Source organism: Reyranella sp. GW821-FHT14A01 (assembly GCF_058803965.1).
The window spans coordinates 223,560-281,230 of sequence record NZ_JBXAPM010000010.1 but is presented as its reverse complement, the minus strand read 5'-3'; the positions used below and the strand labels follow the sequence as shown (position 1 = coordinate 281,230).

Below are 57,671 nucleotides of genomic sequence, written 5' to 3'. Positions count from 1 at the left end.
ATCATTTTTCCGCCGATGCCGTGGTCGCCCGGTACATCGATCTCTATTCGAAAGTGCGTGCCCGACTGGCGCCGTCATGACCCGACGCCTCGCCCTGGTCAGCGGTCACTTTCCGCCGAGCAATCTCGTGGGGGCGCAAAGGGCACGCCTGTGGTCGCGCTACCTGCCGGAGTTCGGCTGGGAGCCGGTGGTCGTCACCGGCGATCCCGCCGAATACGAGGAGCGGCCCGATCCGGACCACGAGCGTCTGGTGGCGCCCGGGCTCAAGGTCGTCCATGCGAAGACCCTGTCGACGCGCCCGGTGCGGCTGGTCGGCGATATCGGCATCCGTTCCTTCTGGGGCTGCTATCGCGCGCTTGCGAAGATGGCCAAGGCCGGCGAGATCGATTTCGTGATGGTGACGATCCCGTCCAATTTCCTGGCGCCGGTCGGGCGGCTCGTGCACCTGCGCCACGGTCTGCCGTTCGGCATCGACTACCAGGATCCCTGGGTCAATCGCTGGACCGGCAACGAGAAGACTTTCAGCCGCGCCTGGGCGTCGAACAAGCTGGCGGAGATCCTCGAACCCTGGTCGGTACGCGACGCCGCCCTCATCACCGGCATGGCGCCGGGCTATGTCGCCGGCATGCTGGAGCGCAACCCGCAGGTCGCGGCCCGGTCGGAGCTGGCCTACATGCCGATGGGTACGGCGCCCGAGGACTATGCATTGGTACGCAGCCTCGGGCGCGCGCCATTCCTGTTCGATCCTGTCGATGGCCGGTTCCACATGATCTATGCCGGCGCGCTGCTCCCGGCCGGCTTCGTCGTGCTCGACGCGTTCCTGGCGGGATTGCGCCGCTTGCGCGAGCGCGCGCCGCAGGTGGCTGCGCGGCTCGCCGTCCATTTCGTCGGTACCGGTAGCTCCCCTGATGATCCGCAGGGCCATCGCGTGCTGCCGCGTGCCCGCGCGGCCGGCGTCGAGGCGATGGTCGACGAGCATCCGCATCGCATCGGCTACGTCGACACACTGAACCATCTCCTGCACAGTAGCGCCGTGCTCGTTCTGGGATCAACCGAGCCGCATTACACGCCGTCGAAGGTCTTCCAGGCGATGCTGTCGGAGCGGCCGGTCTTTGCGCTGCTCCACCGCGACAGCACGGCGGTGACGATGATCCGCTCGGCGCATGTCGGTGAAGTCCTCACGCTCACCGAGGAAGCTTTGCCCTCGCCCGACTCCGTGGCCGATGCGCTTCAGGCCTTCGTCGAGCGGCCGACCTATGAGGCGGCTTCCGTGGACCGCAGCGTCTTCGAGGGATACTCGGCGCGCGAGTCGACGCGCCTGTTCGCCGAGGCGCTGGATCGCGCCTGTGCCCGGACGGCGCGCGCCCCAGGTGTGGCATGACGCGACGCATCGGCTTTCTGATCAGCCATCCGATACAGTACTATACGCCGGTGTTCCGCGAACTCGCGCGACACTGCGATCTCACCGTGTTCTTCGCGCACAGACCGGCCGCCCAGGAGCAGGCGCGCGCAGGCTACGGCGTCGCCTTCGACTGGGATGTCGATCTCCTGTCCGGCTACGAGAGCCGGTTCCTCACGAACGTTGCCCGCGAGCCCTCGACCCAGGCCTTCGCCGGCTGCAATACGCCCGAGATCGCCGATCGCATTTCGGCCGGGAGCTTCGATGCCTTCATCGTGCCGGGTTGGTCGCTGCGCTCCTACTGGCAGGCGGTGAGGGCGTGCCGGCGTGCCCGCGTGCCGGTCATGGTGCGGGGCGATTCGCAGCTCGCGGGACAACGCGGCGGTGCCGTCGGGCGCGTCAAGGGCGTGGTCTTCCCGCACATGCTGAAGCAGTTCGACGCCTGCCTCTATGTCGGCCAGCGCAATCGCGAATACCTCGAACATTACGGTGTGCCGGCAGATCGGCTGTTCTTCTCGCCGCACTGTGTCGACAACGACGCCTTCAGGCGTGCCAGCGAAGCGGCGCGCAGGGCAGGTTCGGCGGAGCATCGGCGGCGCGTGCTGTTCGTCGGCCGGCTGGTCGACAGCAAGCGGCCCCTGGATGTGGTGCAGGCCGTCGCGCGACTGGTCGCGACAGGACAGCCCGTCGAACTGGTCGTTGCGGGGGCGGGTGAACTCCAGGGTCCGATGGAAGAGGCGGCCCGCGCCGGCGGCGTCGACGCGCGTTTTCTGGGCTTCGTCAACCAGAGCAAGCTGCCGTCCGTCTACGCCTCGTCCGACGTGGTGGTCCTGCCGTCGATCGCCACCGAGACCTGGGGGCTGGTGGTCAACGAGGCCATGGCCTGTGGCGTCCCGGCCGTGGTGTCGGACGCGGTCGGCTGCGGGCCCGACCTCATTCAGCCCGGACTGACCGGCGCGGTGGCGCCGCTCGGCGACGTGCCGGCGCTGGCCACTTCCGTCGCGTCGGTCCTTGCCCTCGATCCCGGCACGACCCGCCGGGCCCTGGCCGAGCGCCTGGCGATCTATTCGCCGGCGCGGGCCGCCGACGGCGTGCTGGAAGCGGCCGATGCGCTTGCCGTCGGGAACCGGCTAAGGTGACCGCGTGAGCGACATCTCCGTCGTCATTCCGACCTTCAACCGCCTGTGGGCCCTGCCGCAGGCCGTCGAATCGTGCCGGTCCGCCAACGGAAACGTGGAGATCGTGGTCGTCGACGACGGCAGCACGGACGGAACCTGGGACTGGCTGCAGGCGCAGCGGGACATCGTCTCGATCCGCACCGACAATTGGGGAAAGGACTGGGCGGTCGAGACGGCGCTCCTGGCAGCGCGCGGCGAGTATGTGCGCTTCCTCGATTCCGACGACTGGCTTTGCGAGGATGCCAACGCGTGCCAGCTCGCGCTCGCCCGCGAGACCGGTGCCGACCTCGTCGTCGCGGGCTACGAGGATTACGACGACGAAACCGGCGAACGGCGGGTCAATGCGTGGGAGGATTGCGACGACTTCGTCGCCCAGCAGCTCGGCGAGGGCTGGTCGTCGCACTATTCGGCCTTCCTGTTCCGCCGCGAGCTGATCCGCGGCATTCCGCACCGCCAGGACTTCGCCCTGCGCGACGACCGGCTGTTCATCCTCGAAGTCGCGATGCGCCAGCCGCGCCTGGCCGTCTATCGCGAGCCGGCCTTCGTGCATCGCCGCCACGCCGGCGAGCGGCTGCAGCACAATGCAGGGTTCAAGCGCGACCTGGGCTTCTGGACCCACATCTCGATCTACCGCAAGACGCTCGGGCTGCTCGAGGAGCGCGGCGAGCTCACCTTGCGTCGCAAACGCGCCGCCATCCGCATGATGTGGCCAAATGTACGGGCGTTCGCGCGAGCCTATCCGAAGGAGGCGGCGGAGGTCGTGGACTGGATCTACCGGCTCGATCCCGAGTTCGTGCCGCCGGTCCGCCCGACACTGGCATTCGCCTACAGGATCCTGGGGTTCGCCACGACGGAGCGGCTCTTGCGGTTGAGGACGTTGCAGCAATGAGAACGTTGCAACGATGACGGGGGCCGCTGCCGGCATATCCGCAAAGGCGGGCAAGCGCTTGCGCGTCGTGCATTGCGTCGGTTTCTACTTTCCCGACTCGACGGGCGGCACCGAGGTCTATGTGCGCGACCTCGTGTCGGCGCTGTCGTGCCATTCGATCGACAGTACGATCATCGCGGCGACCGACGGTGCCTATGCCCATTATTCCTGGAACGGCGTCGAGGTCGTGCGCTATCCGATCAATGCGACGGAGATCCAACGCGTCCGCGACACGAGCGTGCGCAAGCGGCGCACCATGTTCCAAGAGATCGTCGAGGCGACGAAATCCGACCTGTTCCATCTCCATTCATGGACGAGCGGCGCCGGCATACGCCATCTCCGTCAGGTGGCGCGGATGGATATTCCCAGCATCGTCACCATGCATGTGCCGTCGCCGATCTGCATGCGCGGCACCATGCTGCTCTACGACGAGCGTCCCTGCGACGGCTATATCGACGATCGCCGTTGTGCCCAGTGCTGGGCGCTCGACCGCGGCCTGCCGGCACCGGCGGCCTACCTCGTTTCACAGCTGCCGCGCTGGGACGTGACCGACAGCGTGATCTCGCGCCTCTCGCAGCGCGCCGCCACGCTGCTGTCGGCGCGTGCTGCGGCTGCGACCAAGGCGCGCCAGTTGCGCTCGATGGCAACGCTCAGCAAACGCATCGTGGCGCCGAGCGAATGGGTGCGGGCCGCGCTCGCCGAGAATGCCATTCCGCCGGAGAAGGTGGTGGTGTCGGGCCAGTCGGCCAGCGCCGCCTTTTCCGATCGCAAGCCGAGGCCGCTGCAGGGCGTCGATCGGAAGGAGATCGTGATCGGCTTCCTCGGCCGCCTCGAACGCTACAAGGGGGCCGATCTTCTGGTCCGGGCGTTGACGGAACTTCCCGCCGACCTGCCGGTTCAACTCCGCATCGCCGGCGTCGGCCAGGACGCACGCTTCGCCCGTCGCATGGAAGAGGCTGCGCGCAACGATCCGCGAATCCAGCTGATGGGCCTCGTCGAGCATGAGCGGGTGCCGGAATTCCTGGCGGATATCGACGTTCTTGCGGTTCCGTCGCGCTACATGGAGACCGGGCCGATCGTGGTCCAGGAGGCGAGGGCGCTCGGCATCCCGGTGATGGGCGCCGACCTGGGCGGCATCTCCGAACGCGTCCGTCACGGCGTCGACGGGTGGCTGCTGCCGTTCGACGATCCCAAGCCGTGGGCGGAGGCGATCCGCGTCGCCGCGACGGATCGGGCGGAGGTGGCGCGACTGTCGGGCAACATGCATCGCACCCGATCGATCGACGACGTCGCGGCGGACATGGCGAAGCTCTATCGCGAGGTCATGGAAGGGCGTTCGCAAACCGCCGAGCCCCTGCGCCATCGCTTGCCCTCATAGCGACTGAAGAATAGGTTCCACCCGCCCGTCTCATGCCTTCACGCGCGCCACTCAATCTCTTCTATGAGGAACCCGACTCGGACCGATGGGCGCCGTTCGACCGCTATCCGCGCCGCATGGTGCGCTGGGCATTGCGTGGCCCGAAGCAGCCCGGCGGCACGATGCGCGTCTACCTCAACCTGTGCGCGGGTCTCGATCGCCTGACCGTGCCCTACCGGGTCAATGACTACGGGCACATTCGCGAGAACCCGCACGAACTGGCCTGCGTGATCGGCCAGCCGCATGTGCTGGCGAAGATTCCGCACGAGACGCCCATCCTGTTCGGCACTTCGATCTACAATCATCCCAGCGACGATCCCGACCTGCTGCGACGGCGGAAGATCCGCCGCGTGCTGGTGCCGAGCCCGTGGGTCGAGCAGATGTTCTCCACGGTCTGGCCGGGCAATATCAGCGTCTGGCCCTCCGGCATCGACACCGACCGCTGGTCTCCGTCGAAGCGCGCGAACAAGGATGTCGACGTCCTGATCTACGACAAGATCGTCCGCCAGCGCAGCCGCTACATGCGCACCATCGTCGAACCGATCCTGGGCGAACTGCGGCGCCGACGCCTCAGCGTACAGATCCTGCGGTACGGCTTTTATCGCGAGGAGAGGCTGCACGACCTCAGCCGGCGCACGCGGGCCATGATCTATCTCAGCCATCACGAGACGCAGGGGCTGGCGGCACAGCAGATGCTTGCCTCGGACGTGCCGCTGCTGGCCTGGGATCATGGCGGGCTGTGGAAGGATCCCAAGTACGCGCCGCATCTGGTCCGGTTCGGTCCGGTGACATCGGTGCCATACTGGGACGAACGCTGCGGCATGAAGTTCAAGGGCAGCGGCGACCTGCTCTCCACCTTCGACAGGTTCTGGTTCGGCGTCGAGGCGGGCCTCTACGCACCGCGTGAAATGATTGCAGAGAGCTTCACGCTCGAGGGCCAGGCCATGGCGTATCTGGCGCTGGTCGACAAATACGGTGCTACCTCGCCGGCGGCGCGCGGCGTTTCCCCTTGAGGGCACGCAGCAAGGCGCGCGGCAGGCCGAGTTCGACGAAGAAGCGCCGGGTTACATCGAATAGTCCGTAGGCCAGCGCCCTGACGCTCGCGTTGGCGTGGATGACGATGCGGTAGTTCACATCGATCGTGTCGGTGTACCAGGTCTTGTAGGCGCCGAGCGTGCGCATGAAGTCGAACGTCGTGCGCGTCTTCGCGTAATGATCGACGAGGGCCAGCAGCAGGGCCGCGCCGACCCGTTCGTTCTGGAACGTCCGGTCCCGCGCCGGCATGTAGTAGTAGGCCTTGCGGGCGTCGACGAAGCCGAAATGCCCGGCCGCGATCCTGCCGTCCAATATCACGACGGAGAGGTCGAGATGGTTGCGCATGCCGTCGCTCGCGACCAGCGCGTCGAAGAACTTCCCTTCGTTCTCCCGCCCCAGGGGACTGCCGGGCCAGGTCCGGATGTGGAGATCGCGAAAGGCCGGCCAGAGCGCGGCGACGTCGCGGCCTTCGATCCTCACCTCGAAGCCGCGCGATTGCAGCGACTCGAGCCGGCCGCGGATGCGCCGCAGTCGCCCGCTGTCCTCGGTCGCCTGTCCGGGCCGCAGGTCGCGCACGGCGACGGGCGTCTGGATGTGCGTGCGCACCGTCCAGTCGTGATTGGCCTGGGCGGCATTCACGATCTGGAACGTCGTGGGATCGCGGCTGCAGAATTGCTGCAGGTCGAGCACGTCCCAGCGGTCGGCCCTGGTCCTGAGGAACTCGAGGATGTCGGCGACGGCGCGGCCCCGGTGGACGCCGGCCCTGATCAGGAAGTTCTGATAGTCGGCGAGGCCTGCGACGATCGTCTCGGCCACGGTGACGCCGATGCCGAACGATCGCGTACGCCGGAGGCAAAGCGGCGCAAGGGCGGCGATCCGCCCGCCGGGTGCATCGCGGGCCACGACGATGAACGGCTCGTCGCCGGCGCGGCAGTGCCGGAAGAAAAGGAAATTCCATTCCCAGCGGTAGAAGATCTCCGGGAACTGCATGGCGTCGACGAGTTCGTTCCACTCTTCCCGCAGGCGTTCGAACGCTTCGAGCGATGTGACGAGTTCGAGGGACGGGGCCATGTCAGGCGCGCCCCGGTTTGCGCGAGACATAGTAGATCCACGGATCGGGATCCTGCTGTAGCCGCGGATCGTCGCCCGGCACGAAGGTGCGGCTCTCGTTGCCGGCGCAGACGATGTCGGTCATGCCGAGGCGGCGGAGTTCGGCCACGCCGAGATCGGGCCGCACATAGTAGAGCGCCGCCGACCGGAAGGAATGGGTGCCGTCGTGGACGCGGCCCGCGGCGAGCGGCATGCGGTACTGCAACAAGCCGTTCTTCATCCAGAACACGCTCGACCATTTGAACGAGCGCAGCGTCTCGCGCAGGCTGGCGTGGAGGCGGAACCGGAAGCGATCGACGATCGCGGGCAGATAGTTGGCGTTATGGCTCGAGAATACCATCAGGCCGCCGGGCCGCAGCACCCGGCGCATCTCGGTGAGGGCGGCCAGACGGTCGCCGGCGTCGAGATGATCGATGCCGTTGTAGCTGAACAGGACCAGGTCGAAGCTTTCGTCTCGTGCGACATCGAGACGACGCGCGTCGGCCACGGCGAACCGGAAGTCAGGGAACTCCCGCTTGCAGCGCTCGATCATCGCGGTGGCGTAATCGACGCCGAGATAGGTCCTGACGAGCGGCGCGAAATGGCGGGTGGTCCGGCCGCCGCCGACACCGATGTCGAGCATGTCCATCGTGCCGAGGGTCGGGGAGAGTTGTGCCAGCAGCGTCTCCTCCGGCTTCTGCAGCCCATCGGGGCGGGCATACAGCGCCACGATATCGGGCGACTCGTAGGTCGAATGGGTGAGGTCGGAGGCCAAGCCGGTCATGCCTTGCCCCACTCGGCATCCCAGTCGGTGATGGTGCCCATGCGGCCGATGGTGCCGAGCTGTACCGGCAGGAGCCGGTCGACCAGACCGGCCGGCAGGTGGCGGCGCAGGGTCAGCACGAAGCGCAGATAGGATCGGTCGAAGTCGAAGGGGCGCCGTTGTCGGCGACCGCCGACACGCGCGATCAGCCGGTCGGGATAGCCGCGCGTTGCCACGAGGGACGGGGCATTCTGGCTGACGAAGGCCGTCAGCATGCGCCGCTTGTCGGCCAGCTCCTGCGGCGCTAGCCGAAGCTTCAGGACCGTCCGTCCGTCCACGCCGTCGGGCGGGCCGTTGTAGGCGACCAGGCCGAACAGCCAGCGCGCCGTGAGTGCGAGAACCCGATGAGGCGTGTTCAGCAGCGAAACATAGGGGCTGTATTCGGGCGCCTCGAACACCACGAACCGGTCGTCCGGCGTGACCAGGCGATCGATCAACGCCGCTACCATGTCGTGATGGACATGGCCGCCCTCGAATGCCGGGACGACGATGGCCGTTGGCTGGAACTCGTCGATGATGGCGCGAAGGACGGGCGCTGCCGCGTGAAGTCTCTCCGGATCGCGGCCCTCCAACGGCGGCATGAGATCGAGGAATTGCAGATCGGCCTCGCCGAGGCCCGCCACGCTCCAGGCGGCGCGCGCTTCGGCCTCGCGCCGCGCCGGCAGCCCGGGCGTTTCATCGCGTGCGAGATAGACGATGCGGGTGGCGCCGCCGAGGTGGCGGTTGCGCAGACCAAGGCCGCCGGCGGCGATGACGCAATCGTCCTCGTGCGGTGCCAGGATCAGCAGGCGGCCCGGCACATCCCACTCCATCCAGCGTTCGATCGTGCGGATTCGAACCAGGGCCAGACAAGCGAGCGCCAGCAGCGTCGAGTAGAAGAGGGCGAAGGGCAGGGCGATCCAGAAGGCGCCGGACACACAGGCTGCCAGCCAGAACACAAAGGCAGCGACAGCAAGCAATGCTGCGACGATCGACGGCCGGTCGATGCGGAGCTTCATTCGATCGCGGAGCCCATTCCTGCAACACCTATGCTATCAATTGACCCGGTATCAAGCCCCCCGCGAATCACTGGACGAGCCGTTGCGCCTTCTTCACGTCGTTCCGACCTACCTGCCGGCCGTGAGGTACGGCGGGCCGATACGCTCCGTCCACGCGCTTTGCCGGGAACTCGCCGCCGCCGGCCATGATGTCCAGGTCTTCACCACCAGTGTCGATGGCCCGTCCGACAGCGACGTGCCGCTTATGATTCCTATCGACGTCGAAGGGGTGAAGGTCACCTATTTCCCGAGCCGCGTCTTGCGTCGGCTCTACTGGTCGCCGCCGATGGCGCGCGCGCTCGCGTCCTCGACCGCGGGCTTCGACGCCGTGCACCTCCATTCGGTCTTCCTGTGGCCGATCCTTGCCGGCGCCCGCGCGGCGCGTGCCCACGGCATTCCCTACGTGATCTCGCCGCGCGGCATGCTCGTCCCCGAGCTGATCCGGCGCAAGAGTCGCTGGGTGAAGGAAGCCTGGATCCGCCTGATCGACCGGCCCAATCTCGAAGCCGCCGCCGCGGTCCATGCCACGTCTTCCATCGAGGCGCAGCACATTGCGAGCTTTGGCTGGCGGTTGCCGCCCATTGCGATGATCCCGCACGGTGTCGACGATCCGCCGCCGCCCTCGACGGCGGCGCTGTCGCCCGATATTGCGGCGGCCATCTCGGGCGTACCGATGGTTCTGTCGTTCGGACGGTTGAGCTGGGAGAAGGGGCTCGATCGCGTGATCGCAGCCCTTGTCGAGGCGCCGTCGGTGCGGGCCGTCATGGCCGGCGACGATGCCGGCGGGCATGCCGATTTCCTGGCCTCGGAGGCGGCTCGCCTGGGCGTGACCGATCGGGTGACGATCATCGCCCGCCATGTCTCCGGCGCCGACAAGGAGGCGTTGTTTGCCGCCGCCCGCCTCTTCGCGATGACGTCGCTGTCGGAGAATTTCGGAATCGCCGCCTTCGAGGCGATGCGGCGCGGCGTGCCGGTCCTCGCCACGCCCGATGTCGGCATGTCGGAGATCGTCCGTGACACGCAGGCGGGGCTGGTCGTCGAGCCGACGCCTTCCGCCATCGCCGCCGGCTTGCGGACGATGTTTGCCGATCCGGACCTCTGCCGCCGCCAGGGCGAGGCGGGGCAGCGCCATGTCATCGATCACTATGGCTGGCCCGCCGTCGCGCGACGGATGGCCGAGCTCTATCGCTCGATTGCCGAGGCGGCACGGCCGGGAGCCGCCGCATGATGGCGCTGCTCGAGCAAAGTCCGTTCGATCCGGTCAAGGAGCGCCGCATCGTGATCATCGCCGACTGGCTGCCGCCGGATTTCGGTGCCGTCGGCCAGTACATGCAGATGCGCGCTCAGGCGTTGGCGGAGCAGGGCCACGACGTCACGCTGGTCGGCTTGGCGACAGGGGCTGCGTCGACGGTTGGCAAGGAAAGAGGCAAGGGGCGCCTGACGGAAATCCGGCTGTCGGCGTGGCCGGTCCCGCGAGGCTCCTTGCTGGGCCGCATGCTGTGGACGATCGCCACCAACCTGCGCCTCATCCTGGCGGTCTTTGGTCCCCTGCGGGCGGCCGACGGCATTCTGTTCACCGGCTCACCGCCCTTCCTCATCCATCTGCTGGTGCCGCTGAAGCTGTTTTGGCGGGGGCGCCTCATCTACCGCATCACCGATTTCCATCCCGAATGCCTGATCGCGGCCCAGGCCCGGCCCTCGCGTGCCCTGGGCCTGCTGCTGCGATTGACGAACTTCTGGCGCCGCCGGGTCGATGGTTTCGAGGTCCTTGGCGAGGACCAGCGGCGGCGCTTGAATGCGACCGGCGTCCCGGCCGAACGGATCGCGCTGGTGCGGGACGGCGCGCCCGTGACTTTTCCACCGGATGGACCGATCGAACCCCTGCCGGCCGATCTCGCCGGGAGGTGCGTACTGCTCTATTCCGGAAACTATGGCGTCGCCCATGAGGTCGAGACGGTGGCCCAAGGTTATGAACTGCATCACCGGGAGGGAAGTGGGAGAGTCGGTCTGTGGCTTAGTGCCACAGGAGCCGGCGCGGAAGAGATCGCCGAACGTTTCGGGACGGCCGGTCTGCCCTTCCATCGGTCGGCTCCCGTCCCATTGGAAAAGCTGTCTGGCCTGCTTCGCGCACCTGCCGCGCATCTTGTGACTCTGCGGGATTCCTTTGTCGGCTACGTGCTGCCGTCCAAGATTTATGCCTGTCTGGAATCGGGCAAACCCGTGCTTTTCGTGGGCAGCGCCGATTCGGACGTCGACCTGCTCGCTCGAACTGCCCCGCAGGGCTATTGGCGAGTGCCGTGTGGGGATATTCGCGGATTCGCCGCGGCCTTGGAAGAACTGGCCGACCGTTGCCACCCTGCCGCTCCCACCAGGAGCGGTATGGATATTTCGAACTAGGAATTATTGCCGAAACCCTGCAGTTTGTTGGGCTTCTTCGCTACAAATTCATGGTAGTTCGCCGGACGGCTCGGTGAGGTAGTGTCGAGCTGGGCACGGCGGATCCCGGGGTCTTGGCTTTCTGCATGCAATTCGCTAGTTTAGGAATCAACTTGGGTGGGACCGGATCGAGACCATCGAAACGGCCAAGTGGGTGGTACCTCAAGAGATTTGACCGGGATATCGCGCAGGCGCGCGGTTAGGTTGGGTAAAATGTCGAAAATTGCACTCAGGACGCAAGGTCTCGCGGCGGTGTCGGCCCTCTTTTGGGCCGTGAGCGCTTCTGCGCAGGTCGGTCCCGAGGTCGCCCAGGCGCCGTCCGGCGCCTCCCAGCCCGGCTCAGGTCCCAGCCAACAGGGGGCGGGTCCCATGCAGGGAGCCGGCCCGGTTCAGGGTGCAGGGCCTGCCGGTGGCCCTGTGATCGGCAATGGCCCCGGAACGGATGCTCAACAAGCCCAGCAGGGGCCGCAGCAGGGCGGCGGCCCGTTGCAGAATGCCGGTCCGCTGCAGGGCGCCGGCCCCATGCAAACGGCTGGACCGCTGCAAAGCGCGGGCCCGCTTCAGAGCGCAGGTCCGCTTCAAAGCGCCGGCCCGTTGCAGAGCAACGGCCCCCTGCAGAATGCCGGCCCGTTGCAACCGGCCGCGCCCCTGCAGAACACGGCGCCCGATGGCGGCCCGCCGGGAGGATTGGAGGGGCTGACCACGGCAGGCGATCCCCTGATCCCGCCGCCCAACGATACACAGTATTACGGCCAGGCATACGGTCCGACCGGTGGTCCGACCATGCAGCAGCTGATTGCGCAAATGCTGGAGGCGCCGGGCGGTGTCTCCGGCCCGACGCTCGCGAGCTGGGTGAATACCCTCACGCCGCCCGATCCGCCGGGACAGCCGCAGCAGCCGCCGGGGCCGCCGCAGCAGCCCCCACAGCCGCCGATCACGCCGGTCTCGAATCCGCAGCCCCCGGGGCCGCCGCCTCCTGGGCCGCCTAGCCCGCTTCCACCGGTTATCTATGACCCGACGCAACCGCAGCAGCAGAGCCCGCGGTAGCGTCCAGGAGAGTCTGCAGGGAAGTTTTTTCCAGCCGACCCTCGGACCGCTGTGTGGATGGCCCGAAACACCCATGACGATTAGTGCGAATCGATCGCAGCTGGTTTGGTCGCCTGTTGTCGGCTGGGTATTGCTGACGTGCGCGGCATCGGTTGCGCATGCCCAGATCGAATCGTCGTCGCCGGCCACCCAGTTTCTTTTCGAGCAGACTCCCGCCGTCGATATTCCGGCGGACGTTCCCGTTTCCGCCACAGGCCCGGGAATTGGAAACGGCGAAGTCGGCATAGCGATCGGCGCCTTCACGCTCTATCCGACGCTCGAGGTGCAGGCGGGCTACGACAGCAACGTCTACGCCACCTCGGCGCCCACCGTGGGCTCGCCGTACACGCTCATCAGGCCCATCGTCGAGCTGAAGTCGGATTGGTTGAACCATTCGCTGCGCGTGATGGCCGGTGGCGGCTTCGGCTTCTATTCGAATGCGAGCTCCCAGAATTACTGGAATGGCTATGTCCAGGCAGACGGCCGGCTCGATATCCTGGAGGATCTGTACGCCACCGCCATGGTCGGCGTCCGGCGTCAGACGGAAGCGCTCGGCACGCCCAACGCCCTGGTCGCAAGTGCGCCGACCGTCGTCGATACGCTGCCGGCCGAGATCGGGCTCTACCAGCGCTTCAATCGATTCTTCTACGAAGCCAAGGCTTCGGTGACCCGTTACCAGTATGTTGATTACAGCATCATCCCCGTGGGCGGCCTGCCGGCCGTCAGTCGCAATCGCATCGAATACGATGAGCGCATCCGGGTGGGCTACGAGGTTATCGACGACATCGACGTCTGGGTATCGACCGGCCTCAACCAGCGCATCTACGACCAGTACGTCAATGTCTACGGCCAGCAGCGCGATTCGAACGGCTGGTCCGTCAGTATGGGCGCCACCGTCAGGTTCACCCCGAAGACGAGCCTGGAAGGCTTTGTGGGCTACACCAACCAGAGCTATTTCGCGGACGGAACCTCGACGCCGGCGTTTACCTTCGGGCTGACCGGCAGCTGGAACGGCTATGAGCCTTTGACCATCCGGCCGGCGTTCCTGCGGACGATCAACGAATCGGCCTACAGCAACTACCAGAACTACGTGTCGACCACGCTCGGCGTCGACTTCATTTACGATATCCACGACGCCTGGCAGATGGTCGGCGGAACGGGTATAAATATCGCGCAATACAACCCCGTGCCGGGGTCGGGCGTCGGCCCGCGCACCGATTACTACTGGCGTGCGTCTCTGGGTTTGCTGTATTCCCTGCGCCCGCAGGTCCAGATCGGGCCCCTGTACGAACACACGAGCGGCTCGTCGACCGACGTCGCCAGCGGTGGTCCGGCGTACACGAGGGAAGTGATTTCTGTTCGAGTCGTTGCAAAGCGGTGATCCGGTGAATTTGAGTCGTTTCCTCTCCCGCTGCGTCGGGCCGCTCTTCGTAGCGATGACACTGATGCTCGGCGCCTGCGATCCGCAGCCGCCGATGTCGACCTTGACCATCCAGCAGCCCTCGCTCGGCACGCAGAACCTGCGCCTGGGCGAATATCGCGTCGCGCCGGGCGACCGGTTGCGCGTCACGGTCCTGTCCGACACCGAGCTGTCGGGCGAGTACGAGGTCGATTCGACCGGCATGATCTCGCCGCGCATGGCCGGCCGGGTGGTCGTGCTGGGCATGTCGATGCCCGAGATCGAGACGATGCTGGCCGACCGCTATCGTTCGGGCGGCTACCTCCGCAATCCGCGGATCAGCGTCGACCTCGTGTCGAGGCGTCCGTTCTATATCATCGGCGAGATCAGCCGCCCGGGATCGTTCCCCTATGTGTCGGGGATCAACGTCCTGCAGGCGATCGCGATCGCCGGCGGATATACAAGGCGCGCCTCGAAGACGCGTATCACGATTCAGCGCTTCAATGCGCAGCAAGGGCAGGAAGAGACGGTAACGGAGGATTCACCGGTGGGGCCGGGCGACATCATCCGGGTGCCGGAGCGTTGGTTCTAAAGGTTCGCGTAAGGCGTTCAGCGTAAATCGTTGGCGTAAAGCTTGGGGATGGGCGGTGTGGGGCCGCTCGTCGAAGGGGTGGCGTAGGGGACCGGTCCTGGTTGGGGCCGGGACGGTGCGTGCTCGATCGGGTGTCGTCGCGAGTTGTCTTTTTCGCGGAGTGTTGTGGGATGGGATCGTTGCCTCGGGCGGACCACATTGTGGATGAGCCCAATCAGAATCGAATGGTGCCGGCACCGGAAGCGGCGGTGCTTGCGCCCGTTCGTCCGGTCGAAACGCCGAACGAGCTGTGGGAATGGCTGCGCCTGCTCAATCGTCGCAAGGCCTTGATCATCGGCTGCGGCCTCATTGCGACCGCGCTCATGGCGCTGGTGATCGCCCAGGCCACGCCGCTCTACAAGGCGTCGTCGCGCATCATCCTCGACACGCGCACCACCAAGTTCGTCAACACCGAGGCCGCGTTGTCGGGCGTCGACACGCTCAACATGGGCGCGATCCAGAGCGAACTCGAGGTCATCCAGTCCGAGTTCCTGATCGGCCGGGTCGTCGACAAGCTCGGCCTTGCAAACAATCCGGAGTTCAACGGCACCAAGCCCCCGGGATTCATCGACAACGCCCTGCAGCCGCTGCGGGACCTGTGGAGCACCGGTATTTCCACGTTGCTGGCGCCGCCGCCGAAGCCGCAGCCGGCAACGGCCGCGACCGCGCCGGCCCGCACCGGCCGTCCGGCCGAGGATAGCGATCCGCGCCGCCGCGCCGCGATCGGCGCCGTTGCCGGCCGCCTGAGCGTCACGCTGCTTGGCCGGACCTTCGTCATCCTGATCACCGTGGAAAGCCCCGACGGCACCATGTCGGCGCGCATTGCGAATGCGATCGCCGAGGCCTATCTCGCTGACCAGATCGACACCAAGAACGAGGCCAACCGCCGCGCCACCGAGTGGCTGGAGCAACGCCTGGCGGAGCTGCGTCGCAACCTGCAGGTCGCGGAAGAGGCGGTCGCCGCCTACCGGCGCGACAAGGGCCTGGCCGGCAGCCCCGAGGGGGCCGTCTCGACCCAGACGCTGTCCGATCTCAATGGCCGCTACACCGCCGCCAAGGGCCGCCGCATCGAGCGCGAAGGCCGTCTGATAGCGCTCAGCAAGGCGAGCCTCAACCCGGGCGAACTCGCCAACATCCCGGAAGTGTCGGGCAACACCACTTTGGCCGCGCTGCGCATCCAGGACGTGGATCTCACCCGCAAGACCGCCGAGCTCTCGTCGCAGCTCGGCGAGAACCATCCGAAGATCCAGCAGGTCCGCAACGAGCTGGCCTCGATCCGGGCGCGGTTCATCACCGAGACGCAGCGCATCACGCTCGCGGTCCGTGCCGAGCTCGACGCCGCCAAGTCCGAGGAGGACGAGCTCAAGGAACTCGTCGACAAGGCGTCGGTGGTTGCCGGCACCGCCAGCCAGTACGAGGCCGAGCTGAAGCAGCTCGAGCGCGAGGCCCAGTCCAACCGCACCCTGTACGAGGGCTTCCTGACGCGCTTCAAGGAGCTGCGCGAGCAGCAGGACATCCAGCGCGCCGATGCCCGCATCCTGGCCTACGCCCATCCGTCGGGGGCGCCGTCCTCGCCGAACTACAAGAGCGGCCTGATGGCGGCGTTCATCATCGGCTCGCTGTTCGGCATGGCCGGCGCCGTCGCCGCCGAGAAGCTCGACCGCGTGTTCCGTTCGGCCGCCCAGGTCGAGGAAGCGACCGGGGTGGGCGTGCTCGGCATGGTGCCCGAGGTCAAGGGACCGGCGACCACGCGTTCCAACGTCGTGACCCACGTGCTCGAAAACACGACCTCGCCGGCGGCGGAGTCGATACGAGCGGTGTTCACGGCGATCAGTCTCGGCAGCCTCGACCGGCCGCCGCGCATCATCGCCATCACCTCGTCGACGCCGAGCGAGGGCAAGACCACCTTCGTGGCTGCCCTGGGCGGTCTGCTGACGAAGATGAACGCCTCGCGTCGCGTGCTGGTCGTCGACCTCGACCTGCGCCAGGCCCGCCTCTCGGCGGCGCTCGGCCTCAAGGATCGCGGCGGCACGATCGACGAGTACCTGATGGGCATCAAGACGCTGGAGGAGTGCACCCGGCGCCACGACCTGTCGGGCGTGGACTATATCTGCGCCCGCCCCAGCACGCCGAACGCGCCGGAAATCCTCGAGTCGCACGCCATGAAGGCGGCCCTCGGTGTCTTCGCCGAGCGCTACGACCTCGTGATCCTCGACGGTCCGCCGGTGATGGCGGTCTCCGATGCGCGCATCATCTCGCGTCTGGCCGACTACACGGTGTTCATCGTGCAGTGGGCGAAGACCCCGCGCGAGGTCGTCAAGACGGCGATCTCGGCGCTACTGAACGTCACCACGCATGTCGGTGTCGTCATCAACCGCGTCAACCTGGCCAAGCATGCGCGCTACGGCTACGGCGATCACGGCGACTACTACTCGCGGTATCGCGGCTACTACGGTGCGGGCGTCGACATGGCCGCCAACGCTGCCGGCCGTCCGCCGCTCACACTGGCCTCGAAGAGGTAGTCTTCGTCGCCGCGCGGCGGTCCTCGACCGTTCGCGCGGCGCTCACGCAATCGTAAGCGGCCCTGCCGCCGCTTCCATGCGACCGTTGCGCCTCCCGTCGAGGAGACGCTCCATGAATCCCATCCGCCTCATCCAGGGCTGCACCGCCTTTATGGTGGCTGCAGCGCTCGCTGCTTCGGCCTTTGCCCAGAGCCCGCCGACGCGCCTGCGCGGCACGCTTTCCGCGATCGACGGCAAGACCGCCACCATCGCCACGCGCGAAGGCACCACCGTGGAGGTGAAGCTGGCCGATAATTGGAGCGTGGCCCTGGTGGGCCCGCTCGCCCTGTCGGACATCAAGGAGAACAGCTTCGTCGGCGTCGCCTCGATCAAGGGGCCCGACGGCAGCCAGAATGCGCTCGAGGTCCTGGTGTTTCCCGAAGCCGCCCGCGGCAGCAACGAAGGTCACTATCCGTGGGATCTCCAGCCCGAGAGCATGATGACCAACGCCACGGTGGCGACCGTGGCGGCCGGCGGTGACGGGCAGACGCTGACGCTGAAATACAAGGACGGCAGCCAGGTCATCAAGGTGAAGCCGGGCACGCCGATCGTGACCTTCCTGCCGGGCGAGCGGAGCGACGCAAAGGTCGGGGCAAAGATCTTTGCCGGCGCCGCGAAGGCGGCGGACGGCACATTGACCGTCACCCGCCTGCTGGTCGGCAAGGACGGTCTCACGCCGCCGATGTAGGCTGTCGATGCCATCCTGAGCAAACGAAATAAACGAAACAAACGAATCAGACGAATCGGACTCGGCGGCTCCTGAATCATATGTTGCGGTGACCGTTGACGGCTCAATGTTGCTCGCCGGTACTTCTCAAAAACCTATTTCAACAGCCTGCTAAAGGCGCCAGAGCGTGACGTCCTGGGGCGTCGCGGCGCGGTCGAGAAGGCCGGTGACGTCGGCCACGAAGCCGCCGGGGGCGGGCTTCAGCAAGGGCTTCACCAGCGACCAGCCGCCTTCGCGATAAAGGCGATGGGCGACCGCGAGCACGACGGCATCGGCGGGCTCGAGCTGGTCGAGCGGCGTCAGCCGGAGATCGTACTCCTCGCGCAACAGGCCGCCGTCGGCCATCGGATCGTGAAGCTGCACCGTTACCCCGAAATCCTCGAGTTCGCGCACGATGTCGACGACGCGCGTATTGCGGATATCGGGCACGTTTTCCTTGAAGGTGACGCCCAGCACGGTGACGACGGGGCGGCCGTTACCGGCATGGCGCATGACGCTGCGCAGCACCCGGTTGGCCACATGCACGCCCATGCTGTCGTTGACGCGTCGACCCGAGTGGATGACGTGCGGATGGTAGCCCACTTCCTCGGCCTTGTGGGCGATGTAGAAGGGATCGACGCCGATGCAGTGCCCGCCGACCAGGCCGGGCTTGAACGGCAGGAAGTTCCACTTGGTGCCGGCGGCGTCGAGCACGTCGCGCGTATCGATCCCCAGCCGGTCCGAGATCAGAGCCACCTCGTTGATCAGCGCGATGTTGATGTCGCGCTGGGTATTCTCGAGCACCTTGGCGAATTCGGCGACCTTGATCGATCCGGCCCGGTGGGTGCCGGCCGTCACGACCGCCCGATAGGTCGCATCGACGATGTCGAGCGTCTCGGGCGTGTCGGCCGACACGATCTTCAGGATGTTGTCGAAGCGGCGTTCCTTGTCGCCGGGATTGATGCGCTCGGGCGAGTAGCCGACGTTGAAGTCGGTCTTCCACTTGAGCCCGGACGCCTTCTCCAGCACGGGAATGCAGATGTCCTCGGTGACGCCGGGATAGACCGTCGACTCGTAGACCACGATGTCGCCGCGCTTGAGCGTCCGGCCGATCGTCTCCGAGGCGCCTTTCAAGGGAGCCAGGTCGGGTTGCTTGCTGGCGTCGATCGGGGTCGGCACGGTCACGATGTGGAAGTCGGCCGCCGCCAGATCGCGGGGATCGGAAGAGAACCGCAGGCCGGGTGCCGTGAGCCGGGCCGGCTCGACCTCGCCCGTGCGGTCATGGCCGTGGGAGAGTTCGGCGATGCGGCGGGCATCGATGTCGAAGCCCAGTACCTGATAACCGATGCGGCCGAAGCCGGCGGCGACGGGCAGGCCGACGTAGCCGAGCCCGATGACGGAGATGTGCCGTTTCATTCCCGGGATTTCTGACAGGTCACGCCGTCGCTGGCATCCAATTTCAGCGGTCTTTCCCGGCCGGCGGCTCGTCGCGGGCGAGCTGGCCGAGCTGGGCGATCATGCCCGCGACGTAGAGGCCGAGATTGGCGGCGATCCAGACCATACCCAGCACGTCGCCGTAGCCTAAGGTCATGCCGGCGATGTCGAACGGCACCGGCGGCTTCAGATAGAACGCGATGTTGGCCGCCAGGAAGAGGCAGCGTACTTCGGTCAGGCCGAAGCCGGCGCTGGCGAGATGGAAGGTCCGGGCGACCTCGGCGCGCAGCAGGCCCTGGGCGGTCATCATGAAATAGGTCGCGAGCCCGATGGCGGCGACGTCCATGCGAACGAACCCGGACAGGCCGAGGCCGATTGCGAACAGGAACTGGCTCAGCACGTCGATCGACTGGTCGAGGAAGAAGCCGTAGCGCGGCCGCTCGATGCCGCGTCGGCGGGCGATGGCGCCATCGAGGGAATCGCCGAACCAGTTCACGATCAGGGCCGCGTTCACGACCCAGAGCCATGCCGGGTTCCCGGCGGCGCACGTGTAGGCGGCGCACGCGACGATGGAGGCGGCAAAACCGAGAGCGGTCAGGAAGTCAGGCGACATCCAGCGTGGCAACCGGGGGGCGATCCATGCGATAAGCCATTGCTCCGGCACCGATAGCCAGCCTCGGTTGGAACGTGTGAGGGGGATTTCTCGGTCCGTCGGCATGGTCTGCAGAGAATAGCCTACCCCATGCCGCTTCGTATTGTACCCGGGACCGTTCTTGCCCTCGTTGATACCGAAAAGCCCCTGGGCGCGCCGGCTCGTCTATGAATTGGTCTACGCTTGGCCGGGCAGCCGTCAGGCGACGGCGTTCAACGTCGGTCTGGCGCCGGTCGATCCGGCCATTCTCGCCGATCCGGTGCTGGCCGGTGACGCCAGCCAGATCCAGCTCTATGCCGAACTCTTCGCGCTCGCGGGGCTCGATACGGAAACGTGGCGGCAGAGCGCCGTGATCGAGGTCGCGGCAGGCCGCGGCGGCGGGTTGCTCTATCTGTCGAAACGACATGGGCCGCGGACGGTCGTCGGAATCGACGTGTCCGCCGTCGCTGCCCGGCGGGGACGGCAGCTCGGCATCGATCTCCGTCAGGGGGAGGCAACCCGGCTGCCGTTCGAGGATGGGCATTTCGACTGCCTCGTCTGCGTCGACGCGTTGAACTATTTCGTCGAGGAGGAATTCGTCCGCGAGGCAATGCGGGTCCTGAAGCCATCGGGACGATTGTTTCTGGCGGAATCGTCCTCAACCTTCGTCGAAGCCGAAGGACGCTTCCGGCGCCTGGCTCGCCTGGGTGGACTGGCGGTCGACGCGCTGCGCGACGTTTCCGAGGGCGCGAGGCGATCCATTCGCGAGCGTAGCCCGCGCGCCGTTAGGGCGGCGGCCTGGGTGCCGGCGTTTCTCCGCGCCCGCGTGCGCGAGATGCTGATGGTGGAGGGCAGCGAGCGCTATCGCGGTTGGCAGGACGGCGAGCACTGTTTCGCAATGGCCGTGCTGCGCCGGCAGGCGGCTCCCGCCTGAGGGAGGCGCCTGGCCTACCGGCCGACGTGGAAGCGGGTGTCTTTCATACCCCGGCGACGGATCGCCTCGGGCACGAGAAGGCTGAGCCGCGATAGCCAGAAGGGCATGAGGGGAAAGCCGATCATGGCCTTGTTCCGTCGCAGGCCGGCGAGAATCCGTGACGCCGCGTCGTCGGCGGAGATCTCGCCGGGACGGGGCCCAAGGTGCTTGTCAGCCATGGCGGTGGCGACGAAGCCGGGGCAGGCAACGACAACCTGAATTCCCTCCGCCGCGACGGCATCCCGCAACGCCAACCCATAGGACAGCAGCCCGGCCTTGGAGGCCGAATAGGCGGGCGCGTCGGGCAGCGGGACCAGCGAGGCGAGCGACGCCACGAGCACGATGCTGCCGTGCCGGTTCCTCTGCATGGCGGGCAGCACGAGATGGACGATATCGACGGTCGCCAGGAGATTGGTTTCGAGCACCCGTCTCGCGACGCCGCCGCGCTCGACGGTCTCGTCCGCCGCCCGACCGTCGAGGATGCCGGCATTGGCGATCAGCAGGTCGATGGGCGCGGCGCGCGCGACCTCCCCGAGGAAGGCCGCGATCCGGTCCGTGTCCGACATGTCCAGGCTGGCGATCCTGCAGGTCGCGCCTTTCGCCCGGCAGGCGACCGCGACCGCCTCGAGGCGCTCGGTATTGCGGCCAAGCAATGCCAGGGTGCGGCCCGGTGCGGCGAGGGAACGTGCGAGCGCCGCGCCGATGCCGCTGGACGCGCCGGTGATGACGATCGTCGTGAAATCCATGCCGCGGTCAGCGACTGGCGATGGTGCTGACGAAAGAAGAGCCGGTGCGGATCTTCGGCAGCTCCTCGGCCACCGCGCCGATCACCGCTTCGATCTGCTCCGGCGTATGCTGCGACGTGACGAAGAACCGGAGCCGTGCCTGGTTTTCTGCCACGCCCGGGAAGACCGCCGGCACGACGTTGAAGCCGCGTTCCAGCAGGCGCTCGGACAGCATCACCGTCTGTGGCGAGTTGCCGACGATGACCGGCACGACCGATGCGCCAATGCTCAGTCCGGTGTTCAGGCCGCACGCCCTGGCCCGCTCGAGCAAGGCCAGCCCATTGCGGCGGAGCGCGGTCGCACGCCATGGCTCGCGCATCATCACGTCGATGGCCGCCGTCGCCGCTGCAGCCACCGGAGGCGAAAGGCCGACACTGAAGACGAAACCCGGCGATGTGTACTTGATCAGCTCGATGAGGGCGCGGCTGCCGGCAATGTAGCCACCGGCGGCGGCCAGGGCCTTGCTGAGCGTGCCCATCCAGATCTCGACTTCCGTCGGATCGATGCCCTGTTCCTCGGCGACGCCGCGGCCGGTCCCACCGAGCGCGCCGGTCGCATGCGCTTCGTCGACCATCAGCCAGGCATTGTACCGGCGCTTCAGCTTGATCAGGCCGGCGAGATCGGGGACGTCGCCGTCCATGCCGTAGAGACCTTCGACGACGATCAAAGCGCGCCGGTATCGTGCCCGATTGAGCCGCAGCGCGCGTTCGAAGGCGTCGAGGTCGTTGTGCGGGCAGAGGACCCGCTTGGCGCCCGACAGCTTGGCGCCCTCGATGATGCTGTTGTGGATGACGGCATCCGCCACGATGAGGTCTTCGGGGCCCAGCAGTTCGCCGATCACCGACACATTCGTGCCGTGGCCGCTCACGAAGGCGATGGCGTCCTCGGTTCCGCTCAGGCGCGCGAGCGCAGCCTCGAGGTCACGATGCACCTGGCGTTCGCCGGCCGACAGCCGGCTGGCCGACACGGATGTGCCGAACCGGTCGATCGCGGCCTTGGCCGCCGCCGCCACGTCGGGATGTCCGTTCAGTCCGAGATAGTCGTAGGAGGAGAAGTTCGCGACCGTGCGCCCGTCGATCGATGTCGTGTTGCCGGCGCGGCCGTCATGCAGGCGATAGAAGGGGTTGCCGATGCTGGTGAGATCGCCCACGGCTTTCCAGATCTTCAGGATCTCGTATTCGGGCAGCGTGGTGAAGTCGAATTCCCGCCGCTCACCCGTTGCCGGGCCGGCCGGAGCCCGGTGCGGGGGAACGGTGGAATGGCCGAGAGCCTGCCGTATGCGATCGACCGTCTCCTGTGCGGCGTTCGATCGGGGCTGGTTCATAACGGTCCGTCGATCTGCTTGACGCGCTGCATCACGGCCGTGACGGCCGCGCGCTTCTCCGACGCCTTGGCGCCGGCCGCCTGTTCGGCGAAATGGCTCGACGACAGGGTGACCAGCGTGCTCGGTACGGCGTCGCGGGGCGTCTCGCCGGTCACGAGCGGCGTGACGCGGCGCGCGACATCGGCTGGCGTGATGCCGCTGGCCAGCGACATCATCGGCAGCTCGATCTGCAGCGAGGCCTCCACGGTCGTGCGCAGCTCAAGCATCATCAGCGAATCCATGCCGATTTCCGCCAGCGGCCGATGCCGGTCGATTTCCTTGGGAGGCAGGCGGAGAACGCGGGCGATCTCCTCGACCACGATCTCGAGCAGGGCCGCGGTCGCTTCTTCGGGCGGCATGGCGCGCAGCCGCTCGAGGGTAACCGCCGCCTGGCCGGACTGCCGCGACGCACTGCCGGTGTCGATGGCGTTGAAGGTCGGCGCACGCACCGCGGCGAGTTCCCGCCTGGCCATGCCCCAATCGACACGGGCGATCGAGCACGCGTCGACAAGCTGGTTTCCGTCGGCATCGAAGGCCCAGTCCAGTCCGTTCAGCGCCGTGCGGGCAGGCATCAACGTGGCGGCGAAACGCCTCTTCAGGCTGGAGTTCGCCTCGATGTGCCGGGCGAGATAGCCGGCATCCTCGATGGCGCCCCAGGCAACGGCGAGCACCGGCAACCCCTTGGCGCGCAGGCGGCGGGCGATGCCTTCGACATAGGCATTGCCGGCGACATAGTTGAACTGGCCCGGATTGCCGAAGAGCGTGGTGGCCGACGAGAAGAGCAGAAGGTAGTCCAGCGCCAGCCTTCCGGCGATCCGTTCGAGATTCAGGGCGCCGCTGGCCTTGGGTCGCAGCACGGTCTCGAGCGACTCGCGGTCGATCCCCTGGATCAGCCTGTCGTCGAGCACCATGGCGGCGTGGACCAGGCCCTTGATCGGACGCTGACGGCCGAGCTGATCGACGAAGCGATCGAGAACGGCCGCGTCGGCCACGTCGACGGAAGCGATCTCGATGGTCACCCCCTTGCCGCGCAAGGCCTCGACCTGAGTGGCGACGGTCTCGGACAGGTGAGCCGATCGGCTGACCAACGCGATATGACGGGCGCCGCGATCGGCCAGCCATTCGGCCGTTGCGAAGCCGAAGCCGCTCGTGCCGCCGATCACGACGTGCCAACCGTCGGCATCGACGGGGAAGGTGCCGACGGGTGTTTCCGAGACAGTGGCCTGTCGGGCCGGCGTCACGACGATCTTCCCGATATGGCCGGCGCGCTGCATCAGCCGGAATGCCTCGCCGATATGCGCTCCGTCGAAGACGCGATGCGGGAGCGGCGAGAATTGGCCGTCGGCAAAGAGGCCGACGACATCGGCGAACAGTTGCTGCGAAAGCGCCTTGTGGACGCCAATGAGCTGGTCGATGTCGACGCCGAAGTAGCTCAGATTGCGGCGCAACGGCCGCAGCCCGAGATGGGTGTTGGCATAGAAGTCGCGCTTGCCCAGTTCGATGAAGCGGCCGAACGGCTTCAGACAATCCATGGAGCGGATCATCGCCTCGCCGGCCAGCGAATTCAGGACGACGTCGACGCCCTTGCCGCCGGTGAAGCCCATTATTTCCTCGGCGAAAGCCAAGGTGCGGGAATTGCAGACGAAGTCGGCGCCGAGGCTGCGCAGCAGGGCGCGCTTTTCGCCGCTCCCGGCCGTCGCGATGACCGTCGCGCCGAGATGCTTGGCGACCTGCATGGCGGCCAGGCCGACGGCGCCGGCGCCGCCGTGGATCAGCACGGATTCGCCGGGCCTCAGCCGGGCAAGGTGGGCGAGCGAGTAGTAGGCGGTGAGGAATGCGACGGGCAGCGTCGTGGCGTCCTCGTACGACAGCTGGTTCGGCAGCTTGCTGACCGCGAAAGTCTTCGCGACGATGTGGCTGGCAAAGGCGCCGGGGGCGAAGGCGAGGACGCGATCGCCGACCGCCAGATCCTCGACGCCGGGGCCCGCGCGGACGACCGTGCCCGCGCACTCCATGCCCAGGCCCGGACCGGCATAGCCGTCTTCCAGCGCCTCTTCGGGCAGCAGACGCAGGTTCCACATCACGTCGCGGAAGTTGAGGCCGGTGGTCGCCACCTCGATCTCGACTTCGCCGGCTTCCGGCGCCTTTCGCGGCTCCGGAATCCAGCCGAGCGCGCCGCGGCCCGAACCCTGCCGGGTCACGAGCCGCAGCATCATGTCGCTGGCCAACGGCTGGCGCGGACGGGGAGCGGTGGCGCCGCGCTCGATGCGGAAGACGATGCGGCTTTCACCCGAGAAGAACACTTCGCGTTCCTCGCCGGGTACAAGCATCTCGACCGCAGCCCGTTCGACGACGCGCAGACGCGGCTGGCCGGCTAGGCCGAGACAGCGAATGTGCAGGCCCGGATACTCGTTGCGGGCAACGCGTGTCGCCGCGATCAGCGCACACCAGAGCGGCTGCTCGAGCGGAGCCAGCCCACCCGTTTCGCCAAAGTCGACGACGACCCAGAGGCGCGCCGGCGTATCGGCGAGACGGCGGCATTGATCGGCCACTTCATCGAGGCGCTCGGCGAGGGCAGCGACCGGGTCAGCGGCGCCATCGGCGGCGGAGAGAGACAGCACAAAGTCGGTCGTCGCGACCTGGTCGGATCGTGCCGGCTCGGCGCTGTCATGGCCGACGACGGCCCGAAGATCGGCAGCGGCGCTGCCCTGCCAGGAGAAGACAGCCGGTTCGAGGGGCGCTGTGGCGTTACGATCCATGCCGACGCCGGCCAGGCCGCGGACAACTACGCCTATGCGCGCTTCGCCGAGAGCGGGCAGCACTGAAATGCTGCTGAAGCCCGCGGTTTCAAGTTCGTCGATCCATTCCTGATCGGTCAGCAGCGCGCCGACCGGAAACTCGGCGTTGGCCGAGCGGGCCCACCAGCGCCGCCGGCTGCCGCGGACGATGTCCCAGAAAGCGCTGGGTGCCAGCTCACCGGCGATCATCGGGGCGTTGGGACGCAACAGCCTTGTGATGACCGCCATACCGTCGTCGCTGCCGGCGGCGATCTCGCTCAAGGCATCGATGACGAAAGCCAGGTCCAGCGAAGCGGGGCGCACCGTCTCGAGTTGGGACCAGGTCAGGCAACGCACGAGCGAGGCCGAGTCGCCGATGGCGGCGCGCGCCTGTTCCATCCGGTCGTCGTCAAGGTCCGTCAGGATGATTTCGAGATTGGTGAAGCGCGCGCTGAGATCGGCGGCTATTGCGAAATGATCGGCACCCACCATCAACATCCGCAACAGGCGGCCGCTGTCGTGGCGCGATATGGAAGCCGCGACGTCACTCACGACGGCATCGCGCAGCCAGCTTATCTGATTGGAGGCCAGGCCGAGGTTGCGCCAGTGCGGCGAGCCGAGTTCGCTCACGGCCGTCGGGTCGCCGTCGCTCAGCCGGCCAATGATGTTCTCGAGCCGCGAGACGCTGGCCGCTTCGGCGCCCATCGACGGGTGCCGAACGAGCAACGTACTGACGATGGAGTCGATCTCGGGAAGATCGCAAGAGGGGACGAGGGTGCGAACGCCGTCGCGATCCACGGCGAGGTTCTTCGCTTCGAGATGCCACAGAAGGGCGGATCGAAGAAAAGAAGCCCACGAAGCGCCATCGTCGCCGGCCGCCGCTTCATCGTTCTTCGGCGGTTCGACCGGCGGCCGGACCTTGAGGGCAGACCAGGTTGCGCGCAGGGTTCCGGCTTCCAGCAGAAGCAGGGCTTCGGAGAGGGCGGCGGCGCTGCCGGCAGGCCGTTCCACGTCAACATGACCAGGCACGAGCGTCGAGGGCAGGCCCGCACGCTCGAGATGCCAGGTGGTGGTGCGATAGCTGAGCGATTTGGGATCCGCGGCCAGCTCGGCGGGGGCCTCGACGAGCCGGACATTCTGGGCCGAGGTGACGAGTTTTCCGTGTTCGTCCCAGAGGTCGATATCGACGACCATCGAACTCAGCGACTGCCTGAGCGTCCGGGCGGTTACACGGGTGACGATGGCGCCAGCCTCGAACACGCGAACGCAGCCGAAGCGGACGGGCAGCATGCGCTTCATCGGCATGTCCGCGACGCCGGCTTCTTCCGCGGCGAAGAGCGCATGGAAAGCGGCATCGAATGCCGTGATATCGACGATCTGCGTGCCGTGCACGAGCGCATCGGGCCGGTCGAGGCTGCCGATCCCGAATTTCGATTCGGGGAAAACGACCTGCCGGACACGCTGAAACGTCGGACCGTAGGTGAAACCGAGATCGCTGGCCCAGGCATAGACGCTGCTCTTGGGGACGATGACGGCATGGTCCGGTACGGCCGGCGGAAGGGTCGCCTTGCCGGCAATCGGCGAGCGCCCGACGATACCGCGGGCATTGAGGGTCCAGCCGGCGCCGCTGCCGCCGCGCTGCCGCGACAGCAATTCGACGACACCCGTTTCGTGGGCGAGCCGGGTGGAAATCTCGAACGAGATGCCGCCTTCGAAAACGAGCGGCCGAAGGATATCGAGGTCGCGGAGCTCCAGGGCTCCTTCCGGATGGATCTCGCGGGCCACCGCCAGCATGGTCTCGACGTAGGCCGTTGCCGGAAGGACAGGAACATCGCCGACCTTGTGGTCGTTTATCCAGGGATAGAGTGCGGGATCTACCGTGGAAAACCACTCGGAGCCGTCCCGCCGCGGCCGCGCGCCGAGCAGCGCATGAGCCGGCGGCATCAGGACCGTGCTGGCCTCGTCCGTCGGGGACACCTTGAAGTGGGTATGCTGCCAGGGATAGAGGGGCAGGGCGACGGCGGTCGCCGGCGCCGGGCCGAAGAACCGCTGCATTTCCACCTTGCCGCCGGCCAGCGCGACCTTGGAGGCGGCCCGCTCGACCGGATCGAAGGCGGACTGGCCGTCGCCCTCGGTCAGGGTTTCGATGACGATGCCGCGCGTGCCGGCTTCCCGGAAGGCGTCGCGCACGTAGCTGGCCAGAATGGGCCGCGGTCCCACCTCGACGAAAACGCGCATGCCGTCGTTTAACAGGCCGTTCAGAGCCGGTTCGAACTGGACGGGCTCGCGGACGTTGCGCCACCAGTGATCGGCACCGAGCGTCTCCGGAGACACCGCTGCGCCGGCCACCGACGACACGAAATTCTTATGGAAGGGTAGCGGGCGGAGCCCCTCCAATTCGCGCAGGAGCGGGCCGCGAACGGGATCGATCAGTGCGCTGTGGAACGGATAGTCGAGATCGAGGCGTCGTGCGCTGATTCGCATCTCGGCCGCTGCCTGGAGCACGCGGTCGATGTCCGCGATGGTTCCCGACACCGTGACGCTGCGCCAGCTGTTGATCGCGGCGATCTCGACGCCGGGGGCGCCGGCGGTCTTCAGAAAGCGTCGTGCCTCGCGGTCGCTCAGCATCAGCGCCGCCATGCCGCCGCTGCCGCGAACGTTCTCCTGGTTGCGGCTGCGGGCGATCACGACGTCGATGGCCTGGTCGAGGCTCAAGGCACCGGCACACCAGGCGGCGGCGATCTCGCCAACGCTGTGGCCGAGGGTTGCGCTTGCCACAATGCCCCGCTCTTCGAGAGACCGCACCGTGGCGACCTGCAGGGCAAGCAGCAGCGGCTGCGAATAGGTCGCCCGCCGCAGCCGTGGCGTCAGGTCGTCGGCGAACAGCGTATCGACGATCGACCAGTTCTGGACCCTGCCGAAACGACCGTCGATGTCCTTCAGGGCGTTGCGGAAGACGGGATTGGTTTCCCAGGCATCGCGGCCCATGCCGACCCATTGGGACCCGTTGCCGGAGAAAAGAAAAGTGAGCGGCTGGTCGGTGCCGAGCGCCTGCCCGGTGAGGATGGAGGCGGACTTCTCGCCTTTCACGAAGGAAGCGAGATGATGCCGGACCTCGTCCGTCGTCTCGCCGCGGGCGATCAGGCGGTGTGGCAGCGCGTCCCGGAGATAGGCGCTGGCGGAAATGAAGGCCGTGGCTTCGCGCGTGGTCGCTGGCCACTTCTCGACGTAACGGCCGGCCAGGGCCGTCAAGGCGTCGGCATTGTGGGCCGTCAGCAGCAGCGGCGGCGGCGTGGTCGCCGTGTTGACCTGCACGAGATGCGCCACGGTCCGGTCGCTGCGCAGGATGACATGCGAGTTGGTGCCGCCGAATCCGAACGAATTGACGCCGACCAGCTCGGGACCGCGCTGGTCGGGCAGGCGGCGGTTCTGGGCGATGACCTCGAGATTGAGATCGCCGAACGGAATGTCGGGATTCGGGGCGCGCTGGTGCAGGGTGGCCGGAACCACGCCCCGGTCGAGGGCGATGACGGACTTCAGCAGGCCGGCCAGACCGGACACCGGCTCGAGATGGCCGACATTGGATTTCACCGAACCGATTGGCAGGGGTTGCGTGCGCTTCTGGGCAAGACCCTTGCCGAGCGCATCCGCTTCGATGGGATCGCCGACCCGCGTGCCGGTTCCATGAGCCTCGACGAAGCTGAGATCGGCAGGATCCACCCCGAAGTCGCCATAGACCTGCTCCAGCAGCCTCCGCTGCGACTCGGCGGAGGGCAGCGACATGCCGGTGGTGCGGCCGTCCTGGTTCACGCCCGAACCGACGATCACCGCGTGGATGCGGCTGCGGGCCTTCAGCGCCGAGGACATCGAGCGAAGCACGACCGCGATCGCGCCTTCGGCGCGGACATATCCATCCGCCGACGCGTCGAACGGACGGCAGAGACCGGTCGGCGACAGCATCGACGCGCGGGAAAAGCCGACATAGGAGAAGGGCGACAGCAGCAGATTGACGCCGCCAACGATGGCCGTGTCGATGGTGCCGCTTCGAATCGCTTCAGCCGCGAGGTCCAGCGCGACCAGGGAAGACGAGCAGGCCGTATCAATCGCGAGGCTCGGCCCCCGCAGGTCGAACGTATAGGAGATGCGATTGGCCATGATGCTGAGCGAGTTGCCCGTCATCATGTGCATGCCGGCGGCGGATGGGTCGGCAAAGAAGCGTGCTGCGTGGTCGACCGACGAGGCGCCGACATAGACCCCCACCGGGCTGCCGGTGATGGTCGACGGCCGGATGCCGGCGTGGGCGAGGGCGTCGTGGGTCACTTCGAGGAGATGGCGGTGCTGCGGGTCGACCTGCTCGGCCTCGCGCGGGCTCATGCCGAAAGCGGTGGCGTCGAAGCCCCACACATCATCGATGACGCCGGCAGCGAACGAATAGCTGCGGCCTATCTGCTCGGCGGAGGGATGATAGAATGCCTGGGTCGGGAATCGATCGGGCGTGATCTGTGTGACGCTGCAGCGATTATTGCGCAGCAACTTCCAAAAGCCGTCGCTGCTCCGCGCACCGGGAAGACGGCAGGCGTAGCCGACAATCGCAACCTCGTCCCGACGCGTCATTGAAAGGCTCGTTCGCCGACGCAGCACGACGTCGTCTTCGACCCTATCCACAGCATGTCAAAAGCCCCATTCTCCCCCGGTTCGACGCCCTTACCGCTATTCGTAAGTAACATCAAACTACTGACCTAATATATAGCCTTAAATTGTGTTGTTCCCGCGTCTGGGCCGTTCCCGAGGGACAGCCACAGCCCGTATGATAGACCAATGCTGCAAGCGCGTACGGCACTTGCGTGCACAAAGGAGTGATATAACGGTGATAGCGTCAACTTCAGGATGCCCGTTGGGCTGTGGTTGATTGCGAGCCCCTTAAAGGTAGTACCCCACAAGATCAAATTGCACTTGATGAGCAATTTAACCTAGTGGGGGCACCTGGCATTCCGGCCGGTCGCTGGCTGCGGGTGCGATATCGCATCGCCCTCTACGGCTCCGCGCGCCGTCCGGTCATTCGCTTCGAGGTCGACGGGACGGAGAGCGAGGCACCGATGGCCGCCGCACTCTTCGGGATCGGCGAATGGGTAGGGCGCGTTCCAAACGGAACGCGTCGAATCGACATTGCCTTGTCCGCCGGTTGCCCTGCGAGAGATTTCAGCCTGACATCCTGCGAAGTCCTGGCGCCTTGGGAACTGCTGGCCCTGGCATGGAAGCGGAGCGCGCTGAAGACCATGGTTGCCGCAGGATTGATGCTGGTGGGAGGCAAGGCCGCCGCGAACGGACTCCTGGAAGACCTTCTCGGAAAGACGCGGCTCGAACGCTATCACGAGTGGCGCGCCGCAACGTCGCGAGGACTGGATCTGGCGGGGCTGGAGGCTCCGCCAGACAGTTGGCGGCAAGGCCCGCACATCCGCGCGATCGTCCTGGCCGACGGCAGCGAAGCTGCGGAAGCGCTCGACGCGACCTGCGCCTCGCTGGCGCGGCAGTCCTACCCGAACTGGTCGCTCGTCCTCGTCGGCCCGACTGGGACTTATCCAGGGGACCGAGGCGCCGTCCACGTCGAGGGCACTGCGAGGGCCGGGGCGCTCTGGGAAGGGCTCGAAGCATCCGACATCGTCTTGCCGATCGTTGCCGGCGACACGATTGCCGACTACGCAATGGCGGCGCTCGTCGAGTTCGTGTCGGACCGCCCCACGGTTTCGCTGTTTTACGCCGACGAGGACTCGATCGATGCCAACCGGCGGCACTTCGCACCGGAACTCAAGCCCGATTGGAGTCCGATCTTCCACCGGGCGCGGCCTTATGTCGGCCGAGCCGTCTACTTCAGGCGCCGTGCGCTCGAGGCCCAGGCCGGTCTTTCATCGGCAGAGATGCTGCGGCCGTCGACCTGGGACGCACTCTTTGCTGCTGAGGCGGGCCCCGTCGGTCATATCCGCCGCGTCCTGCTGACAAAGTCGAGCAAGTCACCGGAAGCGAGCGATCCCATCACGGCGGCCATGCCGGCACCGCAGGGGGCAACGGCCACGCTCATCGTCCCAACGCGCGACCGTGCCCATCTGCTGGCCGCATGCCTGGCCGGTATCGAGAAAACGGAGCCGCGGAATTTCGACCTGCTGATCGTCGATAACGGGAGCCAGGAGCCGGCGACCCGGGATCTTCTTGAACGGGCGGGGGCACACACCTGGGTGAGGGTCATCGCAGCCCCCGGACCGTTCAATTTCTCCACCCTGTGCAATCGCGGCGCCGAACTTGCCCAGGGGCGGGTTCTCGTCTTTCTCAACAACGATACCGAGGCGATGCGGCCGGACTGGCTCGCCAATCTCATGAGCTGGGCAATGCGGCCGGACGTGGGCGCGGTGGGCGCCAAGCTTCTCTATCCCTCCGGGCGCCTCCAGCATGCCGGGCTTGTGCTGGGCCTGGGGGGCTACGCAGCCCATATCGATATCGGCAGGGAGGCCGCATATAAAGGCTACCTCGATCGATTGAGGGTTCCTCACGAAGTGTCAGCCGTCACGGGCGCTTGCCTGGCCGTCGAGAAGAGCAAGTTCGACGCGATCGGCGGCTTCGATGCGGAGAGATATCCGATCGAGCTCGGCGACATCGATCTATGCCTGCGGTTGGCGCAGCGCGGATGGAAGACGGTCTTCACGCCCGACGCGGTGCTGAAACATCACGAGTCCGCAACGCGCGGCAGGTCGAATGTCGCAAAGCGCTATGCAAAGGAGAGGCAGCATTTCCGGGCAAGTTGGAAGGATGCCGTGCTCGATGATCCCTGCTTCCATCCGGCGCTGTCGCTGACGGCACGGCGTACAAGCCTCGATCACTAGCGCGATGCGCATCCGCACGCCTTCACGATACAAGTCGTCGCCCTGGCAGGCCGGGCGGATTCGCCGGGCGATCAATGCCGCGATCGAGGTGGTCTTCGAGGGGCTTGCCGCGCTGTTCGTCGAAGGCGTGGTTTTCGGTCGCGTGTCCGGCGGTGTCCTTTGGCCGGCCATGCTTCATGTCATGGCGCCACGGCTGGCCGTGCTCGAACGCGGTTTCGACCGTGACTTCTATCTCCGTCAGTTCGACGACGAGGCCCAGCGCCGGCGCATCGCCCGGGCGCCCGTGCTCCACTATGCGCTTCTGGGATGGCGAACACGTCGTGCACCGGCACCTGCCTTCGATCCCGCCTTCTACCGGCAGCAAAATCTGCTGCGGCCGCCAGGAATGGATCCGTTGTTCCATCATCTGGAGAAGCCGCGCGCGGAGAAATCGACACGTAACGAAGTGGAGGCCCGCACCGATCGTCCGCCCTGGCGGGAAGGGGCGGCAGCTGTACTGGTGTTTCACCATGGACGCGGCGGCGGGAGCAGCCGCTTCCTCGATCTCTACGAGCGAGACCTCGAGCAGGCGGGCCACAACGTCTTGCGCGCGCGGACGATCCTGAAAGCGCCAACGCTGGCGGTCATTGGCGACCGGGTGTTCGACCTGTCGGGCAATCTCGATGGGCTGATCGAATTTGCCCGCCAGCGGAGGGTGGCGAAACTCCTGGTCAATCACCTGGTCGATCGTCCGCTGGAGATGATGGCGTGGGTGCGTGATCTCGGCGTGCGGCTGGATGTGCCTTACGACGTCGTCCTGCACGACTATTTCACGTTGTGCCCGCGCATCGACATGGTGACCGGCCCAGGCAGGTTCTGCGATGTCGCGCCGACTGAAACATGCGTGGAATGCGTCGCGGACTACGGCGCGGAGGCGCGTGAATTCGATCCGCTGACCTGGCGGCGGGATCACCTGGCTTTCCTTGCCGGCGCGGAGCGAGTCGTTGCGCCGAGCAACGATCTGGCTGTGCGGATGCAGCCTTACCTGTCCAAACAGATCGTCGTCTGGGAGCCGGAGTCCGATGCCGGGCTGCCGCCCGAGCGTACACCGAGCATCGCGGCGACCGAGCCCCTGCGTATCGTCACGCTGGGCGCCCTGAATGTCTCGAAGGGCCTGCATGTCGTACAGGCCCTCGCCGGGACTGCGGAGCAGACCGGTGCGCCCCTGCTGCTGTCGGTCCTCGGGGCAGCCTCGGAGGCGCTGCCGCCGGGCGTCGCGGTCAGCGGGGCCTATCTTTCGCAGGACCTGGGACGCCTGCTCGCGGAAGCGGCACCGCATGCGGTCCTCCTGCCGGCCATCTGGCCGGAAACATGGTCGTTCGTGCTGACGGCGGCGCTGGAACAGGGACTGCCGGTGATCGTATTCGACATCGGTGCGCCGGCGGCACGGCTCCGCCGGCTCGGCCGCGGCCATGTGCTGCCGAGGGAATTGTCGACGGACGCGGGAAAGCTCCTGGCGGCATTGTTGGAACTGCGCGACCAATGGACGGTCCGGTGAGCGACCGGCGATCCCCAGGGACGATCGGCGACCTTCTGCTGCGGGCAACCGGTTATGGCGGGGACGCGGCGGTCGCCATGGCGCAGATGATTCCGGGCTGGATGGATGCCGTCTGCCGGCGGCACGGGATCGCGCCGGGGGCCGTCGATGCCATGCACTACGCGTCCTCGGCGGGACGATCATTCTCCTCGCCGGCTGTCGCGTCCTTCCACTATCTGGCTGTCGGGTCGAAACGTGGCTGGTCGCCACGGGCGGGTTTTTCGCCGGACGACTATCGCCGCCGCAATCCGGATATCGTCCTGGCGGGCTACGAGCCCTTCGCCCACTGGCTGAGATTTGGCCGCGAAGAGGGACGGGGCGGCGAAGCCCCGGCAGATCCCCCACTGCTCGACATTCGACACTTGCTGGAGTGCCGGCGGCGTCCCGACAAGGTGCGGGCCACTGTCGACGTCGTCGTGCCGGTCTATGGCGGCCGCTCCCTGGCGCTGCAGGCGATCGCAAGCGTCCTCGAAGCGGAGACGAAGGAAGCCTATGAGCTGGTGGTCGTGGACGATGCCTCACCCGATCCGGCGTTGCAGGACGAACTGAGGGCGCTGGCCGGGGCCGGCCTGATCACCCTGCTGGTGAACGAGCGCAACGTCGGCTTCGTCGGCTCCGCCAACCGCGGCCTTGCCCTTCATTCCGGCCGCGATGTCGTCCTGTTGAACTCCGATGCCCGGGTGTTCGGTGACTGGCTCGACCGGCTGTTGGCGGCGCTGCGGACGCCGCGGACCGCGACGGCGACGCCGCTCTCCAATGCCGCGACGATCCTGAGCTATCCCGCGACGCTTTGCGAGAACCGCCTGCCGCCCGATACCGACCTCGCGCACTGGGACCGCCTGTGTGCGACGATCGACAGGCCCGTGCTGGAAATTCCCACCGGCATCGGCTTCTGCATGGCGGTAAGCCGTGCCTGTCTCGACCAGGTCGGCCTGTTCGACCAGGAACGCTTCGGGCGTGGTTATGGCGAGGAGAACGATTTCTGCCTCAGGGCGACGGCGGCAGGGTGGCGTCACGTCGCGGCGACCGGTCTCTTCGTCTGGCATCATGGCGGCACGTCGTTTGGCGAGGAACGCGACGCGCTCATCGCAGCGGCTCAGGCCACCATCGAGATGCTTCATCCGGGATACGCCGCCACGGTGGGGCGCTTCATCCGGTGCGATCCGCTGGCGCCGACGCGAAGGGCGCTCGACGTCGCCCGGATTCGCGCCGATAAGCGTCCCAAGCGACTCTGCCTGGGGGCGGCTGGAACGTCGCGCGATCGGGACGTGCTCGACATCGATCTCGTCCCGGACCTGCCGCCTTATGGCGGCCAGTACCGGCTGGTGCCAAAAGGCCTGGGCGCCATGCCCAACCTGGCCCGTTGGGGGCCGGAGACGACGGCCGACAGCCTGGCGGCCCTGCTGAAGGATCTCGGTGTCCGGGAATGTCGTGACGGCGGAATGGTTGCCGGCTCCTTGGGGGGACGGATTCACCGAGCGCTGGAGATGAACGGGATCAACACTCAGGACTGTTGCTGAAGCGCCACAGTCGGGGACATAGGCTGTGATAACGAAAGTGTTTCATGAATGGGACAAAGCGCTTGTGGTATAGTGACAATAATACTTCTTCATTAACCTGAGCGTTGGGGAGAAACATGAAAAAGGCTGGTTTGGCTCTGCTTGGCTTGGGCATGTTGTTGCCGGGCGTTGCTGGCGCCCAGACGATCAACGCGCAGGAAGGCTTCTACATCGGTGCCGGTGGCGGCGCCGCCTGGTTCATCGGGTCCAATTCCAACACCTCGAGCTGGACGGGTTGGGCGGTCGGCGGCAAGGCCGGTTACGACTTCGTCGGTCCGCGCGTCGAGCTGGAAGCCTCCTACGGCCAGATCCCGGTCTCGGCCAACATCCCGGGCACGGCGATCAACGGCAAGGTCGGCCAGCTCGCCGTGATGGCGAACCTGCTGTACGACTTCATGCCGACCTCGGTCATCACGCCGTATATCGGCGCCGGTGCCGGTATCGCCTTCGTCGACAGCAACTCCTCGCTGGGCAGCACGCAGTTCGCCTATCAGGGCATCGTCGGCGTCGCCTACAATGTGAACGAACAGCTGCGGTTCATGATCGAAGGCCGCTATTTCGGCACGACGAACCCCAGCGTGAATACGCCGTTCGGCAACGTCAGCTTCCAGAACCAGAACATCCTGGCGCTGGCGGGTGTGCAGTACAAGTTCGTGGCGCCGCCGGCCGCGCCGCCGCCGCCGCCGCCGATGGTGGCCCCGCCGTCGTTCATGGTGTTCTTCGACTGGGACCGCTCGAACCTGTCGGCCCAGGCCCTGAACACGATCAAGCAGGCTGCGGGTGCCTACAAGCAGAAGGGCAATGCCCGCATCACGGCGACCGGCCACACCGACACGTCGGGCACCGAGGCCTACAACATGGCGCTGTCGCTGCGTCGCGCGAACGCCGTCAAGGACGCCCTGGTGCGCGAAGGCGTGCCGGCGACCGCGATCGCGGTGGTTGGCCGTGGCGAGCAGGGCCTGCTGGTGCAGACCGGCCCGAACGTCCGCGAGCCGCAGAACCGTCGCGTCGAGATCGTCATCCAGTAAGCTGGACGACCCGAGACAAAGAAAAGGCGGCCCTCACGGGCCGCCTTTTTCTTGTCTCAACGCTTGCGCAACGCCGCGTCGACTGTGGTGAAGTCCTGCACAGATGTCGCCGCCGACCTCTCGAAGACGGGATATCGCTACAGAGGACGGAGCGCTCTGCGCCAACAGTTGAATTGTCATGAAAGCGTCGCCTGAGAATTATGGCAGGATATCAGTCAAGCGTTAACAAAAGTGTCTCATGAATTGAGCTGGGTGCCCGGATTATGTTGCGCCGTTGGTCAACACTGAGGAGCACTATGAAGAAGACTGGTTTGGCTCTGTTGGGGCTGGGTATCTTGTTGCCGAACGTTGTGGGCGCCCAGACCTTCAACCCTCAGGAGGGCTTCTACATCGGTGCTGGCGGCGGGCTAGGGTGGAACGTTTTTGGCGGGGTCGACACCGGCGTCCAGACCTACACGGGGTGGGTCGCGGGCGGCAAGGTCGGTTACGACTTCATCGGTCCGCGTATCGAACTCGAGGGCAGCTACGGTCGGATGGGGACCAATGTATACTTCCCCGGTAGCGCCGTGACCGGTAGCACGGGCCAGCTGACGTTTTTGGCCAATGTCCTTTATGACTTCATGACCACTCAGCGATTCCAGCCCTACGTGGGCGCGGGCGTCGGTGTCGGGTTCGTCGATGCCAACCAGCCTCTCGGGTCCACGGTTCTGGCATACCAAGCCATCGTCGGCGCGAAGTACTACTTGGATGACAACTGGATCATCGGCCTCGACGGGCGCTACGTGGGAACCTCCAACTGGACCATCAATCGTCCGCCGGGCGGGGGATCCTTCTCGACGCCCAACATGGGCCTCGGTGTTTTCGCCAGCATCTCATATAAGTTCGCGTCGCCTTCCGCCCCGCCGCCGGTCCCGCCGCCGGTGGTTGCTCCGCCGTCGTTCATGGTGTTCTTCGACTGGGACCGCTCGAACCTGTCGGCCCAGGCCCTGAACACGATCAAGCAGGCCGTTGGCGCCTACAAGTCGAAGGGTAACGCCCGCATCACGGCGACCGGCCATACGGATACGTCGGGCACCCCGGCCTACAACATGGCGCTGTCGCTGCGTCGCGCGAACGCCGTCAAGGACGCCCTGGTGCGCGAAGGCGTGCCGGCGACCGCGATCGCGGTGGTGGGCCGTGGCGAGCAGGGCCTGCTGGTCCAGACCGGACCGAATGTCCGCGAGCCGCAGAACCGCCGCGTCGAGATCGTTATCCAGTAAGACGAACGACCCGAGACGAGGAAGAGGCGGCCCACACGGGCCGCCTTTTTCATTGGGCGGCCTTCATTCCACCAATGTCCGGAGCGCTGCGTCAACCACCGCAAAATGTTGTTTCCAGGTGGGCTGCGACCAGGAGGCGAGGCGGCGAAGCTGGGCCTCACGCTTCGCGGAATGCGGCTGAGCATAGTCGACCACGGCGGCATGCCAGGCCGCACCGTCTGTCGGCGCCAGATAGTCTGGGATGTCGCCGCCGACTTCATGGAAGACCGGGATATCACTGCACAGAACAGGGGTCCCCTGCGTGAGGGCTTCGGCGAGGGGGAGGCCATAGCCTTCCGCGAAAGAAGGGAGCAACAGAGCGCGGGCGCCTTTCAGCAAGCCGGCGACGGTGGCGTCGGGCATCCGGCCGCATTCCTTCACGAAGCCGCGAAGGGGAGCGCTGTGCTCCAGACTCTCGATGACGTCCTGGCTTTTCCAGCCGCGCTCGCCGACGATGAAGAGGTGAGGCGTTGCCGGTCCCAATTCACCGTGTAGTTCGAGCCAGACGTCCAGGATCACCCTGTGATTCTTGCGCGGCTCGATCGTCCCCAGCATGACGAAGTAAGGCTGCTGCGGTAGCGCCGGCGACACTTCGACCTTGGCCGGCGGTGACACGCCCAGCGGCGCAACGACCAGGTTGCCGGTCAATTCCTGGCCAAAGCGGCTTTTGAACGAATCGGCTGTCGACTCCGAATTCACGACGATGGCATCGGCCAGGCGCGCCGCGTTTTCAACGCGCTGGTGATAGAGCCGGGCGTCCTCATCGGTGAAATAGTCCGGGAAGAGGCTTGGCAGGATGTCGTGCAGGAAGAACACCAGCTTCAGGTCGCCGGCGTTCTTCAGATCCGCGATGAGCGAGGAGCGCTCGAGCTGCAATTGGGACGGAATGATATAGACCGAGCGCCCCCGATGCCTTCCGATGAGCCGCTTGAGATCGCCCCACGGTCTCAGAATCAGGACGAGGTGGATCCACTGGGCCCGCAGGGCGACGCGCCAGTGGGCGGCGGTCGACGCGACATCGCCTTGCCAGTACCCGGCGATCTCCCGGATGAATGACAGGGCCGACCGGTTGCTGACGACCCGCAGCCGGCCGAAAGCATCGAGCACGGTGAAATGCAGCCGATCCCGCTCGGCCGCAATGAAATGCTCGGCATAGGCGAGTTCGACCCGGGGGATTCCCTTGGGTGTCCGCGACCGGGCGGCATAGACCAGCCTCGAGATGTCGAGGATGAGCTGTGCGGGCGGCGGGGCGTGCGACGGGATGGGGCTCACGGGGCGGTCCAAGCCCCAGAGTTAGTTGGATATTTCGGCGTTAGCCAGCGCGGCGTCGCCCAGGGGAAGAGGCCTCCTTCCAACCATGGCGTGTCCGCTGACCGAAATCACGTATTCTAGGGCCTTCCTGCAGGCCGCCGGAACGCGGCATGATTGGGCAGCATAAAGACACCAACGTACATCCGGGGACACGACCATGCAGCGGCTCAAATTCGGTGCCTTCATCGCGCCGCACCATCCGATCGGTGAACATCCGATGTTGCAGTTCCGGCGGGACCTCGACCTGGTCGAGCAGCTCGACGGGCTGGGTTACGACGAATTCTGGTGCGGCGAGCATCATTCGAGCGGCTGGGAGATGATCGCCTCGCCCGAGATGTTCCTGGCCGCCGCGGGCGAGCGCAGCAAGCGCATCAAGCTCGGCACCGGCGTGATCTCGCTGCCCTACCATCATCCCTACAATGTGGCGCAGCGCATGGTGCAGCTCGACCACATGACCGGCGGTCGGGCGATCTTCGGCTCCGGGCCGGGTGCCCTGGCGTCCGACGCCCACACGCTCGGCATCGACCCGATGGTCCAGCGCGACCGCCAGGATCATGCGATCGGCATCATCCGCCGCCTGTTCAACGGCGAGAGGGTCACCGACAAGACCGACTGGTACACGATGCAGGACGCCGCCCTGCAGCTCCTGCCGCTGCAGGAGGAAATGCCGTTCGTCGTGGCGTCGCAGGTCAGCCCCTCGGGCATGACGCTGGCCGGCAAGCACGGCATCGGCATCATTTCCATCGGCTCGATGTCGAACGAGGGCCTGCTGGCCTTGCCGACCCAGTGGAAATTCGCCGAGGACGCCGCGAAGAAGCATGGCCAGACGGTCGATCGCAGGAACTGGCGCGTGCTGCTCTCCTGGCACATCGCGGAGACGCGCGAGAAGGCCCGCGAGGAAGCGCGCGTCGGCCTGCACCGCTGGCACAACGAATACATCGTCGGCACCCTGCAGCGGCCGGGTGCGGCACCCTTCACCGATCCGGACGATGCGGTGGACAAGACGGCGTTCACGCCGGGCTCGGCCGCCACGATCGGCACGCCCGACGATCTCGTGAAGGTGATCAAGGACGTCTATGCCAAGAGCGGCGGCTTCGGCGTCTGCGTCGGCTTCGTGCACGACTGGGCCAACCCGGAGAATACGCGCCGGAGCTGGGACATGGTCGCGCGCTATGTCGTTCCCGAGATCAACGGCTACGTTAACAAGCTGCGCGAATCGCAGAAGTTCCTGATCGAGAATCGCGGCGTCTTCGACCGCGCGCAGCAGGCGATCATGGCGAAGATCATGCAGACCGAAGGCGGCGCGGAAGCGCTCAAGGTCACCAAGTCGCCGCGCTTCGCGGCCGCGTCGGCCGCCGTGCCGGACTTCGACAAGCACAACGCGAGCTGATCTGCGACCGGGCGGCGCCTGCGTGCGCCGCCCGAACTCTGCGGAGCCGCGGGAGTAGCGACGCGCCTCCGCGGCCCGTATATTGCGGCCGCGGGTTCGGCGGGGTCGAGCCTCTGGGCTTTCGGCGGCATTGAATGATTCGATCGTTGAGGGAAGCGGCCAAGGGCTCCGGCCGCCTTCTGGACTGGTTGCCGACGCTGTGCCTCGCGCTCGTTGTCGTTCTGACCGCCGGTTACACCATCGCCAGCGCGATCGTGCGGCCCAATATGTATTCCGACAGCGGTTGGGGATTCGTCGGCTGGTATACCCACGATCGGGCCTCCGCCTTCAACAAGGCACTCGTCCCCGACCTTTCCGACATCTCGCGTGAAGTCGAATCCTTCATGAGCACGTGGACGCCGGGGCAGCATCTGTTGCCCGGCGTGCTCGAGAATCTCGGCATGAGCCTCGGCCTGGCGATTGTCGTCGTCGTCGCCGTTTTTTCCGTGATGGGCCTGTTCGGATGGTTCGCCCTCTATCGGGCCTTCGGCTTTCCCCTGCAGACGAGTGCGCTGGCGCTGGCCATCGTTGCCTGCACCAGGTTCTTCAACCTCTCCTTCACGAACTACTCCGGCGGCGAGGTTCTGCTGTTCGGTGTCGCGCCGTGGTTCATTCTCATGGCGTGGCGGCTGCGCGATCTCGGATGGATTTCCGTGCTGCCGCTGGTGGCAGGCACGGCGGTGATGGTGTTCGCCAAGCTCAGCGGCATCATCGTCGGTGCCGCGGTCGTGGGCGGTGCCGCGATCTGTGGCGACAGGGCCTGGCTGAAACGGGACACGGTCCGAAAGCTGGTCGTGGCGGGCGTGACGATCGGCCTGATGGGCGCGATCTTCTATGTCACCTGGTACTCGCGCGGCATCACGGCTGCCTCGATCAAGACGTCCCTCCACCCCGACGGGCTGCTTTTCTACGTGTCCTTCGGGCTGGGCTCGCTGTGGAGCGCCAGCCTGTCGTTTCTCGATCTCGCCAATTACCTGTTCTTCAATCCCGGCCGGCAAGTCCTCGAGTCGGTCGATACCGTGGTCTACTGCTTCGCCCCGCTTGCCCTCGTGACCTTCGTTGTCACGTGGGTATGGTTGCGCGACAGCCACGGTGAGTATCTGCGCTTCGCCTATTCGGTCTCGGCGGCGATTGTGGCCTTCCTCGTCCTTACCTGGATGACGGGCGGTTCCATCGCCTTCGACGAGCGCCACTTCCGGGTTCCATCGCTTTTGCTTTTCGTCGGTGTCGTGCATGCCTTCACCGCGACCCAGTCGCGGTTGCTGCAGTCTGCCTTCGCTGCCCTGGCGGGACTGGCGTGCCTCTACGGCGTGACGTCGTTCGTGACGCGGACCCTGGCCAATTCGCACTATCCGATGGGCGACCGGGGCATCCGGCAGATGGGCGCCTCGGCGGAAGCGGTTGCGTTCATTCGCACGATCGACCTGGCGGGGCCCGACGCGAAGAAGACGCTGATCTTCGCCCCGTCGCCGGAGATCGCACTGGAAGTCCGCAACGCCCGGAGCTGGTCCAACCAGGCCGACTTCGATTCGCTCGAGTATCTCAGGTCCCAGGTCTACCGGGGCCGCGTCGCCCGCCTCTACGTCTTCGTCCAGAAGAAGCTGCTGGCCAACGGCAAGGCCGATGCCATCCTGCGCTCGTTCGTCGACTATCCGATCGACGGCTGGACGATGGTGCCGCTCGGCGATCTCATCTGCTTCTACCAGGTCCGCAGCTAGAGCAGTGTGACTCCAGGTTCGAGCGTATCCCGTTTTTGCGAAGTCGTTCTGGCATTCATCTGGTTTGACGGTGGGAAGCAGCTGGGCGATGCCGTCCTGGCGGCGCGTTGCGGCTTTGCGCACGCCGAGCCGAGCTTATCCAGCACGTCCATGCACTGATCCTCGCGATACCAAGCCACCAAAACCCCGGGAATCGCGCCTCGGGGGTTTTCCTTTCGTTTGTTTCGTTTGTTTCGTATATTTCGTTTGTGCTTCTCGACGATATCGCCGGAGCGCAGGGGCGGAACGAGCGCGCGATCGATGCAGAGGCGGAAGCTTTCGCCGTTGATCGGTCCCTGATGAGCCACGGCGTCTCGACGCGATCGTGCCGAAGCGCCGCCAGGAAGATCATGTTCGTAGCCACGCAACGGAATCAGGTCACCCCATCAAGGGCATCCCTTTCGATTCCTTTTCAAATCATGACGCTCTAGCGCGCCGTGCTGTACTTGTAGAAGCGCACCAGCTCGATCGGCATGAGATTGCCTTCCGAATAGCGGTTGCTGACGCTGCCCAGGAGATTGTTGACCGGGAAGGCGAAGGAAACCAGGAAGCCGAGGATCGCGATGGAGCGGAGATCCCGCAGTCCGAGCTTCGCCCAGGCCGCGATCGCCATGGCGACGAACAGCAGCGGCAACGAATAGGCGAGGCTGCGGTCGACGTCGAACACCAGTGCCGACACGCCCACGACCGCCGCCGTTGCGCCGAGCATCGCCGCCAGGGAGAACCACCAGCGGTTCCGGACGAGGATGATGCAGGCCACGAGGGGCCACAGCCAAAGGCCCGCAAGGACGTGGGGCAGCTCGTACTGCATGGTGGGAAGGGTAAGCGGCAGGACACTGAAGCCGACATCCTTGCCGGCGCCGATGGGAATATGAAGTCCGAAGCCGAACATCAGCACCAGGCGGATGATGCCGGCGGTCAGGATGGCGGAGGCGGCGGTGATCGTTTGCAGGTTGAACCAGTTGGGCTTCATCCCGTCGCTGTTGCGCATGGCCCAGTAGAGGACCACCAGCGGTGAGGCGATGACGGCGCGTTCGTCGGTGAAGCTTGCGGCGATGATGGCCGCGACGATGACCGGCGGATTGCGGATCGCCACCGCCACCGTGAGGAACGCATAGGCGAAGGTATCGCCCATCCCGCCCAGCTGCAGGAAGGGCGCCTTGCCGGCATAGATGGAGGCCACGCCGAACACGCTTGCCAATGCCACGATGCGGTCGCCGAAAAGGTCCATCGCGATCTTGCCGACCAGCGCCAGCAGCAGGATGCCCAGCCCGTATTGGATCACCAGCATCGCGCGCCAGTCGATGTGGAGGATCTTCATGGTCATCGGCAGGGTCAGGCGGAAGGCGAGCTTCGAATCGTGCGACGACTGGTCGTTGTATTGGTCGCCCGTCATCGCCAGCGGGTCGGCGGCCTGGCGCTCGAGCACCGGCCAGAAATTCACGATCTGGCCGTCGTTGCCCAGGAAGAAGCTGATCCGCGGAAACGACATGAACAGCGACAGCGCGATCGCCAGCATCACGCCCCAGGCCAGCCACAGGCGGCGATCCGCCAGCAGGGCAAAGGCCGCCTCGCAACGCGACAGGATCGCGTCGTAGATGTCCTGCAGCATCAGATGTTGAGCCGGTTGAAGATGAAATCAGGCAGGTTGCGCACCACGAGCATGATGGCCTGCCATTGGCGCGGCAGGTAGGCGACCGGCGTGCCGCGATCCATCGCTTTGACGGTACCTTCGGCGACCGATTCGACGGAGGCGAGGCGGCGGCCCTGGGCCTTGAACTGGGCCGCCATCGGCGTGTCGGTCGGTCCGGGCTTGAGCAGCACGACCTTCACGCCGGAGCCCGCGAAACGGTGCTGCATGCCTTGGGCATAGCGGTCCATCAGGGCCTTCGAGGCGCCATAGACGTAGTTCACGCGCCGGCCGCGGTCGCCGGCGACGGAGCCGATCATCCCGATCGTGCCGCGGCCGACCCGGTCCATGGGGCCGGCAAAGGCTTCGGCGAACAGGACCGGCGAGACTCCGTTCACTTCGAGTGATTCCCGTGTCCGCTCGATGTCGTCCTGGCAGGGCTGCTGGGGCGAAAGCACGCCATGGGCGATCAGTGCCATGTCGACGGGCGCCTGCGCGGTCCAGCGCGCAACGGCTTCGGCAATCTGCTGCGTGGAGAGGAAGTCCATCGTTTCAACCGAGACCTCGGCCTGGCCGCCCCGTGCCCGCAGGTCGGCGGCGATGCGCTCGGCAAGCGCGACGTTGCGCGCGACGAGGATCAGCTCGACGGGCCCCCTCTGCACCCACAACCGGCAGCAATGCTCGGCGATGGCCGAGGTCGCGCCGACCACGACGATCCGCTTCTTCTGGTCCAACTCAATGCCCCATCAAACGTCGGGACATGCCGGAGCTCATCCCAGGATCGCGGAACTTCGCAAGCTCCGGGGCTCTTGGATAGCCCGCTTCGAACAGTTCGCGCGGCATCCGCGCGTCCTTGGCGAGGTAGAGGCGCCCACCGGCGCCCCGCACGACCGCATCGAGCTCGACGAACAGGCGCTCGGTGCGCAGGCCGAGGTGGGGGAAGTCGAGGGAGAGCGTGATTCCTGCCGTCGGGAAACTCAGCAGGCCGGGAGAGGCGCGGTCGCCGAACGTCTTGATGACCGCGAGGAAGGAGCCCTGGCCCGACCGGGCGATGATGTCGAGGACGTCACGCAGGGCCGCGGCGCCGGCGTCGCGCGGAACGACGAGCTGGTACTGGAAGAAGCCGCGCGGCCCATAGAGCCGGTTCCAGTCCTGCATGTCGTCGAGCGGGAAGAGGAACGTGTCGAACGGCCGGCGCCTGGCGCGGCCACGATGGCTGTTCAGGTGATAATAGGCGGTGTTGAACACCGGCAGGGTCAGCCGGTTGAACAGCGACAAAGGCGGCGTGAACGGCACGGCGAGGCGGCGAGGCGAGGGGGGCTTGCCCGACTGATCGACCGCGGGGTTGGCGCGCAGGAATATCCCGCGCATGCGGCTGCCGGCGGTACAGTCGAGCCACGAGACGGTATGCTCCCACAAGGACTCGGAATCGTCGGCCAGTGTCAGGAACTCGTCGAGGCCGCGATAGGGCAGTATCTCGGTGTCGAGCCACGGTCCCGCCGCCGGCTGGAGCTGCAGCTCGGCTGTCGCGATCAGGCCGGTGAGGCCGATGCCGCCCACGGTGGCGGCGAACAGGTCGGGCCGGACGCCGGGACCGCAATCGACGACCTGCCCGTCGGTGCGGACCAGAGTGAGGTTGCGGACGTGACGGCCGAACGAGCCGACACGATGATGGTTTTTGCCGTGCACGTCGTTGGCGATGGCGCCGCCCACGCTCACGATCTGCGTGCCCGGGATCACGGGCAGCCCCCAGCCGCGCGGGACCATGAAGCGTTGGATGTCGCGGAGCTGCACGCCGGCCTCGCAGACCAGCCGGCCCACCTCCGGGTCGAAGGAGTGGAAGCGGTCGAGGCGCGCCGTGCTGAACAACAGGCCGCCGGGATTGAGGCACGCGTCGCCATAGCTCCGGCCCATGCCGAGCGGAATCGCAGGGCCCTTGCCGCGAAGCTCTTCGGCCAGCCTGGCGATGCCGGACAACTCGGTGACTTGATGAGGTTCCGCGCTCAGGCGTCCCCAGGAGGAAACAGGTCTCATCCTTCCTGTGCCCAAGAAGCAGGTTATCGCCGCGATTCTACGTCGTCGATCCTTCGAAGGCCATGCCCAATAAACTCGTCCGGCAAGGGATTGCCAGAGTCCGCGGCAGCCCGCATACAGGCGCCCATGAAGGGTGTCTTGGGGCGATGAACGCACCTTCGTCGGGAGCGAAGGTCGTGGGGTTGGTCCAGCTGGTCCGGCCACGGCAATGGGTGAAGAACGTCTTCGTCTTCGCACCCCTGGTCTTTGCCCGCGAGTTCGGCAACCTCGCCTCGATCGAGTTGTCGCTGCTGGCCTTCGCCCTGTTCTGCGCCGCATCCTCCGCCTGCTACATCGTGAACGACCTGCACGATATCGAACGCGACCGGCGGCATCCGACCAAGCGGCTGTCGCGACCGCTTGCCGCCGGGCGCGTCTCACGCGGCGGCGCGCTGGCGTTGCTGGGCGTCATCCTGGCCGGCCTCGCCGTGGCGGCGGTCTTTCAGCCTCTCCTGATGACGGTCATCGCGGGCTACCTCGCGCTCAACGTCGCCTATACTTTGGTGCTGAAGCATCAGCCGGTTCTCGACATCTTCAGCATCGCCATCGGCTTCGTCCTTCGCATCTGGGCGGGCGCCGTCGTGATCGACGTGCCGCTCTCGGGCTGGATGCAGATCACCACGCTTTGCCTCGCTCTCTACCTTGCGGCCGTGAAGCGGCGTCAGGAGTTGTTGGGCAGCGGCTCCAACGGGCGCGAGGTGCTGGACAAGTATTCGCCGGCCCTGATCGAACGCTATGCCGAAATGTCGGCGACCGGGGCCCTCGTCTTCTACAGCCTGTTCGTCATGTCGGCGAACCAGAGGCTGACCGCGACCATCCCCTTGGTGATCTTCGGCCTGTTCCGCTACTGGTATGTGGTCGAGCGGCGGGGAGCCGGTGAATCGCCGACCGACGCGCTGCTGTCGGACCTGCCGTTGCTGGCGACGGTCGTGGCGTGGGTCGCCGTCTGCGGCATCGTCCTCTATTCCTAGACGGTTCGCGGCGCGCCGCGACCGTCACGCATCTTCTCGAGCGAACGTGTAGAAGCGGTGACCCATATAGCTGGTCACCGCCGGCGCCAGCACGCCGATGAAGTGGGCGACGTCATCGGCATGCCAGGTCATGTCGATCGCCGGGAACACGATCCGCGCGAGGCCGACGCTGATCAGCCAGACCAGGGTGAAGGCCACCAGGTTGACCACGACGAACCGGCGCATCTCGGACACGACGGAGCGTTCCGATGCGCCGAAGACGAACCGGCGCATCAGCAGGTAAGCGACGATCATGCCGAGGAAGTAGGCCACGACCACGGCGGCCTCGAACGGCATGACGAGGTTGAGCAGGTAGCGGCTGATCAGGTTGACGAGCGCGGCGAAGCCGCCGGTCGCCAGGAATTTCAGGAACTGGAGGTTCATTGGAACTCGGCGTGTGTGAGCATGCTCCAGGGCAAGGACATGCATGATTAGCCATGTTGCTTTGGGAAGTGTTTGCTGGAATCTTGTGGGCCAGTTACCGATTGGGCCGTCTACTCGCATCCAACCTCGAGCAACCTCGTCAACCTTCTCTGGCACGGCGCGTGTAAGCACAAGGAAGAATGGCATGGTACGGGCAAGGCAGCGATACCTAACCTGGGGCGAGGGCATTCGATGAAAGGCATTATCCTGGCAGGTGGGTCGGGGACCCGACTACATCCCGTGACAGCCGTGATATCGAAGCAGCTCCTGCCGGTCTTCGATAAACCGATGATCTACTATCCCCTGTCGACCTTGATGTTTGCAGGCATTCGCGAGATTCTCATAATATCGACGCCCCGTGATTTGCCCCTCTTTGAGAGTCTCCTGGGAGACGGTACGCAATGGGGGCTCAACTTTTCATATGCGGTGCAGGACGCGCCGCGCGGCCTTGCCGATGCATTCATTATCGGGCGCGACTTTGTCGGCTCGGACGACGTTGCCCTCGTTCTCGGCGACAACATTTTCTATGGCCATGGACTACCCGAGGCCATGGCGAACGCCGTCCGGCGCCAGCAGGGCGGCACGGTATTTGCTTACGCTGTATCCGACCCGGAACGCTATGGGGTCGTTGAACTCGACGCCGCGGGCCGTGCGATTTCGATTGAAGAGAAACCAGCGCAGCCAAAGTCGAACTTCGCCGTAACGGGCCTTTATTTCTATGACAACCGGGTCCTGGATATCGCGAGTACGCTGAAGCCGTCGCCTCGGGGTGAAATTGAGATCACCGATATCAACCGGGCGTACATGGACGACGGTCAGCTATTCGTCGAGGTCCTGGGCCGCGGCTTCGCCTGGCTCGACACCGGCACCCACGAATCTCTCACGGAAGCCAGTCAGTTCGTCCAAATCCTCATGCAGCGGCAGGGTTTGCGTATTTCTTGCCCGGAGGAAATCGCCCTTAGATTGGGTTATATATCGCTCGACGCCTTTTATCGTTTGGCTGTTCTTTCTCAAAAAAGCCCTTATGGCCAGTATCTCCTGGCCGTTCACGATAGCTTTGCTCGTGGGCGAGAGCGGCTTAGACTTTCGTAGCGGTCGACGCCGCGATGCGTCATTCCTCGAACGCAAAGCCGCAAAAAACGTATGAAGATACGATGATGATCCGACCGCCGGATTGAACTGGGTCGAATTTGTGATAATTAGTTCGCGCATGGATTCGCGAGGCGGCACTTTATGGAAGAGCGGAAAAAACTTGAAATAAAAAGGTTAATGACTGAATTGCGTGCGACTTTCTCGAGGGGGGACTGGGGCGAGACCCTGGATACTTACGAACAGACGCGCGAAATGTTCAAAGGGGAAAGAGCTCTTCGTCTTGAGGCCGCCTGCCTGGCCGCTCGTGCCTGGGTCGGCCAAAAGGAAAGGGCCAAGGCCCGTGCCACGCTGAAACCGGTCGCGGGGGTCGAGTATAAGAAAGCCGCGCACTACGAGCATCTGGCAAAGGCTTTCCTCGACCTTAAGCAGTATGATGATGCCGCCAAGGTTTGCGCTAAGGCGCACATCCTGCGCCAAGCTGAAATCAAGAAGTGAAAGACCGGCTTAACTGATCGTTCTGGGCAGCGCGGCGATAGCCGCCCTGCCCAGGTTGCCGGCGCACCGCAGATCGACGTCTTCCGAGAGTCGTCGGGACATCAAGTCTGATCGCGGGAAAGCAAAACCCTCAGCATGAGTTCGAGGTATTTGTGCCGGACGACGTCTGGCGCGTGGTGTCGCCACATCTCCGCCTGGAGATCGGTGACATAAGCGGTACGTCGTGCAGGGTCTGACAGCATCTCCATGGCGCGGTCGATATCTTGCTGCATTTCAATGGCGAATTCGCCGTAGCCGGCTGCGTTCAATAGTTCGATGCATGCCGGCGATCCGCTTACCAGGGTCGGTACGCCATGCACCGTGGCGGTCACGAAGCGATTCGCGCTTTTGCTCGGCTCTTCCAACGCGTGGGACACCACACAGAGCTCGGCCATGGCCATCTCTCGCCGAGCGGCCTCCGGGGACCACGCAACGCAGTGTTCGGAAAAGCTGGGATAGTTTTTCGCAATCGCTCGCGGGCTCGTCAGCAGAACAGGCTGGTAGCCATAGCGCGACGTGAGATGGTCGATGATCCAGCGCGCGCTTTCGAAGTTGCCCCGCGTCGTGTGACCGAACCAGAGCAGGCGGCGTGATCCTGCTTCCGTGACGGGACGTGGCGAACCGCCATAGTCCACGAGTTCGGGAATGTGGAAGCATGGCTTGTCGGGAAATCGTCGTGAAATCTCGCCTTGCAGCTGGTGTGTCGGAGTGATCAGAACATCGGCCCGCTCGATCATCTCGAGACAACGGTCGTGCGCCTGGAGCAGGCCCTCCTCGGTCCGGAAGGTGTTGTCGGTCGCAAAGTATCGATCGCAAATGTCATAGACGACCAGTTGATCCCGGTTGCGGGAGATCTCGTGGAAATTCTGATCGCTGCAAAGCTGAACGATGACGGCAATGTCAGCATCCGGCTGGTAGTCGCCGCTCACGCTCCAGAAAGGATCGTCCCTCAGAAGGTCGACCACGTATTTAACTCGCAAGCGGGATGTGGCGTAGTTGTCGACCGGATACCAAATGGGCACGATGCAAACTTTTGGCACGATTCCCCGCTCGCATTCATTGCCGCGTCCGATCTCGAGGGACGCATCTGGTGTACGACATCGCTTCAATCACCCATCGCGACAGGAGTGTGTCGACGAGGATTACGGCAAAATGGAGATCGGGACTGCGAGCGGGCTTTGCCGTCCTTTTCCGACTCGCATTCGTGATTTCAGGGGCGGGGGCACGGTCACCAGAATTACATCGCCTCGGATGAAGATTGCGGGGGTAGGCGTCCGAGGAAGCGGGATTGAGGCAGCGAAATCAAGGCACAAGGACCCGCTCAGGGTTGTCCGAGAAGCCGATGTTGCGTTGCACTATGCCAGACGCAGCGTTAAATTAACCTGAGAATGGGTAGGATCTCAAAAATCGCCAGTGACCGAGCGCTCGCGGATGGACCCGCGTCGTTCAATGCCGAATTTGCGAACTGGGCTGCGGCAAGTTTCGAGAGTCCCCGAGACTATGCTTACGTTTGCCAGAACTGGTTCGTGACGGCCCCCAGAAACAGCAGGCCCGCCGACTTCGGCTTCGAGCCGCGGGATCCCAAACTGGGTGCCGGCCTCCGGCTGCTGATGCGTGAACCGCCGGATATGGTCAGGGTCTGGCACGCTCTTCCCGATGGCTTCTTCGAAGCCGGTGTGGATGGGCTCAGGATCCGGATTCGCGGACTGCCGGAGAGCGCCAGCGAGCTTCAACTGGATTCCGTGGCGCTCTTCTTCGGGACGGAAAGGGATCGGAAATTCGATCGCAAGCTATTCGGTCCGATCACCTTGGAACCGTCATGGCGTGAAGTCACTGTCGAGGCGTCGGGAGTCGACGCGACCATGGAAGAGACGCGTCTGATTTCGCTCAGATTTTCCGGCCGCGGCGTCATCGAAGTCGAATATTGTCGGCCTGCGACAGCGGTCACGGGAATGAAAATGGGGGCGTGGTCGGCGGCCAAGGCTCTCGCCGGGAGGGTCATCGGGTTCGGCAGTGCTCGACGTGCCGCGACGGCCCCGGCGCCGCTGCCATCCCGTGCGGCCGCTGTTACGGATCCGGTTCCGCCGCGCCGCGTCGCGCCCGAGCCGGCATCTGCGGTTTCGCTATCAGGTCCCCCTGTATCGCCGGTTGCGCAGGACGGCCGGTCATCTTCCGGTCGAAAGGACGTTTCGCCGGCCTCCAACGATCAACCGGACGTAGACGAGGTCAAGGAGCTGCGTCGAGCGATCAAGAAGCTGACGAGTTCACTCGACATGTCTGCGGCTCAGATACGCCGGTTGACCGAGGTCGTGGAATTCACGCTCAAGCGCCTGGAAGACGTTCCTCTCGCTCAGGCACCGGCGGCATCTCTTGTCGCGGCGCCGGCGGTGCCACTGGTTGCCGTGCCGACGGCACCGGCGATCGCGCCACCGGCGGCACCGCCTGTTGTGACGTCGACAGCGCCCTCCCAGGAGCCGGTCGTCCCTGTTGAAGCGGGCGAGGCTGCTGCCGCGCCGACGAAGACCATCAACTGGGTCATTGGCCCTCCGGACAACATCGGATGGGCTTACGGGAACAACGCCAAACGACTGGGCGCGCGGCTCGGTGGCTACAAGCATGTGATCTCCGCCCCGACACCTTCCGACGTGGCCATCTACTTCGATGCGCTGGTCGCCGAGCGCTATCCTGTCGAGGCACGCAAATCGGTCCTGCGCATTGGCGGGCCTCGCCCGCTGGACCGTCTGTACGGCGACGATCTGGAGGCGATGCGCCGGGCCTTCTCCAAGTTCGATGCCATCATCGCGTTGAGCGGAGACCTGTATTTTCGCGCGCTCCAGGCTCACGACAACGTCCATCTGATTCCGAACGCACTCGACCTCAAGGAATGGCATCCGTCGAAGCGGCGGCGCGACGAGCATGCGCCGTTCACCGTCGGATTTGCCGCAAGCTTGAAATCCTCGGCCGAAGCGGAGGTCAAGGGCCGCGCGATCGCCGAGGGGGCGGTGGAGCGCGTCGGGGCGCGGATGCTCCTGACCAGCAAGGGTGGGGGCGCGCAGATCCCCCACGATCGCATGATCAAGGACTTCTATTCCAAGATCGATCTTCTCATCCATCCCGTGGCGCCGGGCCGCGAAGGCACCTCAAACGTCGTGATGGAAGCGCTCGCCCTGGGCGTTCCGGTGCTGACGACCAAGCACTGCGGATTTCACGGCGAGTTCCTGGTCGATGGCGTGAGCGGTCTCGTGCGCGAGCGCGATGAATCGTCCTTTGCCGAAGCGCTCACGCTCGTGCAGCGCGACGACCGCCTCCGTCGTCGGCTGGTTACCGAAGGGCGCGCCTTTGCGGAGCGTCATCACAACATAAGGACCGCAGGCAAGGCCTATTCGACGGCTATCGCGCAACTCTTCTCGCCGACACCTCCTGCAGCCCAGGAATCAAAGAGGGTGTGCTTCGTTCCGTTCTGGGAGCCCGCGGAAAACTTCGGCTCGTCGCGTCTGCGCGCCAAGTACCCTTCCGAATTCCTTGCCCAGAACGACCGGTTCGAGATTCAGATGGGCTACGATTCGGCGGCCGACATCGCCATTGTCGTGCAGATGTGCACGCATGACGTCATGTCGAAGTTGAACGCCAATCAGGACCAGTTCGTCGTCTATGACGTATGCGATCGGTACTACGACAATCCGAGACTGTTCAAGCATGTCAGCCCGCCGATCGATTCGCTGTCGCGTTTCCACGAACTGTGCGAGCGGGCAGACCTCATCCTGGTCCCGAGCCGCGAGCTGAAGGCGGAGATCGCCTCGCGCTTTCCCGACAAGCCGGTGAAGTTTCTGCCCGAGCCCGTGGACTATGGGGCGACGCCTCATGCGCCAAAAGTCCCGGAAAAGAAGGTTGTCCTTTGGTTCGGCAATCCCGACCGGGGGAATTTCGACAGCGCAAAGCCGATGATCGAGCATCTTCGGGACAAGCATGGCTATGAGCCGCTCATCGTGTCCCGGACCAGCTATTTCAAGAAGTATCGGGAGTTTCTCCCGTTTTGCCGCGATTGGTCGATGGAGGCGATGGAAGAGGCCTTCACGGTGGCCTCGCTCTGTATCGTCGCCTATGACCCGACCGAGCAGACAAAGAGCCCGAATCGATTCATCGCCGCCACGATGCATGGCGTTCCCACGCTGGTGAAGGGTTCTCCGGCCTGCAGCGAGATCCTGGTGGAAACCGGCCAGACTTTTGCGATTGTCGACTCGCTGGAGCAATTGGATCACGCGCTGAGCAATCTGCAGAGCGAAGAGTTCCGGGAGCTGTATGTCCAACGCGTTCAGCAGCACCTCAATCGAAGTGTTGGCGAAAAGGCGATAGCCGAGTCCTACACCGAGCTGTTCCGGAACCATACCTTCAAGCGCAGCCTGTTTTCGGCCAGTCCGAGGCGCGTCGCCTTCATTTCGCACAACCTGTCGGTCGGCGAGGGCGCGCCGTGGAGCCTGTTCGAGCTCGTCCACGGATTGCGCGATCGCGGAATCGAGCCCCATGTGTTCGCACCGGCTTCGGGTCCGCTCCTGAACCAGTACCTCCAGGCCTCCATTCCGGTCGAAGTATTCGAACCGGTGGCGCGCCACTCGGTGAAAATCCTGAATTCCCGATACGATGCCGTTTCGCGGAAATTCACCGCGTTCCTGAAGAACTCGAATATCGAGGCAGTCGTCTGCAACACGGTCAAGGCGGCACCGTTCGCGGAGATCGCCCGACGGGCCGGCGTGCCTTCCGCGGTCATTGTCCGCGAATCCTACACCGCCCCGGAGAGGTTCTCCTATCTGGACGGCGAGGCGAGGCTCGCCGGCATGACCGGATTGGTGAACGCCGAGCATATCGTGTTCGTGGCCAATACCAGCCGCAACTTCTGGTTGGATCAGCCTTTCAATGGCGCCGTGCATATCATCCCCAACGGGATTTCGCGCGCGAGATTCGCGAAGGACATCGAGACGCCGAAACTCGTTGCCCGCAACGAACTCGGTTTGCCGGCGGACGCCGTCATCGCCCTGTGCGTGGGAACCATCAACACGCGCAAGGGACAGCGCGAGATCGTCGAGTGGTTCGCGACACTGGCGCCAGAGGTCCGCAACCGGGCTCATCTGGTCTTCCTGGGCGCGGTCCAGAACGTGCATCTCCGCGACTTCCGCCGCGTAACCGATGCCCTGCCCGAGGACATCCAGAGCAAGATCACGGTGATCGAGGCAACCGACCAGGTCAGCCTCTACTATCGAGCTGCCGATATCTGCCTGCTCAATTCCACGTCCGAAGCCTATCCACGGTGCATTGTCGAAGCGCTGTGTTTCGAACTGCCGGTCCTTTCCACGCGTGTTTTCGGCGTGAACGAGCAGGTCACGCACGGCCAGGCCGGGTTTCTCTACGATTTTGGGGACATGCAGGCGTGGAAACAGTATTTTTCGCTGCTGGTCGAGAATGACGAACAACGCGCTTCGATGGGACAGGCGGCCGGGCGTTCGTTCTGGAAGCTTACCGGCTATTCCGAGATGCTGCTGGCTTACAAATCAATCATCTCGGACTTGCTCGATCCAGCTGCCAGATCACGCTAACACAAGTGGGGACCCCCGGTGTCTATGACTTCAGGTGCTCTAGAGAGTTCGGACGCTGAGCAGGCTGCCGGTTCTTCGTCAAAGCACGCGGCTGCCGCGCAGTTGATTTCGGAGTTGATGCCGGTCGTCGAAAAGGCGACGGAAGTTCGCCGGGCAGCGACGCCGGAAGCGCTGCTTTTCAACTATGTCATGACAAATGGCGCGCCGAAAGACCGCAACCTGCCGTCGCTCATGCGATTGTTCCGTGGGGCCGTGGATCTGGATCATTGCGAGTTTCCGCTGCAGCTGAGGGCGTTCTGCCGGGATAGGGACCTGCTCCACCTCTCGTGCGGACAGTCGCTGAATTGCGTGGTTTTTCGTGCGTTGGGCGCACGCAGCTATACGGGAGTCGACGAAAGCGTTTCGTTGGTGCGCAAGAAGTTTCGAAACCGTGCCAGCAAGCAAACAGTCGATCTTGGCCTGTCGCTGTCGGATGTCACGCGCCTGATGCCCGGCATAACCTTCTTGAAGAGCGATCGTATTACGCTTGCCGATGCATTCGATGGTGTCGTGGTGCAGGGCATACACAGGATGCTCGACCTCGAAAGGACCTTCGTGCAATTGCATCGTGCGTTGCGTCCGCGAGGTCAGATCTGGTTTTCCCACGACAATTTCTATTCTTGGGGCGGACATCAGGGGGATCCTAAAAGTCCGAGCCAGTATGATCCCGAAAACGAGGCTCATAAGGCCTTCGTCGACTGGGGGCATGTCACGTTCGATCCTCCGGAGGATCACCGTTTCCGAACGGCTCTCAACCGTATGCGGATTGTCGATTTGCGCCGCATCGTGGACACGTATTTCGAGGTGGAGCAGTGGAAGGAAATCTCCGACAGGTCGGTCATTCCGCCCAGATTGACTGCAGCAGTCCGCCGGAAGCTCAAAGGCTACACTGATCAGGACCTGCTGACGAAGCAGGTCATCTGCAGGGCCACCAAACGAATATAGTCGTTGGGAATACCGGTCGACGCGAACAGTGAGCGCCGTCTATACGGCGCTCGGCAGCTCGTAGTAGGACCGATACCACTCGACGAACCGACGAACGCCCTCTTCGACGGAAACCGAAGGCCGGCTGCCGGTGGCCGCCTCCAAGGCGGAGACGTCGGCCGAGGTGCGCAGTACGTCTCCGGCCTGCATCGGCAGGAAATTCAAGTTGGCCTTCCTACCCGCGCACTTCTCGATCACTTCGATGTAGCGCATCAGATTGACGGGCCGCGAATTGCCGATGTTGTAGATGCGCCATGGCGCGACGCCACTCGATGCCGGGTGGGGATCGTCGCTGGACCAGGTCGGATCGATGCCTGGAATCACGTCCAGGATGCCCACGATGCCGTTCACCACGTCGTCTACATAGGTGAAGTCGCGCTCCATGTTTCCGCCGTGGTAAACATCGATCGGTTCACCCGTCAGGATGCCGCGCGTGAACTTGAACATTGCCATGTCGGGGCGGCCCCAGGGCCCGTACACCGTGAAAAAGCGCAGCCCCGTCATCGGAATATTGAACAAGTGGCTGTAGCTGTGAGCCATGAGCTCGTTGGCGCGCTTGGTGGCAGCGTAGATCGAAAGCGGATGGTCCGCCCGGTGGCGCTCCGAGAATGGCATGGTCGAATTGGCGCCATACACCGACGAGGTCGAAGCGTAGACGAGATGGCGCACGCCATGCCGGCGACATCCTTCGAGAACCGACAGAAATCCTTCGATGTTGCTGTGCGTGTAACCCCGCGGGTGATCGAGCCCATAGCGAACGCCAGGTTGCGCTGCCAGGTTCACGACGCGGTCAGGGCGATGCCGCTCGAACAGCTCGGCCGTCGCTGTTGCATCGGCTAGATCGATTTCAACATCAATGTAGTTGGGATAGGCGAGCAGGCGCTCACGGCGCGCGTGCTTGAGCGCCAGATCGTAGTAGGGAGTGAAGTTGTCGACGCCCACCACCCTCTTGCCCTTTGCGAGGAGCCTGAGCGCAACATGGCTGCCGATGAAGCCGGCGGTGCCAGTGACGAGGACGGGAGCGGAGTTTTCAGCCATCAGAAAATGAACGGATGACGTGCGAAACGACTTGGTACATGCCGGCTAACCTACGATGTCAGATTTTCAGCGACAATGCTCAATAGTTTAAAATTGTATGCATGGAAACGACAGTAGCTGCGTGATTAAGTGCTTGTCCGTAACTAATCTGTAGTATCTCTCAGGACGCTACCATGATGAAATGAGAGAGAATCATCGCCTTCGAGAGGCGGCGGCGGATGGAGAAGCCTCGATCCATGGAAGAGCGGATCATCGGCCGTATCAATGCGTCTTTCTGGGCCTGGAGTTTCACCGGTCTGCTGATGATGTTCTGAGCACACAGTCTTCGTCTTGACTGGCGCACCATCGGTCCTGGCAAGCCGCAACAGAACGTTCGCCAAAAGCTTCAATAGTCGCCTGCGCTACGAGTCCCCCCCCTTGGACGAGACACTCTCAGTTCGCCGCGCGCGGCTGTTGCTGCAACAAGCTGGAACCGGCGCTGGTCGGTCCAAATGACGGCAGATTCTTCTGTCGCGACCTTGTGTGCGTCGTGTTAACCAAGCTGTTTCCGTTAGGAAATCGAAGGATCTAGCCGCCATGATGAACGATATCTTTGCGCCTTTCGAGAAGGACACTAGTGGACCCCTCGATGGAAAGCTGTTCTTGGTTGGCCTCGGCGCTCAGAAGGCTGGATCGACCTGGATGGCTAGATACTTGGCGTCCCATCCTCAGGTGTATGTGCCTCGTCTCAAAGAACTGCACT

Annotated in this window: 43 protein-coding genes (2 of these 43 cut by a window edge); 27 read left to right on the top strand and 16 right to left on the bottom strand. The window is 65.1% G+C overall.

The features are described from left to right. The 6 genes in view from AC1ROX_RS19450 to AC1ROX_RS19425 are tightly spaced (at most 32 nt apart) and all read left to right on the top strand, a layout consistent with a single transcriptional unit that may run on beyond the window. A protein-coding gene (locus AC1ROX_RS19450) for a glycosyltransferase (protein ID WP_493128122.1) crosses the window boundary here: on the top strand, positions 1–80 show its 3' portion. It extends 973 nt beyond the left edge of the window; 80 of the gene's 1,053 nt are visible here — the last part of the coding sequence; its start codon lies beyond the left edge, outside the window; its stop codon occupies positions 78–80. Further along, positions 77–1,381 carry a glycosyltransferase family protein gene (locus tag AC1ROX_RS19445; RefSeq protein ID WP_493128121.1) on the top strand — a complete coding sequence of 435 codons (1,305 nt, stop codon included), beginning with the start codon at positions 77–79 and terminating at the stop codon, positions 1,379–1,381. Before AC1ROX_RS19450 ends, AC1ROX_RS19445 begins: the two co-directional genes overlap by 4 nt. Then, positions 1,378–2,538, top strand: coding sequence for a glycosyltransferase family 4 protein (locus AC1ROX_RS19440; RefSeq protein WP_493128119.1), 1,161 nt, complete (start codon positions 1,378–1,380; stop codon positions 2,536–2,538). The genes AC1ROX_RS19445 and AC1ROX_RS19440 overlap by 4 nt, the downstream gene beginning before the upstream one ends. A 4-nt stretch (positions 2,539–2,542) precedes the next feature. Then, positions 2,543–3,466: a glycosyltransferase family 2 protein gene (locus AC1ROX_RS19435; RefSeq protein ID WP_493128117.1), complete on the top strand. Its 924-nt coding sequence runs from the start codon at positions 2,543–2,545 to the stop codon at positions 3,464–3,466. Between the two features lie 13 nt (positions 3,467–3,479). Further along, positions 3,480–4,883: a glycosyltransferase gene (locus AC1ROX_RS19430; protein ID WP_493128115.1), complete on the top strand. Its 1,404-nt coding sequence runs from the start codon at positions 3,480–3,482 to the stop codon at positions 4,881–4,883. 32 nt (positions 4,884–4,915) lie between these two features. Beyond that, positions 4,916–5,935, top strand: a complete 1,020-nt coding sequence (locus AC1ROX_RS19425; RefSeq protein WP_493128113.1) for a glycosyltransferase family protein — start codon at positions 4,916–4,918, stop codon at positions 5,933–5,935. Here AC1ROX_RS19425 and AC1ROX_RS19420 read toward each other — a convergent pair. Genes AC1ROX_RS19420 through AC1ROX_RS19410 form a run of 3 tightly spaced genes read right to left on the bottom strand, consistent with a single transcriptional unit; the run spans position 5,901 to position 8,867 of the window. Further along, a complete protein-coding gene (locus AC1ROX_RS19420) occupies positions 5,901–7,028 on the bottom strand; it encodes a GNAT family N-acetyltransferase (protein ID WP_493128111.1) in 1,128 nt (375 codons plus the stop codon). The two genes, AC1ROX_RS19425 and AC1ROX_RS19420, sit on opposite strands and share 35 nt — an antisense overlap. 1 nt (position 7,029) lies before the next feature. After that, complete coding sequence (locus AC1ROX_RS19415) at positions 7,030–7,830, bottom strand: class I SAM-dependent methyltransferase (protein ID WP_493128109.1); 801 nt, start codon at positions 7,828–7,830, stop codon at positions 7,030–7,032. Next, positions 7,827–8,867 (bottom strand): PIG-L deacetylase family protein, encoded by a 1,041-nt coding sequence (locus AC1ROX_RS19410; protein ID WP_493128107.1) that lies wholly within the window; start codon positions 8,865–8,867, stop codon positions 7,827–7,829. The genes AC1ROX_RS19415 and AC1ROX_RS19410 overlap by 4 nt, the downstream gene beginning before the upstream one ends. Positions 8,868–8,949: 82 nt before the next feature. Here AC1ROX_RS19410 and AC1ROX_RS19405 point away from each other — a divergent pair, with 82 nt between their 5' ends. From AC1ROX_RS19405 to AC1ROX_RS19375, 7 genes are all read left to right on the top strand, one after another. After that, complete coding sequence (locus AC1ROX_RS19405; protein WP_493128105.1) at positions 8,950–10,134, top strand: glycosyltransferase; 1,185 nt, start codon at positions 8,950–8,952, stop codon at positions 10,132–10,134. Beyond that, the gene (locus AC1ROX_RS19400; protein ID WP_493128103.1) at positions 10,131–11,303 is read left to right on the top strand and encodes a glycosyltransferase; all 1,173 of its coding nucleotides are present in this window, start codon (positions 10,131–10,133) and stop codon (positions 11,301–11,303) included. The genes AC1ROX_RS19405 and AC1ROX_RS19400 overlap by 4 nt, the downstream gene beginning before the upstream one ends. A 456-nt stretch (positions 11,304–11,759) precedes the next feature. After that, on the top strand, positions 11,760–12,389 hold the full coding sequence (locus AC1ROX_RS19395; protein ID WP_493128101.1) for a hypothetical protein: 630 nt from the start codon (positions 11,760–11,762) through the stop codon (positions 12,387–12,389). Positions 12,390–12,462: 73 nt separating this feature from the next. Beyond that, positions 12,463–13,809 carry an outer membrane beta-barrel protein gene (locus AC1ROX_RS19390; RefSeq protein WP_493128099.1) on the top strand — a complete coding sequence of 449 codons (1,347 nt, stop codon included), beginning with the start codon at positions 12,463–12,465 and terminating at the stop codon, positions 13,807–13,809. A gap of 55 nt (positions 13,810–13,864) precedes the next feature. Next, complete coding sequence (locus AC1ROX_RS19385; RefSeq protein WP_493128097.1) at positions 13,865–14,419, top strand: polysaccharide biosynthesis/export family protein; 555 nt, start codon at positions 13,865–13,867, stop codon at positions 14,417–14,419. Between the two features lie 248 nt (positions 14,420–14,667). After that, entirely contained in the window at positions 14,668–16,980 is a 2,313-nt protein-coding gene (locus tag AC1ROX_RS19380) for a GumC family protein (protein WP_493128095.1), read from the top strand. 112 nt (positions 16,981–17,092) lie between these two features. Beyond that, positions 17,093–17,707, top strand: a complete 615-nt coding sequence (locus AC1ROX_RS19375) for a hypothetical protein (RefSeq protein WP_493128093.1) — start codon at positions 17,093–17,095, stop codon at positions 17,705–17,707. Positions 17,708–17,857: 150 nt separating this feature from the next. Here AC1ROX_RS19375 and AC1ROX_RS19370 read toward each other — a convergent pair whose 3' ends face one another. Together AC1ROX_RS19370 and AC1ROX_RS19365 are read right to left on the bottom strand one after the other, a co-directional pair. Next, positions 17,858–19,141, bottom strand: coding sequence for a nucleotide sugar dehydrogenase (locus AC1ROX_RS19370; protein WP_493128091.1), 1,284 nt, complete (start codon positions 19,139–19,141; stop codon positions 17,858–17,860). Between the two features lie 43 nt (positions 19,142–19,184). Continuing rightward, positions 19,185–19,772, bottom strand: coding sequence for a CDP-alcohol phosphatidyltransferase family protein (locus AC1ROX_RS19365; RefSeq protein WP_493128089.1), 588 nt, complete (start codon positions 19,770–19,772; stop codon positions 19,185–19,187). A gap of 142 nt (positions 19,773–19,914) precedes the next feature. Here AC1ROX_RS19365 and AC1ROX_RS19360 point away from each other — a divergent pair, with 142 nt between their 5' ends. After that, positions 19,915–20,724: a class I SAM-dependent methyltransferase gene (locus tag AC1ROX_RS19360; protein ID WP_493128087.1), complete on the top strand. Its 810-nt coding sequence runs from the start codon at positions 19,915–19,917 to the stop codon at positions 20,722–20,724. Between the two features lie 14 nt (positions 20,725–20,738). Here AC1ROX_RS19360 and AC1ROX_RS19355 read toward each other — a convergent pair whose 3' ends face one another. From AC1ROX_RS19355 to AC1ROX_RS19345, 3 genes are read right to left on the bottom strand one after another with little or no spacing between them, the layout of a single operon-like run. Then, positions 20,739–21,509 (bottom strand): SDR family NAD(P)-dependent oxidoreductase, encoded by a 771-nt coding sequence (locus AC1ROX_RS19355; protein ID WP_493128085.1) that lies wholly within the window; start codon positions 21,507–21,509, stop codon positions 20,739–20,741. A gap of 7 nt (positions 21,510–21,516) precedes the next feature. After that, complete coding sequence (locus AC1ROX_RS19350) at positions 21,517–22,872, bottom strand: aminotransferase class I/II-fold pyridoxal phosphate-dependent enzyme (RefSeq protein ID WP_493128083.1); 1,356 nt, start codon at positions 22,870–22,872, stop codon at positions 21,517–21,519. Next, the gene (locus AC1ROX_RS19345; protein ID WP_493128081.1) at positions 22,869–30,302 is read right to left on the bottom strand and encodes an SDR family NAD(P)-dependent oxidoreductase; all 7,434 of its coding nucleotides are present in this window, start codon (positions 30,300–30,302) and stop codon (positions 22,869–22,871) included. The genes AC1ROX_RS19350 and AC1ROX_RS19345 overlap by 4 nt, the downstream gene beginning before the upstream one ends. A 482-nt stretch (positions 30,303–30,784) precedes the next feature. Here AC1ROX_RS19345 and AC1ROX_RS19340 point away from each other — a divergent pair, with 482 nt between their 5' ends. From AC1ROX_RS19340 to AC1ROX_RS19320, 5 genes are all read left to right on the top strand, one after another. Then, on the top strand, positions 30,785–32,560 hold the full coding sequence (locus tag AC1ROX_RS19340) for a glycosyltransferase family 2 protein (RefSeq protein WP_493128079.1): 1,776 nt from the start codon (positions 30,785–30,787) through the stop codon (positions 32,558–32,560). A gap of 4 nt (positions 32,561–32,564) precedes the next feature. Next, a complete protein-coding gene (locus tag AC1ROX_RS19335; protein WP_493128077.1) occupies positions 32,565–34,097 on the top strand; it encodes a glycosyltransferase family protein in 1,533 nt (510 codons plus the stop codon). Next, positions 34,094–35,656 carry a glycosyltransferase family 2 protein gene (locus AC1ROX_RS19330; RefSeq protein ID WP_493128075.1) on the top strand — a complete coding sequence of 521 codons (1,563 nt, stop codon included), beginning with the start codon at positions 34,094–34,096 and terminating at the stop codon, positions 35,654–35,656. The genes AC1ROX_RS19335 and AC1ROX_RS19330 overlap by 4 nt, the downstream gene beginning before the upstream one ends. A gap of 116 nt (positions 35,657–35,772) precedes the next feature. Next, on the top strand, positions 35,773–36,723 hold the full coding sequence (locus AC1ROX_RS19325) for an OmpA family protein (RefSeq protein ID WP_493128073.1): 951 nt from the start codon (positions 35,773–35,775) through the stop codon (positions 36,721–36,723). A gap of 296 nt (positions 36,724–37,019) precedes the next feature. Further along, positions 37,020–37,982, top strand: a complete 963-nt coding sequence (locus AC1ROX_RS19320) for an OmpA family protein (protein ID WP_493128071.1) — start codon at positions 37,020–37,022, stop codon at positions 37,980–37,982. A 63-nt stretch (positions 37,983–38,045) separates the two neighbouring features. On the opposite strand, the gene AC1ROX_RS19315 is transcribed toward AC1ROX_RS19320, so the two are convergent. Next, positions 38,046–39,293: a glycosyltransferase family 4 protein gene (locus tag AC1ROX_RS19315; protein WP_493128069.1), complete on the bottom strand. Its 1,248-nt coding sequence runs from the start codon at positions 39,291–39,293 to the stop codon at positions 38,046–38,048. A 196-nt stretch (positions 39,294–39,489) separates the two neighbouring features. On the opposite strand from AC1ROX_RS19315, the gene AC1ROX_RS19310 reads away from it, so the two are divergent. Next, on the top strand, positions 39,490–40,722 hold the full coding sequence (locus tag AC1ROX_RS19310) for an LLM class flavin-dependent oxidoreductase (protein WP_493128067.1): 1,233 nt from the start codon (positions 39,490–39,492) through the stop codon (positions 40,720–40,722). Between the two features lie 134 nt (positions 40,723–40,856). Then, positions 40,857–42,479: a hypothetical protein gene (locus AC1ROX_RS19305; protein ID WP_493128065.1), complete on the top strand. Its 1,623-nt coding sequence runs from the start codon at positions 40,857–40,859 to the stop codon at positions 42,477–42,479. Here AC1ROX_RS19305 and AC1ROX_RS19300 read toward each other — a convergent pair. From AC1ROX_RS19300 to AC1ROX_RS19285, 4 genes are all read right to left on the bottom strand, one after another. Next, complete coding sequence (locus AC1ROX_RS19300) at positions 42,476–42,826, bottom strand: hypothetical protein (RefSeq protein ID WP_493128063.1); 351 nt, start codon at positions 42,824–42,826, stop codon at positions 42,476–42,478. The two genes, AC1ROX_RS19305 and AC1ROX_RS19300, sit on opposite strands and share 4 nt — an antisense overlap. 119 nt (positions 42,827–42,945) lie before the next feature. Then, the gene (locus AC1ROX_RS19295; protein WP_493128061.1) at positions 42,946–44,130 is read right to left on the bottom strand and encodes a hypothetical protein; all 1,185 of its coding nucleotides are present in this window, start codon (positions 44,128–44,130) and stop codon (positions 42,946–42,948) included. Next, complete coding sequence (locus AC1ROX_RS19290; RefSeq protein WP_493128059.1) at positions 44,130–44,882, bottom strand: SDR family NAD(P)-dependent oxidoreductase; 753 nt, start codon at positions 44,880–44,882, stop codon at positions 44,130–44,132. Before AC1ROX_RS19290 ends, AC1ROX_RS19295 begins: the two co-directional genes overlap by 1 nt. Before the next feature lies 1 nt (position 44,883). Continuing rightward, entirely contained in the window at positions 44,884–46,182 is a 1,299-nt protein-coding gene (locus tag AC1ROX_RS19285) for an FAD-binding oxidoreductase (protein WP_493128057.1), read from the bottom strand. A gap of 62 nt (positions 46,183–46,244) precedes the next feature. On the opposite strand from AC1ROX_RS19285, the gene AC1ROX_RS19280 reads away from it, so the two are divergent. Then, positions 46,245–47,192, top strand: a complete 948-nt coding sequence (locus AC1ROX_RS19280; protein WP_493128055.1) for a decaprenyl-phosphate phosphoribosyltransferase — start codon at positions 46,245–46,247, stop codon at positions 47,190–47,192. A gap of 24 nt (positions 47,193–47,216) precedes the next feature. On the opposite strand, the gene AC1ROX_RS19275 is transcribed toward AC1ROX_RS19280, so the two are convergent. Then, a complete protein-coding gene (locus AC1ROX_RS19275) occupies positions 47,217–47,615 on the bottom strand; it encodes a GtrA family protein (protein WP_493128053.1) in 399 nt (132 codons plus the stop codon). A 231-nt stretch (positions 47,616–47,846) separates the two neighbouring features. On the opposite strand from AC1ROX_RS19275, the gene rfbA reads away from it, so the two are divergent. Beyond that, a complete protein-coding gene (gene rfbA, locus AC1ROX_RS19270; RefSeq protein WP_493128051.1) occupies positions 47,847–48,746 on the top strand; it encodes a glucose-1-phosphate thymidylyltransferase RfbA in 900 nt (299 codons plus the stop codon). 141 nt (positions 48,747–48,887) lie between these two features. Beyond that, positions 48,888–49,241: a hypothetical protein gene (locus tag AC1ROX_RS19265; RefSeq protein WP_493128049.1), complete on the top strand. Its 354-nt coding sequence runs from the start codon at positions 48,888–48,890 to the stop codon at positions 49,239–49,241. A 101-nt stretch (positions 49,242–49,342) separates the two neighbouring features. Here AC1ROX_RS19265 and AC1ROX_RS19260 read toward each other — a convergent pair whose 3' ends face one another. Further along, positions 49,343–50,245, bottom strand: a complete 903-nt coding sequence (locus AC1ROX_RS19260) for a hypothetical protein (protein ID WP_493128047.1) — start codon at positions 50,243–50,245, stop codon at positions 49,343–49,345. Between the two features lie 561 nt (positions 50,246–50,806). Between AC1ROX_RS19260 and AC1ROX_RS19255 the strand changes: the two genes are divergently transcribed. After that, complete coding sequence (locus AC1ROX_RS19255; RefSeq protein WP_493128045.1) at positions 50,807–54,868, top strand: glycosyltransferase; 4,062 nt, start codon at positions 50,807–50,809, stop codon at positions 54,866–54,868. Between the two features lie 24 nt (positions 54,869–54,892). Then, a complete protein-coding gene (locus AC1ROX_RS19250; RefSeq protein WP_493128043.1) occupies positions 54,893–55,852 on the top strand; it encodes a class I SAM-dependent methyltransferase in 960 nt (319 codons plus the stop codon). Between the two features lie 39 nt (positions 55,853–55,891). On the opposite strand, the gene AC1ROX_RS19245 is transcribed toward AC1ROX_RS19250, so the two are convergent. Further along, positions 55,892–56,929 (bottom strand): NAD-dependent epimerase, encoded by a 1,038-nt coding sequence (locus tag AC1ROX_RS19245; RefSeq protein ID WP_493128040.1) that lies wholly within the window; start codon positions 56,927–56,929, stop codon positions 55,892–55,894. Between the two features lie 576 nt (positions 56,930–57,505). Between AC1ROX_RS19245 and AC1ROX_RS19240 the strand changes: the two genes are divergently transcribed. Beyond that, positions 57,506–57,671, top strand: the 5' portion of a protein-coding gene (locus tag AC1ROX_RS19240; protein WP_493128038.1) for a sulfotransferase. Its footprint extends 737 nt past the window's final position; the window shows 166 of its 903 coding nt (coding positions 1–166); its start codon is at positions 57,506–57,508; the stop codon falls past the right edge of the window.

Excerpts from the sequence above, each read along its gene's own strand:
- AC1ROX_RS19320 (WP_493128071.1), top strand. The coding sequence starts at position 37,020 with ATGAAGAAGACTGGTTTGGCTCTGTTGGGGCTGGGTATCTTGTTGCCG.
- AC1ROX_RS19370 (WP_493128091.1), bottom strand. The coding sequence starts at position 19,141 with ATGAAACGGCACATCTCCGTCATCGGGCTCGGCTACGTCGGCCTGCCC.
- AC1ROX_RS19325 (WP_493128073.1), top strand. The coding sequence starts at position 35,773 with ATGAAAAAGGCTGGTTTGGCTCTGCTTGGCTTGGGCATGTTGTTGCCG.
- AC1ROX_RS19245 (WP_493128040.1), bottom strand. The coding sequence starts at position 56,929 with ATGGCTGAAAACTCCGCTCCCGTCCTCGTCACTGGCACCGCCGGCTTC.
- AC1ROX_RS19335 (WP_493128077.1), top strand. The coding sequence starts at position 32,565 with ATGCGCATCCGCACGCCTTCACGATACAAGTCGTCGCCCTGGCAGGCC.
- AC1ROX_RS19280 (WP_493128055.1), top strand. The coding sequence starts at position 46,245 with ATGCCCAATAAACTCGTCCGGCAAGGGATTGCCAGAGTCCGCGGCAGC.
- AC1ROX_RS19415 (WP_493128109.1), bottom strand. The coding sequence starts at position 7,830 with ATGACCGGCTTGGCCTCCGACCTCACCCATTCGACCTACGAGTCGCCC.
- AC1ROX_RS19410 (WP_493128107.1), bottom strand. The coding sequence starts at position 8,867 with ATGAAGCTCCGCATCGACCGGCCGTCGATCGTCGCAGCATTGCTTGCT.
- AC1ROX_RS19310 (WP_493128067.1), top strand. The coding sequence starts at position 39,490 with ATGCAGCGGCTCAAATTCGGTGCCTTCATCGCGCCGCACCATCCGATC.
- AC1ROX_RS19250 (WP_493128043.1), top strand. The coding sequence starts at position 54,893 with ATGACTTCAGGTGCTCTAGAGAGTTCGGACGCTGAGCAGGCTGCCGGT.
- rfbA (WP_493128051.1), top strand. The coding sequence starts at position 47,847 with ATGAAAGGCATTATCCTGGCAGGTGGGTCGGGGACCCGACTACATCCC.
- AC1ROX_RS19275 (WP_493128053.1), bottom strand. The coding sequence starts at position 47,615 with ATGAACCTCCAGTTCCTGAAATTCCTGGCGACCGGCGGCTTCGCCGCG.
- AC1ROX_RS19345 (WP_493128081.1), bottom strand. The coding sequence starts at position 30,302 with ATGACGCGTCGGGACGAGGTTGCGATTGTCGGCTACGCCTGCCGTCTT.
- AC1ROX_RS19265 (WP_493128049.1), top strand. The coding sequence starts at position 48,888 with ATGGAAGAGCGGAAAAAACTTGAAATAAAAAGGTTAATGACTGAATTG.
- AC1ROX_RS19420 (WP_493128111.1), bottom strand. The coding sequence starts at position 7,028 with ATGGCCCCGTCCCTCGAACTCGTCACATCGCTCGAAGCGTTCGAACGC.
- AC1ROX_RS19390 (WP_493128099.1), top strand. The coding sequence starts at position 12,463 with ATGACGATTAGTGCGAATCGATCGCAGCTGGTTTGGTCGCCTGTTGTC.
- AC1ROX_RS19375 (WP_493128093.1), top strand. The coding sequence starts at position 17,093 with ATGAATCCCATCCGCCTCATCCAGGGCTGCACCGCCTTTATGGTGGCT.
- AC1ROX_RS19440 (WP_493128119.1), top strand. The coding sequence starts at position 1,378 with ATGACGCGACGCATCGGCTTTCTGATCAGCCATCCGATACAGTACTAT.
- AC1ROX_RS19400 (WP_493128103.1), top strand. The coding sequence starts at position 10,131 with ATGATGGCGCTGCTCGAGCAAAGTCCGTTCGATCCGGTCAAGGAGCGC.
- AC1ROX_RS19365 (WP_493128089.1), bottom strand. The coding sequence starts at position 19,772 with ATGTCGCCTGACTTCCTGACCGCTCTCGGTTTTGCCGCCTCCATCGTC.
- AC1ROX_RS19385 (WP_493128097.1), top strand. The coding sequence starts at position 13,865 with ATGACACTGATGCTCGGCGCCTGCGATCCGCAGCCGCCGATGTCGACC.
- AC1ROX_RS19350 (WP_493128083.1), bottom strand. The coding sequence starts at position 22,872 with ATGAACCAGCCCCGATCGAACGCCGCACAGGAGACGGTCGATCGCATA.
- AC1ROX_RS19285 (WP_493128057.1), bottom strand. The coding sequence starts at position 46,182 with ATGAGACCTGTTTCCTCCTGGGGACGCCTGAGCGCGGAACCTCATCAA.
- AC1ROX_RS19295 (WP_493128061.1), bottom strand. The coding sequence starts at position 44,130 with ATGCTGCAGGACATCTACGACGCGATCCTGTCGCGTTGCGAGGCGGCC.
- AC1ROX_RS19305 (WP_493128065.1), top strand. The coding sequence starts at position 40,857 with ATGATTCGATCGTTGAGGGAAGCGGCCAAGGGCTCCGGCCGCCTTCTG.
- AC1ROX_RS19430 (WP_493128115.1), top strand. The coding sequence starts at position 3,480 with ATGACGGGGGCCGCTGCCGGCATATCCGCAAAGGCGGGCAAGCGCTTG.
- AC1ROX_RS19425 (WP_493128113.1), top strand. The coding sequence starts at position 4,916 with ATGCCTTCACGCGCGCCACTCAATCTCTTCTATGAGGAACCCGACTCG.
- AC1ROX_RS19355 (WP_493128085.1), bottom strand. The coding sequence starts at position 21,509 with ATGGATTTCACGACGATCGTCATCACCGGCGCGTCCAGCGGCATCGGC.
- AC1ROX_RS19445 (WP_493128121.1), top strand. The coding sequence starts at position 77 with ATGACCCGACGCCTCGCCCTGGTCAGCGGTCACTTTCCGCCGAGCAAT.
- AC1ROX_RS19340 (WP_493128079.1), top strand. The coding sequence starts at position 30,785 with ATGGCCGCCGCACTCTTCGGGATCGGCGAATGGGTAGGGCGCGTTCCA.